This window comes from Pseudomonas sp. LBUM1663, assembly GCF_059695905.1.
Window position 1 is genome coordinate 743,796 of sequence record NZ_CP166792.1, and the last position, 57,671, is coordinate 801,466.

The following is a 57,671-nucleotide window of genomic DNA, read 5'->3' on the forward strand; positions in this document are numbered from 1 at the left end:
AGCACCGGGTTGAGGAAGCCGAACGCTGCCAGTGGAATGCCGATCAGGTTATAGACGAACGCCCAGAATAGGTTTTGCCGGATCTTTGCGTAGGTTTTGCGGCTGATTTCCAGCGCGGCGGGCACCAGCCGTGGATCGCCGCGCATCAGGGTAATGCCGGCCGCGTGCATGGCCACGTCGGTGCCACCGCCCATGGCGATGCCGATGTCGGCGGCCGCCAGGGCCGGGGCGTCGTTGATGCCGTCGCCGACCATCGCCACCACGCCGGTTTTTTTCAGTTCGGCGACGGTGGCGGCTTTGTCTGCCGGCAAGACTTCGGCGTGCACATCCGTAATGCCCAGCGCTTCGGCAACCACTTTGGCGCTGCCGCGGTTGTCGCCGGTCAGCAAGTGGCTGCTGATGTGGCGTGCGCTGAGCTGTTGCACCGCGTGCAGCGCGCCGGGTTTGAGCGTGTCACCGAACGCGAACAGGCCCAGTACCCTTAGCTCGGGGCTTTGTTCGATCAACCAAGAGAGGGTGCGGCCTTCGGTTTCCCACGCGGTTGCGGAGTCGGCCAATGGCCCGGCGTCCAAACCGCTTTCTTCAAGCAGCCTGCGATTGCCCAGGGCCAAACGGCGGCTGTCGAGCGTGCCGGCGATGCCGCGACCGGTCAGCGACTGGCTGTCGCTGACGTCGGCCACGGTCAAACCGCGTTCGGCGCAGGCGTCCAGAACCGCCTTGGCCAGCGGGTGCTCACTGCCGCGTTGCAGGGCGCCGGCCATTTGCAGCAGGGCGGCTTCGTCACCGTTGATGGCACTCAGATGAGCGATGCGCGGCGCACCTGAGGTCAGCGTGCCGGTCTTGTCGAACACCACGGCGCTGACTTCATGAGCACGCTCGAGGGCTTCGGCGTCCTTGATCAGAATCCCGTAGCGGGCTGCGACGCCGGTACCGGCCATGATCGCGGTCGGCGTGGCCAGCCCGAGTGCGCAAGGGCAAGCGATCACCAACACGGCGACGGCGTTGATCAACGCGGTTTCGATCGGCGCGCCGTACAACCACCAGCCGATCAAGGTTGCCAATGCAATCAGCAGCACGGTCGGCACAAACACCTGACTGACTTTATCCACCAGCTTCTGAATCGGCGCTTTGGCGGCCTGAGCGTCTTCGACCAGGCGAATGATCCGCGCCAGCACGGTTTCTGCCCCCAGCGCTTGAGTGCGAACCAGCAACCGGCCTTCGCCATTGATGGCGCCGCCAGTGACCTTGTCACCGGGTTGCTTGGGCACCGGCAGGCTTTCGCCGCTGATCAGCGCTTCGTCGGCGTGGCTCTGGCCTTCGACCACTTCACCGTCCACCGGGAAGCGTTCGCCGGGTTTGACCATGACCAGGTCATTGAGGCGCAAGGCGCTGATGGCGACGTCCTGCTCGCGGCCGTCGATCACCTGAATGGCGCGTTCCGGGCGCAAGGCTTCAAGGGCGCGGATGGCGCTGGCGGTCTGGCGCTTGGCGCGGCTTTCGAGGTATTTGCCCAACAACACCAAGGCAATCACCACCGCCGAGGCTTCGAAATACAAATGCGGCATGCGCCCGGCCGTGGTGGCCCATTCGTAAAGACTCAAGCCATAACCCGCGCTGGTGCCTAGGGCGACCAGCAAATCCATGTTGCCGGCACCGGCGCGCACGGCTTTCCAGGCGGCCACGTAAAAACGTGCACCGAAAATGAACTGCACTGGCGTGGCCAGCGCGAATTGCGCCCAGGTCGGGAGCATCCAGTGCACGCCAAACGGTTGCAGGAGCATTGGCAACACCAGCGGCAAGGCGAGGGCGATTGCCATGATCAACGCCCAGCGCTCACGGTGCAGGCGCTGTTGTTGCTGATCGGTTTGCGGGTGTTCGACTTCCCAGACGCTGGCGCTATAACCGGCCTTGGTGACCGCAGCGATCAAGGCTTGCGAATCGATGTGTCCGAGCAGTTCCAGGTGAGCCCGTTCGTTCGCCAGGTTGACGCTGACGCTTTTCACCCCGGGCACTTTGGCCAGCGCCCGTTCGACGCGGCCGACGCAGGAGGCGCAGGTCATGCCGTCGATGCTCAATTCCAGGCTTTGTTGCGGCACGCTGTAACCGGCCTGCTGCACCGCGGCCATCAAGGCCGGCAGGCTATCGCTGGGCGCCTGGACCCGCGCCTGCTCGGTGGCGAGGTTGACGCTGACGGCAGAAGCGCCGATGACTTTGCTCAAGGCACGCTCGACACGCCCCGCGCAACTGGCGCAGGTCATGCCGGCAATCGGCAGATCGAACGTAGTGGATTCGGACATCGGTCGCGCTCCCTGTAGAAGATGCCTACAGGATCAACCTTGCCATGCTGGCAAGGTCAAGCGCCAGTCTTCAAATCGCCGTAGACCCCTTGTGGGAACGAGCCTTGTGGCGAGGGGATTTATCCCCGTTGGGTGGCGAAGCCGCCCCAATACCTGCAACCTCGGCGTATCAGTTACACCGAGTGCACTGGTTTACGACTGCTTCGCAGTCGAACGGGGATAAATCCCCTCACCACAAGGTCTCGCTCCCACAGGGAATTGTTTCAGTATCCGAGGGCGGTGGGCTTGAGGTACATCCCTTCCTGCGTCATCGCAATCCGGAACTTCAACACGTCCCCGGCCTTGAGCGTGATGTTCTGCGAGCCCGGTGCGAGCATGCCCGGGTTGCAACCCGGTGCCTGGCCCGGCAACAGTTTGAGTCGCAGGGACACATTGCCCGGTGGCAGGTTGAACGAGGTGCTTTGTTCCTGGAACAGCCGCGCCGACAGTTGGTCCTGGATGTAGACGCCGATCTCGCAGGAGGTCGCGACTTCGAGGCGCTCGCGGGAAATGATCAGTACGCCATAGTCCTCCCCGGCGGCTTGAACCGAAGGTGTCGCGGCAAATAGGCTGAGGAAGCCAAACAGGCTGAGAGCTGACCAGCGCATGGCTGAATCTCCTGAAGTCGAGTCATTGATGCACGCAGCTTGGCCGAGCGCGACGCCGATTGCCAGCCCGGCAGATTTCGGCAGAACTTGACCTTGCCATGGTGGCAAGCTCGAGACTGCTCGCAACCTCATAAAAGGAGCCACACCATGCAAGTGTTCAACGTTCCAGGCATGTCCTGCGGTCACTGCGTCAAAGCCATTACCCAGGCGCTGTTAGCCAAGGATCCTGCGGCCAGCGTGCGGGTCGACCTGGCGGCAAAGGAAGTCGGCGTTGAAAGCGCGCTTACGACCGATCAAGTGATTGCCGCGATCACTGAAGAAGGCTACGAAGCGAAAGTCGTCTAAAGCACACCACAAATCCCTGTGGGAGCGAGCTTGCTCGCGATGACGGAGTGTCAGTCGATATCAATGGTGAATGACACACCGCTATCGCGAGCAAGCTCGCTCCCACAGGTTTTGCATTTTTTCGGGGGGTTTAATAGTTAGCGAGCTATCGGAATGTTCAAGGCGCCCATGCGCGGCTAGACTGTCGGGCTGCCGACCCATGCCCAACTGGATGCCTGATGAACTTCCGTACCATTTTGATTCTTGGCGCCCTGAGCGCTTTCGGCCCGCTGGCGATCGATTTCTATCTGCCGGCGTTCCCGGCGATGGCACTCGCGTTCGGCACCGATGAGAAACATGTCCAGCTGACGTTGGCCGCGTACTTCCTTGGCCTGTCCCTTGGTCAACTGGCCTACGGACCAGTGGCGGATCGCTTCGGGCGACGGATTCCCTTGTTGACGGGGGTTGGATTGTTCACCGCCGCCTCCTTGGCCTGCGCGTTTGCGCCGAACCTGGAATGGTTGATCGGTGCGCGATTCATTCAGGCCCTCGGTGGTTGCGCCGGAATGGTGATCGCCCGTGCGGTGGTCAGTGACAAGTGCGATGCGGTGGGTTCCGCGAAAGTCTTTTCGCAGCTGATGCTGGTGATGGGCCTGGCACCGATTCTCGCGCCCATGCTGGGCGGACTGCTGGTCAACACCACGGGCTGGCAGTCGATCTTCCTGGTGCTGACCGGTTTCAGTGCGCTGGCAGGGTTGGCCGTAGCGATCGGTTTGCCGGAAAGCCTGCCGGCCCACGTACCGCGTCAACCGTTGTCGGGGGCGTTACGTCAGTACGGTCGGCTGTTGTCGGATCCGGTCTACCTCGGTCATGCGTTGACGGGCGGTATCGCCATTGCCGGTATGTTTGCCTACATCGCCGGTTCGCCGTTCGTCTTCATCAAACTCTACGGGGTCCCGGCTGAGCATTTCGGCTGGCTCTTCGGGACCAACGCGGCGGGTTTCATTCTGGTGGCGCAGGTCAATGCGCGACTGCTGGCCAAGCGTGGCCCGGCATTTCTGCTGGTGCGTACCGTGTGGATTTACCTGGGGGCGGGCCTGACGCTGCTCGCCGTCAGTGCGCTGCACACCGAACAGTTATGGCCGCTGCTGATTCCGCTGTTTATCTGCATCGCCAGCCTCGGTTGCATCCTCCCCAACGCCTCGGCCTGCGCCATGAACGGGCAGGGCGCCCGCGCCGGCAGTGCGTCGGCGATGCTCGGGTGCCTGCAATTCAGCGTCGCCGCCGGAGCGGCAGCGTTGGTCGGTGTTTTACACGATGGCAGCGCCGTGCCGATGGCCATGGTCATCAGCCTGTGCGGGATTCTGGTGGTGAGCGCGGCGATGCTCACCCGGCGTTTGCAAAATGCCCGGGCATTGGCGCAAGCCCAGGTCTGAGGACGGACTCAGCCAGCGGCGCGCTGCTGGCGGTCAGGGAATTGATGGGGCGCGAGCAATCGCGCTTCAAGGGTCTTGGTGAAGGCAAGCGCTTCAGCTTCGCTGCGGAACGTTACAGCGTGTTGGTCCAGACGGACCTGCCACTGGGATTTAGCCACTTCTTTTATCAGGATCTTCATTGCTGACCTCCTTATGTAAAAGATTGCATCGCAGAGGTTTCGATTGTAGACCTGAATACGATCGCAATTGTGACAAGGGTCAACTCTCGGACTGACGGTGTCGCCCAAATGGGCAACACCTGTATCAGTCTGTTTCAGAACCCTTCGAGCACAATCTTGCCCTTGGACTTGCCGCTTTCCAGCAGCTCATGGGCGCGACGCAGATTGGCAGCGTTGATAGTCCCGAAGTGCTCGCCGACCGTGGTTTTCAGCGTCCCGGCGTCGATCAGCCCGGCCACGCGGTTGAGCAAGTTGTGCTGCTCGATCATGTCCGCCGTTTCGAACAACGAGCGGGTGTACATGAACTCCCAGTGCAGTGACAGGCTCTTGCGCTTGAGTTTGGTCACGTCCAGCGCTTTCGGATCATCGATCAGCGCCAGTTTGCCTTGTGGCGCCAATGCCTCGACCAGTTGATCCAGATGCTGATCGGTCTGGGTCAGGCTGGCGACGTGGGTCACATGGTCTACGCCTGCGCGCTTGAGTTCTTCACTCAACGGCTGGCTGTGATCGATCACCAGATCGGCGCCCAGTTCGCGTACCCAGCTCTGGGTTTGCGCACGGGAAGCGGTGCCGATGACCTTCAGCCCAGTGAGTTGGCTGGCCAGTTGCGTGAGGATCGACCCCACACCGCCTGCCGCGCCGACGATCAGCAGGCTCTGGCCTTCATCGGTTTGACCTTCGCGCACTTGCAGGCGTTCGAAGAGCAATTCCCAGGCGGTGATGGCGGTCAGCGGCAGCGCGGCGGCTTCGGCGAAACCGAGGGTTTTCGGCATATGGCCGACGATGCGCTCGTCCACCACGTGCAATTCGCTATTGCCCCCCGCACGGGCGATGGAGCCTGCGTAAAACACCTTGTCGCCCGCCTTGAACAGCGTGACTTCACTGCCGACAGACTTGACCACACCGGCCACGTCCCAACCCAGCACTTTCGCCGCGCCATCTTCAGGCTGGACGTTCTGGCGGACCTTGGTGTCGACCGGGTTCACCGAGATGGCTTTGACTTCCACCAACAGGTCACGCGGACCGGCAACCGGTTCTGGCAGTTCGATGTCTTGCAGGGAATGGGCGTCGCTGATCGGCAACGAGGTGTAGTAGGCGATGGCTTTCATGTGGGGCTCCTGAACAGTAATAGATGAAGGGATCAAGCCACGGTGCGCAGGCGCTTGAGGTCGAAGTGCTCGAGAAAGTCGCCGGCCTTGGCGCGGAAGTTCTGGACATGGGGGCTGGCGTCATGGGCTTGCAGGGCTTCGTCGCTGCTCCAGTGTTCAATCATGTAGAACGCCAGTGGATTGGCCAGGTCCTGATGCAAATCGTATTGGCCGCAACCGGCCTCGGCGCGGGTCGGTTCCACCAGCGCACGCAGGTGTTGTTCGAGGGCGTCTTGCTGGCCGGGTTTGGCAATGAGGGTGGCGATGGCGGTGAAAGGCTGGGACATGGTCGGCTCCGCAAACGGATTGATTTCGATGGGACAGATGATTGGCTATTTCTCTGCAAGATAAAACCCGCTAAAAGAGCAGTCTCTTTCAATATTTTTTTGATAATCGAGGCTGAAAATGCTGCGTTTCGATGACTTGCAGTTATTCGTCCGGGCTGCGGACCTGGGGAGTCTGTCGGCGGCGGCGCGGGTGATGGACATGTCGGCGGCAGTGGCCAGTGCGGCATTGAAGCGCATCGAACAGCAACTCGGCGCGCGTTTGCTGGCGCGCTCCACCCGCAGTTTGCGTCTGACCGCCGAAGGCGAGGGCTTTCTGGAATATGCTCGGGCCGCCCTGAGCAATCTCGATGAAGGTCGTCGCTTGCTGGCCAGCGGTCAGGATCAGGTCAGCGGGATTCTGCAGTTGTCGGCACCGTCGGACTTTGGCCGCAACCTGTTGCTGCCATGGCTCGACGAGTTCCAGCGCGAGCATCCCAAACTGACCGTGCGCCTGTTGCTGGGCGACCGCATCGCCGACCTGTTCCGCCAACCGGTGGACATTGCCCTGCGTTACGGCGAGCCGGAAGACTCAAGCCTGGTGGCACTGCCCATCGCGGCGCAGAACCGCCGAGTGCTCTGCGCCGCGCCGAGTTATCTGGCCAGGCACGGCGAGCCGCGGCATCTGGAACAACTGGCGCAGCACAATTGTTTGTTGTTCATGCTCGGTAGCCGGGTCCATGACCACTGGAGTTTCCACGACGGCAAACGCGAAGTCGGGCTGACCGTCAGCGGTGATCGCTTCAGTGACGACGCCGATGTCGTGCGGCTGTGGGCAGTGGCGGGGGCCGGTATTGCTTACAAGTCTTGGCTCGATGTCGCTGCCGATGTGCTCGCTGGCCGATTGAAAGTGCTGATGCCGGAGCTGCTGTGTGAGCGCGCACCGCTGAATTTGCTGTGCGCCCATCGCGCACAATTGAGTAAGCCGGTGAACCTTTTGCGGGAAATGCTTGCCAGCCGATGCGCTCATTTAGGCAGTCAATTTCCGACGATATCGGGCATCGATCATTAGTCGCAGGCAAATAGCGAAATTTCTGTCAGGAACTATCACCACCCACGCTTTCCCAAGGGCAGGAACCGGCGGTTAACCCGCTTATACTAGCGCCCGCCTCATGTACGCACCGTCGATCCGCGATGGCGATGGCCTCACGGTCAATCATCCGACCTTCGCCACACCTGCGAAGCAATGGCATGGGTGAGTAGGGGCTTTGCCCGGCTTATGGCGGTTTCCGCGTCTTGGCCGACGACACATTACTGGTCAAGATGTCTCTGAGCAGCAGACGAAACGATTCAACAGGGAGTGAATACATGGAACATGCACCTTGCATCAGCCAGATCGCCACATTGCTGGCTGACCCCAAGCGCAGCGCAATGATGTGGGCCTTGATGGATGGCTCGGCGCGGCAGACCGAAGAGCTGGCGCTTTTGGCCGGCCTGTCACCGTCTTCGGCCAGTGCACACCTGGGGCGTTTGTCCGCCGGAGGTCTGTTGAAAGTCGAAATCCGTGGGCGCAAACGCTTTTTCCGCCTGGCCGCGCCTGAAGTGGGTGCGGCAATCGAAGCACTGGCCAGCGCGACGCTGGCCAGCACCCCGCAGCCCGTCCCGGACGTTTTCAAACGCACCAGCCCCATCGCCAAACCTCAGGCGGCGCCTTCGTCGTTGTTGCGGGCCCGACTGTGCGACGACCATTTGGGAGGCACCCTGGCCGCCGATCTTTACCAGCGGTTGCTGGATGCCGGCTGGATCGAGCAGTTCGAACAGCGCGTCATGATCACCCACAAGGGGTCCACACAACTGGCCTCGCGCGGGGTGTACATCCAGGCCCTGGCCCATCGCAACAGCAAAGTCGCCTGCGCGTGTCCCGACTGGAGCGAAAGACGCCCGCACATGGGCGGTTCGTTGGGCGCTGCGTTGTTGCAGCTGTTCATGCAGTCCGGCTGGCTGAGCCTGCCCAACGATTCGCGCGCCTTGCAGATCACAGCCACGGGGCAGCGGGAGATCCATCGGTTCGCCAAGGAAACCGAGCTGGAAATGGCGCTTTAGAGCCGTTTGATTGACTAAATCGCTAGCCGGCTGAACACAGAAGCTGTGGGAGTGAGCCTGTGGTGAGGGGGCTTGCCCCCGTTGGGCTGCGAAGCGGCCCCAGAACCAGCAAACGCGGTGTACCGGAGACACGGCGCACCATGGTTTTACGACTGCTGCGCAGCCGAACGGGGGCAAACCCCCTCGCCACAAAGGGTTATGCGGTGATTATGGTTTGACCAATCTGGCATCCAGGCTGTTTTGCGCCAAACGCCTGGCCTGATCCTGGGTCATGCCCAGGTCGGTGTACAGCGCATGGAAGTTCTCGGTCACATACCCGCCAAAGTACGCCGGGTCATCCGAGTTCACGGTCACTTTCACGCCACGCTCAAGCATGTCGAGAATGTTGTGCTGGGACATGTGGTCGAACACCCGGAGCTTGGTGTTGGACAGCGGGCACACGGTCAGCGGGATCTGCTCGTCGATGATCCGCTGCATCAAGCGCTCGTCTTCGATGGCGCGCACGCCATGGTCGATACGCTGGATTTTCAGCAGGTCAATGGCTTCCCAGATGTACTCGGGCGGGCCTTCTTCACCGGCGTGGGCGACGGTCAGGAAGCCTTCGTGACGGGCGCGATCAAACACGCGCTGGAACTTGCTCGGCGGGTGACCCATTTCCGAACTGTCCAGGCCCACGGCCACAAACGCTTCGCGAAACGGCAGTGCCTGGTCGAGGGTTTTTTGCGCTTCGTCTTCACTCAGGTGACGCAGGAAGCTCAGGATCAAACCGCTGGTGATGCCCAGTTGCTGCTCGCCATCCTTGAGCGCCGCCGCGATGCCGTTGAGCACCACTTCGAACGGAACGCCACGGTCGGTGTGGGTCTGCGGGTCGAAAAACGGTTCGGTGTGGATCACGTTCTGCGCCTTGCAACGCAACAGGTAGGCCCAGGTCAGGTCGTAGAAATCCTGCGAGGTGCGCAACACGTCGGCGCCCTGGTAATACAGGTCGAGAAACTCTTGCAGGTTGTTGAAGGCATACGCCTTGCGCAGGGTTTCGACATCGCTCCACGGCAGGGCGATCTTGTTGCGTTCGGCCAGGGCGAACAGCAACTCAGGCTCCAGCGAACCCTCAAGGTGCAGGTGCAGTTCTGCCTTGGGCAGGGCGTTCAGCCAGTCGTACATAGTCTTTTCTCATCAGGTGCAGATGGCGAGCATTCTACAGATGCCCGCAGAAACAATTAGCAAAACCTGACCAGCCGGTTCATCACACAGCGGCCTGCTCCCGTCGATAGGCATAGGTCTCGGCGAAGCGCGAGAGCAGGAATTCGGCGCAGGTGGTGGCCGGGTACTTCGCCGGGCGCCCTTCGTCCTGGCAACCGGGCAGGCATTCAATGGGCGTATCGGGGTGCGGTTCGGCGAAGAACGGCATCGAATAACGATCGACACCCAGGGGGCTGATCACCCGGTGCGGCGTCGACAGGTAACGGTCGTTGCTCCAGCGCGCCATCATGTCGCCGAGGTTGACCACGAACGTGCCTTCGATCGGCGGCGCGTCGATCCATTCGCCGTTGACGTTGCGCACTTGCAGGCCACCGGCGGCGTCCTGGTACAGCAAAGTGATGCAGCCGTAATCGGTATGTGCGCCCGCGCCTTGCTGCTCCTCGGAGCTGGCGGTATGGCGCGGCGGATAATGGATCATCCGCAGCACGCTGACCGGCTCATTGAAGCGCGTGTCGAAGAAATCGCGCTCGATGTTCAGCGCCAGGGTCATGGCACGCAGCAGCGTTTGGGCGAGTGCCTGCATGTCGACGTAGTGTTGCTCCATCAAGGCTTCCCAACCGGGCATCGAGGGATGACGATTGGGGCCGCGCAGGGGTTTCTCCGCCAGCACTTGCGGGTGATCGGCAGGCAGGTGCAGGCCCATGTCGAAGGTTTCTTTCAGGTCGCTGGGTTTGCTCGGGTCCAGTTGCTCGGTGGCGATCGCGCCGTAGCCGCGATGGTGGCGGGTCTGGGTGATGTCGATCTTGAGCTTTTCGGCGGTGGGCAAGGCGAAGAAGCGTTGGGCATGGTCGAGCACCGCGTGGATGCGTGACGCGGAGATCGGGTGCCCCTTGATGTAGAAAAAGCCCCACTCGCGGCAGGCGCGGTCGATTTGAGTCGCGACGGATTGCCAGGCGGTTTGGTCGGCGCTGTAGAGCGGGGCGATGTCGATGATCGGAAGTTGGTTCATGCGCAGTCCTTAAGAACGCTGAAAATCCATTGTGGGAGCGAGCTTGCTCGCGAAGGGGCCAGCACATTCAACATCTCTGTTGACTGACCCACCGCCTTCGCGAGCAAGCCCGCTCCCACAGGGATTTGTGTTTGGCTCGGGAATTACTTGGGAATGTCGGCCTTCATGCCTTCAACGTAGTAGTTCATCGACGCCAGTTCCGCATTGCTCGCCGTCGCGCCCGCCGGGATTTTATCGGTGCCGGCCTGATCCTTGATCGGCCCGGTGAACGGGTGGAAGGCGCCGCTCTTGATGTCCGCAATGATCTGCTCGGCCTCGGTTTTCACCGCAGCGGGTACCAGGTCACTGATCGGCAGCTCAACCGTGCCTTCCTTCAACCCGCCCCAGTAATCCTGCGATTTCCAGGTGTGGTCGAGCACGCTTTGGGTCGCTTGAATGTAATGCGGGCCCCAGTCGTTGACGATAGACGTCAGCACCGCTTTCGGCCCGAAGTGCGCCATGTCCGAAGCGTAGCCCACGGCATACACGCCGCGACGTTCGGCCGCCTGAATCGGTGCCGGGCTGTCGGTGTGCTGGAATACCACGTCGACGCCCTGGTCGATCAGCGCGTTGGCGGCGTCGGCCTCCTTGCCCGGATCGAACCAGGAGTTGACCCACACCACTTTGATCTCGGTGCCGGGGTTGTACTTGTTCAGGGCCAGTTGAATGGCGTTGATGTCGCGGATCACTTCCGGGATCGGGAAGGACGCGACGTAACCGATCTTCTTGGTCTTGGTCATCTTCGCCGCGAGGAACCCGCCAACGTAGCGACCTTCATACGTGCGCGCCAGGTAGGTGCCGAGGTTCTTGTCCTGCTTGTAGCCGGTGGCGTGTTCGAAGGTCACCTTGGGAAACTGCTTGGCGACTTTCAGGGTCGGGTTCATGTAGCCGAACGACGTGGTGAAGATCAGGTCGTAGTTGTCCTTGGCCATGTTGCGGATCACCCGTTCGGCATCGGCGCCTTCGGCGACGTTCTCCACATAGTTGGTGGTGATCTGAGTGCCGAACTTCTCGGCCAGCGCCTTGCGTCCCTGTTCATGCTGATACGTCCAGCCGTGGTCACCGATCGGGCCGATATAGACGAAGCCGACTTTCAGCGGGTCGGCGGCACTGGCGGTCAGGCTCGCGCTCAGACCGATAGCCGCGGCAACGGCGCAAAGCAGCTTCTTCAACGGGCGTTTGTGCATGAATTCGAACTCCATGTTGTGGTGAGGTTGGCAGAGGCAATGCAAATTGCTGACCAACAGGACAACAAACGATTCGAAACCGTGTAATGGCCTTCGCGGGCAAGCCTCGCTCCTACAAGAGCGGCACCAACCCGTAGGAGCGAGGCTTGCCCGCGAAGAGGCCTGCGATGCCAATAAAGTGCACGTGCCAAACCGGCTGCCATCCACTGGTGCGCTAAGGTGTAACGAAACGTTAGCGCCGCCCCGCAGTCAGTAGCTCATCACTCTGTTTGCTCAACTCGGCAAAAAAAGGCCCGCCATGCTCACACTCCTCAAGCAAGAAAAGTTTCTGCTGCTGGCCGTGATTGCCGCGCTCGCCGCTTATCCACTGGAACACTGGATGCTGCACCGCGGCCAACCCATCGCGCTGACCGCTGGCCTGGTGTTGATCGCCTTCATCGTCGCCGCCTCCATGCGCGTCGCCCATCACGCCGAACTGCTCGCCGAAAAAGTCGGCGACCCTTACGGCACGATGATCCTGACCCTGGCCGCCGTGCTGGTGGAAGTGGTGATCCTGGCGATCATGATGAGCAACGAAGCCTCGCCGACACTGGTGCGTGACACGATTTATTCGGCGGTGATGCTCGACATCAACGGCATCCTTGGCCTGGCTGCGTTGATGGGCGGGATCAAGCACGGCGAACAGTCGTACAACGACGACTCGGCCCGCAGTTACAGCGTGATGATCCTCACCGCCGTGGGCGTGTCCATGGTGGTGCCGGAGTTCATCCCCGAGGCCAACTGGAAGATTTATTCGGCGTTCACCATCGGCGCGATGATCGTGCTCTACACCCTGTTCCTGCGTATGCAGGTCGGGCCGCACAGTTATTTCTTCAGCTACAGCTACCCGGAAAAACGCCGCAGGAAAGTCCCGGAAGAGGAACCTGAACCAGTCAATCTGGCGCTGAGTATCGGCACGTTGGTGTTCGGCGTTGTGGTGATCGGCGCCTTGGCCGAAGTGATGTCCAAGACCCTCGACCTGGGCCTGGAAGGCACGGGTGCTCCTCCGGTGATTACGGCGATTCTGGTGGCGGGTATTTCTGCGGCGCCGGAGATTCTGACGGCATTGCGCGCGGCCTTGGCCAACCGCATGCAATCGGTGGTCAACATCGCCATGGGCGCGTCACTGTCGACGGTGATCCTGACCGTGCCGGTGATGGAAGCGATGGCGCTCTACACCGGTCAGCCGTTCCAGATGGCGATGACCCCGGTGCAGACGGTGATGATCTTCCTCACCCTGATCGTCAGTGCGATCAACCTCAACGACGGCGAAACCAATGCCATCGAAGGCATGACGCATTTTGTGCTGTTTGCGACGTTCATCATGTTGTCGCTGTTGGGCCTTTAAACACACCAAAAATCCTTGTGGGAGCGGGCTTGCCCGCGAAGAGGCCATCACATCCAACACATGTGTTGGATGACAAATAGCCATCGCGGGCAAGCCCGCTCCCACAGGGTTAGTGGTCTGTCAGGAACCGGCGATCAGCTGTCGAGCCGCCTGGCTGTGATCGGCAATCAAGCCTTTAAGATCCAGCCCCTCAACCTGCCCGTCAATCACCCGCCACTTACCGCCAATCATCACCCGGTCCGCGCGATCCGCACCACACAACAGCAACGCCGACACCGGATCATGACTGCCGGAGAACCGCAGCTCATCGAGCTTGAACAACGCCAGATCCGCCTGCTTGCCCACCGCCAGTTCACCGATGTCGGTACGCCCGAGCAAACTGGCCGAGCCCTTGGTCGCCCAACCCAACACCAGTTCCGGGGTGATCTTCTCCGCGCCATAACGCAGCCGCTGAATGTAAAGCGCCTGACGTGTTTCGAGCATCATGTTCGAGGCATCGTTGGACGCTGATCCATCCACCCCCAGACCCAGCAACGCGCCAGCAGCGGTCAGGTCCAGGGTCGGGCAAATGCCGGAGGCCAGGCGCATGTTCGAACTCGGGCAATGGCAAATCCCGGTGCTGGCGGCGCCGAGGCGGGCGATTTCGTCCGGGTTGAAGTGGATGCCGTGGGCCAGCCATGTACGCGGGCCGAGCCAGCCGACGCTGTCCAGATAATCCACTGTGCGCAAGCCGAAGCGTTGCAGGCAGAAGTCTTCTTCGTCGAGGGTTTCGGCCAGGTGCGTGTGCAGGCGCACGTCGAGTTTGTTCGCCAATTCGGCGCTGGCGGACATGATTTCCGGCGTCACCGAGAACGGCGAACAAGGTGCCAAAGCGATCTGGATTTGCGCACCATCGCCACGCTCGTGGTACTCGGCGATCAAGCGCTGGCTGTCCGCGAGGATCACTTCGCCTTCCTGGACGGTCTGCTGCGGTGGCAGGCCGCCGTCCTTTTCACCCAGGCTCATGGAGCCGCGCGTCAACATGGCGCGCATGCCCAGTTCGCGGACGCTTTCGACTTGCACGTCGATCGCGTTTTCCAGGCCTTCCGGGAACAGGTAGTGGTGATCGGCGGCGGTGGTGCAGCCGGACAGCAGCAACTCAGCCAACGCAACTTTTGTGGCGAGGGCAAGTTTTTCAGGGGTGAGGCGTGCCCAGACCGGGTAGAGGGTTTTCAGCCACGGGAACAACGGCTGATTGACCACCGGCGCCCAGGCACGGGTCAGGGTTTGATAGAAGTGGTGATGGGTGTTGATCAGGCCCGGCAGGATCACATGCTCGCGGGCATCGAAGACGTGTCCACAGGGCGCGGACGGTTGCTGGCCAGCGGCGAGCACTTCGACGATCACGCCGTCTTGCACAACCAGACCGCCACGGGCATCGAGGTCATTGGCAGTGAAAATGGCGAGGGGATTTTTTAACCAGGTACGGGTCGCAGGCATGTTGGCCGGCTCCTCTGAAAGTGGGGTTCAGGTTAGCCAGCTCAGTGATTACCCTGTCTGCTGATCCAGGGTCGCCGCAAGGGACGAGGTGCGGAGTTTCAAACAAAACCGCCTGGCCGGCAAGCCCGGCCCGACAGAACAACCCCGATCCCTGTGGGAGCTGGCTTGCCTGCGATAGCATCGCCTCGGTATCACCGACAGCCCGAGGTGCCTGCATCGCGGGCAAGTCGAATCGTCGCACCGCCGCTCCCACAGGTTTTGTGTTTGTTACCAGGGAATGGTTTCGCCTCTGTAATTCACGAAGTGATGTCCGCCCTTGCCAACGTAAGCATTCACCTGATCGACCAATCCACGCGTACTGGTTTCCACGTCGATATCGGCGCCTTCACCGCCCATGTCGGTCTTCACCCAACCCGGATGCAACGACAGCACGGTGAGTTTCTGCTCGCCCAATTGCGTGACGAAGCTGTTGGTCATGGAATTCAGCGCCGCTTTACTGGCCTTGTACAGCGCCAGCTCCGGCGCGTCCGGCATGGTTACGCTGCCCAGCACCGAACTCATGAACGCCAACACGCCGGTCTCCGGGCGAATCTGCCCGGCAAAACGTTGTGCCAGGTTGATCGGCGCCACGGCGTTGGTGAAGAACAATTGGCCGACCTCGGCCAACGTCGCGCCGCCCGGCGTCTGAACCTCCGGCCCCTTGACCCCGGCATTCACGAACAGCAAATCAAACACTTCACCCTTGAGCTGTTGGCTCAGGGCGATGACCGCCTGCTGATCGTCCATGTCGAGCTTCTCGATCCGCACCTTGCCCAACGCTTGCAGCGCCTCGGCGTTCTGCGGGTTGCGCACGGTGGCGGTGACTTGCCAGCCGTCGGCCAACAGGGTTTTCACCAGGCCGAGGCCCAGGCCCCGGGAGGCACCGATGATGAGTGCGGTTTTTGCCTTGGACATGAGTGGCTTCCTTGATAAATGAGGATCATGGACTCAGTGGACAACGCTGACCGAGCCGTTGTTGCAACTCGTGGCGCAATGCACCGAGTTCGTCCATACGGGTTTCAATCAGCTTGAGTTTGTCTTGCAGCAACTGTGTGACGGCGCTGTCGGGATCCGGCGATTGCCATATCGTGGCGACGCTGTTGCCGATCTCGCCGAGGGTAAAGCCCAACCGCTGAGCCGTCTTGATGTACAGCACCAGTTGCACCATGTCTGGCGGATAGTCGCGATAGCCGTTGGCACTGCGTTGTGCGGCGATCAGTCCGCGCTGCTCGTAGAAGCGCAGCGTGTCGCGGCTGACGGCGCTGGCCTGGGCTAATTCACCAATGCGCATCATGACGTCTCGAGAGGGGCTTGACCCTCGAGCATACTCCAGGCTTTAGCCTTGTTGCTCCCTGAATTTATGGAGCAAGGCCGATGTGGACTTCAACGCAATATCGCCGGTTGGTGCGGGGCAGCGCCTGGTATGACTTGATCGTGACGGCGGCGTTTATCACGCCGTGGAGTTTTGCCGCGTTGCAGGGGGTGTTGTTGAGTGTGAGTCAGGCATTCGATTTGCCGGGCGAGTTGCCGTCGTTCGAGCCGATGCACATGTTGATGGCCAATCTGTTGGGGTCGATTGTCTGCGTGTGGGCGGTGCTGCGGATTCGTGATCCGCAGCAGATTTTTGGTCGGTATGACGCGGTGGGGCGGTTTCTGTTTTCGGCTTGGCAGCTTTATGCCTTGCTCCACGGCGCCAGTTCATTGTTGCTGATATTCCTGGTCTTTGAGTTGGCGTGGGGCGTGGTTCAGGTGTTGCCGGTCAGGCAGTCATCGCGAGCAGGCTCGCTCCCACAGGGGAACGCGGTCTAATGTGGGACCGAGCCTGCTCGGGATGAGGCCAGTGCAGGCAACCACTAATGCCCAGCTCGCCACGGCTGCCCCAACGACACCGGCGCATACAACCGTGTGCGCACCGCATCCCGCGACAGCAGCACCAACACCACGATGGTCGCGACATACGGCAACATCGCCAGCAGACTCGACGGAATCGCCAGTCCTAACCCCTGCGCCACCAGGTGCAGGATGCTGGCGAGCCCGAACAGATACGCCCCCAGCAGCAATCGCCACACTCGCCAACTGGCAAACACCACCAGCGCCAAGGCAATCCAGCCACGGCCGGCGCTCATGTTTTCGGCCCACATCGGTGTATAGGCCAGGGACAAATAGGCACCGGCCAAACCGGCCATCGCGCCGCCGAACAGCACCGCCAGCGCACGCACGCCCAACACCGGCAAGCCCATGGCGCTGGCCGCCTCCGGGCTTTCCCCGACGGCCTGAATGATCAGCCCGATTCGGCTTTTCAGAATCACCCACGCCACCAGCGCAAACAACGCGAACGACAGATACACCAGCAAATCCTGGGCAAACAGCATTCGCCCGATCAAAGGTATTTCACTCAGGTAAGGAATCGCCATCGGCTCAAAACCGGCCAGCGGTTTACCGACCCACGCGGCGCCGACAAACGTCGACAGGCCCACGCCGAAAATCGTCAGCGCCAATCCGGTGGCCACCTGATTGGCATTGAACACCAGCGCCACCAGCGCAAACAGCGACGACAACAACATCCCGGCGAGCATCGCCAGCAACACGCCAAGCCACAGGTTGCCGCTGTTCAGGGCGACGATAAAACCGATCACCGCGCCAAACAGCATCATGCCTTCCTGACCCAGATTCAGGACGCCGCTTTTCTCACAGATCAATTCACCCAGCGCAACCAGCAGCAACGGCGTGCCGCAACGGACCATGGCGTAGAAAATATTGCTTAGTAGATCGATATCCATCACAGCGCTCCTGCGTGTACAGCGGTGGCTTGTGCGCGACGAGTCCAGCGCAGGTTCAAACGCGGCCGGTAGAGAATCAGCACGTCACTGGCCAACAGGAAAAACAGCATCATTCCCTGGAACAACTGGGTGATGGCTTGCGGCAGGTTCATGCTCATCTGCGCGCTCTCGCCACCGATGTACAGCAACGCCATCAGCAGGCTGGAAAACAGAATGCCGATGGGGTTGAGCCGCCCGAGAAACGCCACCGTGATCGCGGCATAGCCATACCCCGGCGAGACCTGCGGCACCAGTTGGCCGATCGGCCCGGTGACTTCACACACCCCGGCCAGCCCTGCCAATCCGCCGCTGATCAACAGCGCCAGCCAGATCAGCCGCTTCTCGCGAAACCCGACGAAACCCGCCGCGCGTTTGTCCAGCCCGAGCACTTTGATCTGGAAACCGACAAAGCTTTTCTGCAGCAAAACCCAAACCGCCACTAATGCGAGCAGGGCGAAATACACCCCGGCGTGCACCCGGCCGTCCTCCATCAACAGCGGCAAACGACTGGCATCGCCGAACATCGCCGACTCCGGAAAGTTGAACCCGGCCGGGTCCTTCAGCGGCCCATGCACGCAGAACAGCAGCAGGTTCAGGGCGATGTAATTGAGCATGATGCTGGTGAGGATTTCGTTGGCATTGAAACGCGTGCGCAACCACGCTGTCAGCCCGCCCCACGCGGCACCGGCCAACGTGCCAACAAGCAGGATCAGCACCAGCGCCCAGCGACTTTGCATATCGATGATATTCACCGCCAGTGCACTTCCGGCCAGGGCGCCGAGCAGCAATTGGCCTTCGGCGCCGATGTTCCAAATCCGCGCCTGATACGCCACGGCCAGCCCCAGCGCGCACAGCAGAATCGGCAAGGCTTTGACTAACAGCTCCGAGACGCCGTACAAGTCGCTGACCGGCGCGATCAGCAAGGTGTACAGCGTAAGCAGCGGATCATGGCCCAGCGCAATAAACAGCAGCGAGCCGCAGCCCAATGTCAGGACCGCTGCCAGCAACGGCGAGCACCACAGCATCAGGCGCGATTGCTGGCCACGGGGTTCGAGGGAAAGCAGCATGTGAAACTCCGTTAAACCGATGCGGATGCGAGTGGTTGAGGGGCGTCGAACTGGCCGGCCATCCAGCCGCCGACGTCGATCAGGCGCGTGTCGACCGTGGCCCTGAGCGGCGATAGGCGTCCGCTGCACAAGGCGCCGAGCCGGTCGCTGATCTGGAACAATTCGTCGAGGTCTTCGCTGATCACCAGGATCGCCGCGCCGGCATCGCGCAAGGCAATCAATGCACGGTGAATAGTGGCGGCGGCGCCGACGTCCACGCCCCAGGTCGGGTGCGCGGCCACCAGCAATTTCGGCTGTTGGAGGATCTCGCGGCCGAGGATGAATTTCTGCAAATTGCCGCCGGACAGGCTGCGGGCCGGCGCTTGGGTGTCGGGTGTTTTCACGCCAAAGCGGCGGACGATTTCAGCCGCCAACGCCTCGACCTTGGTGCGCTGAATCAGACCGTTGCTGACCAGACCTTGTTGAAACGCAGTGAGCAGGGCGTTATCGGCGAGGCTCAGTTCGGGTACCGCACCGTGGCCCAGACGCTCGGCGGGAACGAACGCGAGGCCACGGTGGCGTCGAGCATCGGGCCGCAAATCGGCGACCGGCTGCCCACCGAAACGGATCGTCCCGTTGTCGTTTCGACTCAACCGTTCTTCGCCGCTGAGCAGGGCCAGCAATTCATCCTGACCATTGCCTGCAACGCCGGCGATACCGACGATTTCGCCGCTGCGCACTGCGAGGTCAATGTCCGTCAGGGAGCAGCCGAAAGGGTCCGGGTTGTGCCACGACAATCCGCTCACATTCAAAAATACGTCACCGCCGATCACCTTCGGATAATCGGTAATCAGCTCGGCGGCTTCCCCCACCATCAACCTCGCCAATTGCTGATCCGAGCACTCGGCCGGCACGCAATGACCGGCCACCCGACCGCCGCGCAGCACCGTGGCGCTGTGGCATAACGCGCGCACCTCGCCGAGCTTGTGGCTGATAAACAGAATGCTGCAACCTTCGGCCGCGAGCCGGCGCAGTGTGACGAAGAGGTCGTCGGCCTCCTGTGGTGTGAGCACCGAAGTCGGCTCATCGAGAATCAGCAGGCGGATGTCCTGCATCAGGCAACGAACGATTTCCACCCGTTGCCGCTCGCCGATCGACAGGCTGTGGACCAGTCGTTCCGGTTCCAGCGCCATGCCGTAGCGCCGGGAGACTTCACGAATCCTGGGCTCGAGTTGCTTCGGCGTGCCGGCCGCCGCACCCATTGCCAGGGCAATGTTCTGCGCCACGCTGAGTGTTTCGAACAGCGAGAAATGCTGGAACACCATGCCGATCCCCAATGCGCGAGCCTGAGCCGGATTGCGCATGTTCACGCGCTGGCCTTGCCAGATCATTTCCCCGGAATCGGCGTGGGTGACGCCGTAGATGATCTTCATCAACGTACTTTTACCCGCACCGTTTTCGCCGAGCAGGGCGTGGATTTCACCGGGAGCAATGTTCAGGTCGATGGCGTCGTTGGCCAGGCAGCCGGGGTAACGTTTGCAGATTCTGCGCAGTTGCAGGCGAGGCGTTTGATCGGGGATCGGCACGGGGTTGGGCATGACAGGCTCGGGTCGATAGGAGTTATGCCTGTGGATAAAGCAATTTCCTGGCCATTGAGTCAGGAAAACCGAAAATCCTTGCTGGCAAAGGCATTGAGGGCGGGGTGTCGCCATCTTTCGATCCCCGATCAAGCACTACTTGGGGGCAAAGTGCTTGATCAGGCTCTGATTTTGCTCGCCGGGTATTGGTCAAAAAACGAGCAGCACGCTGCAACCTATGCCGGATATAGGGCAGCGCCAGCCATGAACGGGTTATCCACAGGTTGTTCCACAGTATTTGTGCGCAAGCCGAAAGCAAGGGCATAAGCACTGTGCGGCTATCTTCTAAAGGTGATAACCGGCGCTAACTGTTTGTTTTTTTCTTGGGATTAGTGGTTTGTGTGGAAAATTGGACGAAAAATGAGCAAAGCCAGCAAAGCCGCATGACAGAAGGGTTACAGCAGGATGTGCTCAGGTTATCCACAGCCGGGTGCACAGCAGATGTGGGCAAGTGAACAGGCTCGATGAAAGGGCAGTGAACGGTGTTGGTGCGATCAATGCTGCAACACGATGCGCCCGCGACTCAGGTCTGCGAGCTGAGTTTGCAGGGTCGTGATGTGCTCTTTGCCGATCGCCAATTGCAATTCCACGCCATTGGCGGTGAAGGTTTCTTCCACCACCAAACCGCCCGATTCCGCGACGCGCAGTTTCACCAGCGCCAACTCACCAAATGCACAGGCACAACTCACCGGCACCCGGCTGATCAGTTCGACTTTCGCCGCGCCTTGCAGGCACTTGTTCGCGCCGCCGCCATAGGCCCGGGCGAGGCCGCCGGTGCCCAATTGAATGCCGCCATACCAACGAATCACCAGCACCGCGACCTGATCGCAATCCTGCGCTTCGATGGCTGCCAGAATCGGTCGTCCTGCGGTGCCGCCCGGTTCGCCGTCGTCATTGCTGCGATATTGATCGCCGAGCTTCCAGGCCCAGCAGTTGTGCGAGGCATTCAAGTCGCTGTGCTGATCGATGAACGCTTGGGCTTCAGCTGCGCTTGCGATCGGCGCCGCGAAAGTGATGAAACGGCTTTTGCGAATCTCTTCGCGGTATTCGCAAAAACCGCTGAGGGTAAAAGGCATAAGTATCTTAGATAGCTGGCGTGAGGCCGCAGCCCTTGAGGATGATGCGGATCAGGTTGTTGCCGGCGTCTTCCATGTCTTGCTTGGTCAGCTTGGTGCGGCCGCTGACACGGCAGATCTGGGTGGCGAAGTCGGCGTAATGCTGAGTGCTACCCCACAGCAGGAAGATCAGGTTCACCGGGTCGACCGGGTCCATCTTGCCGGCGTCGATCCACGCCTGGAACACCGCCGCTCGCCCCTGGAACCAGGCGCGATAGTCCTGATTGAAATACTCGGTCAGGCATTCGCCGCCACTGATCACTTCCATGGCGAAGATCCGCGAGGCTTGCGGCTGGCGACGGGAGAATTCCATTTTGGCGCGGATATAACGCGTCAGCGCTTCGGCCGGATCATCCTCGGCAGTCAAGGTGTTGAAGGTGCTGTCCCACAACTGAAGGATGTTGCTCAACACCGCCACGTACAAACCGAGTTTGTTGGTGAAGTAATAATGCAGGTTTGCTTTGGGCAGCCCGGCATTCAGAGCGATGGTGTTCATGCTGGTGCCTTTGAACCCGTGACGGGCGAACTCGTCTTCGGCGGCTTTGATGATGGTCTCTTCGTTCTTCTGACGAATGCGGCTGGCGGGTTTGCCGCCGTGAGCGGGGACTTCAAAGGTCATAGGCACTTCCGGACAAGTGGATGGGTGTAGCCACTACGTTGATAGCGCACCCACAAGCTCCAGACAAGTCCTGACGCAATAAAACCTGAACACCACAATTCCTGTAGGCGCAGAGCTTTCTCGCGAACGCGGCGTGTCAGTCGACATTGATACAGCTGACACGCCGCCTTCGCGAGCAAGCTTCGCTCCTACCGGTTTCCACCACTTTCAACGTGTCGCGGCCAGGCTTTCGAGGAAGCTTTCCAGCACCAAATGCGGGCGGCGCCCCTTGCGCGTGACCGATGCGAGGCTCAGGTCATAAAAGCGCGCCTTGGGTTTCAGCGCCCGCAATCGACCTTGCTGCACCCAGAGGCTGGCGTAGTGGTCCGGCAAGTAGCCGATGAAGCGTCCGGTCAGGATCAGGAACGCCATGCCCTCACGGTCCGAGGCACTGGCGGTGCAATTGAGCGCCTGGTAATGGGCCTGGATTTCCGCGGGCAAACGGAAGGTCGGCGCGATGGCGTCCTGGCTATTGAGGCGCTCGTCATTCAGTTGTTTATCGTCGACATAAAACAACGGATGACCCACTGCGCAATACAGCAACGAGCGTTCGCTATAAAGCGGCTGATATTCCAGCCCCGACAGCGCGCTGGCTTGCGGCACCACACCGACATGCAATCGACCGTCGAGCACGCCTTGTTCGACTTCATTGGGCGCGATCATGCGGATCTGAATCTGCACGTCCGGCCCGCGTTCCTTCAGTTGTGCCAGGGCATGGGTGATGCGCATGTGGGGCAGGGTGACGAGGTTGTCGGTCAGGCCGATGGTCAATTCACCACGCAAGTGCTGGTGCAGACCGTTGACCTCGGTGCGGAAACTTTCCAGTGCACTTAATAGCTGCAACGCCGATTGATAGACCTCGCGACCTTCTTCGGTCAGGGAAAACCCGGCGCGACCGCGTTGGCATAAGCGCAGACCGAGGCGCTGTTCCAGATCGCTCATTTGCTGGCTGATGGCCGAGCGGCCGATCCCCAATACCGATTCCGCTGCCGAGAAGCCGCCGCACTCCACCACACTGCGAAAGATCCGAAGCAGGCGGATATCAAAGTCACTGACTTGCGCCAGTGGATCGGGGCGACGGCTGCTCATGCTCTAATACTCAAAGTTTAGTGGAGGGCTGACTGAACGTTAGAAGAGTTGGATTTCACCGACTTTATCCTCGTGGCAACTTAGCTGCAAGAACGCTTTTGATCTCTATGCCGCTTATGCTCTGCGAGGTTTTGCCCATGAACTTGCCCGAAAACGCCCGGTCTCCTTTGGCCAGCCAGCTCAAGCTCGATGCTCACTGGATGCCCTACACCGCCAACCGTAATTTCCAGCGCGATCCGCGACTGATCGTTGCGGCGGAGGGCAGTTGGCTGACGGACGACAAGGGGCGCAAGGTCTACGATTCGCTGTCGGGTCTGTGGACCTGCGGCGCCGGGCACACTCGCAAGGAAATCCAGGAAGCGGTCGCCAAGCAGTTGGGCACCCTCGATTACTCGCCAGGCTTCCAGTACGGCCACCCGTTGTCGTTTCAACTGGCCGAAAAAATCACTGACCTGACCCCGGGCAATCTGAATCACGTGTTCTTCACTGATTCGGGTTCCGAGTGCGCCGACACGGCGGTGAAGATGGTGCGTGCTTACTGGCGTCTTAAAGGCCAGGCCACCAAAACCAAAATGATCGGTCGTGCCCGTGGCTATCACGGCGTGAACATCGCCGGCACCAGCCTTGGCGGTGTGAACGGCAACCGCAAAATGTTCGGTCAGGCGATGATGGACGTTGATCACCTGCCGCACACGTTGCTGGCGAGCAATGCTTATTCCCGTGGCATGCCGACGGAGGGCGGCATCGCCCTGGCGGATGAACTGCTCAAGCTGATCGAGTTGCACGATGCTTCGAACATTGCAGCGGTGTTCGTCGAGCCAATGGCCGGTTCCGCTGGCGTGCTGGTTCCGCCGCAGGGTTATCTGAAGCGTCTGCGCGAAATCTGCGATCAGCACAATATCCTGTTGGTGTTCGACGAAGTGATCACCGGTTTCGGGCGTACCGGTTCGATGTTCGGTGCCGACAGCTTCGGCGTGACCCCGGACCTGATGTGCATCGCCAAGCAAGTCACCAACGGCGCGATCCCGATGGGCGCGGTGATTGCCAGCTCCGAGATCTACCAGACCTTCATGAACCAGGCGACGCCGGAGTACGCGGTGGAATTCCCGCACGGTTACACCTACTCCGCGCATCCGGTGGCTTGCGCCGCTGGCCTGGCCGCACTCGATCTGCTGCAAAAAGAAAACCTGGTGCAGAGCGTGGCCGAAGTCGCGCCACATTTCGAAAATGCGCTGCACGGCCTGAAGGGCTCGAAAAACATCATCGACATTCGTAACTACGGCCTGGCCGGTGCGATCCAGATCGCGCCGCGTGACGGCGACGCCATCGTGCGTCCGTTCGAAGCGGGCATGGCCTTGTGGAAAGCCGGGTTCTACGTGCGCTTTGGCGGCGACACCCTGCAGTTCGGCCCAACCTTCAACAGCAAGCCGCAAGACCTTGATCGTCTGTTCGACGCGGTCGGCGAAGTGCTGAACAAAATCGACTGATACCTCCTTCTATATAGAGGCGTCCTTTGACGGGCGCCTGTGGACAACTTTTCTGGAGCCCCGCATGAGCCTTATCCCGCATTTGATCAATGGCGAACTGGTGACCGAAGACGGTCGCACGGCCGACGTGTTCAACCCGTCTACCGGCCAGGTCATCCATAAGCTGCCGTTGGCCAGCCGCGATACCATTCAGAAAGCCATCGACTCGGCCAAGGCTGCATTCCCGGCCTGGCGTAATACGCCGCCGGCCAAACGTGCTCAGGTGATGTTCCGCTTCAAGCAATTGCTGGAGCAGAACGAAGCACGTATCGCCCAGTTGATCAGTGAAGAGCATGGCAAGACCCTGGAAGATGCTGCGGGCGAGTTGAAGCGCGGCATCGAGAACGTCGAATTCGCTTGCGCAGCGCCGGAAATCCTCAAGGGTGAGTACAGCCGTAACGTCGGTCCGAACATTGATGCCTGGTCGGACTTCCAGCCGTTGGGCGTGGTGGCGGGTATTACTCCGTTCAACTTCCCGGCCATGGTGCCGCTGTGGATGTATCCACTGGCGATCGTCTGCGGCAACTGTTTTATCCTCAAGCCGTCCGAGCGTGATCCAAGCTCGACGCTGTTGATCGCTCAACTATTGATCGAAGCCGGCCTGCCTAAAGGTGTGCTGAGTGTGGTGCACGGCGACAAGGCGGCAGTGGACGCGCTGATCGAAGCGCCGGAAGTCAAAGCGCTGAGTTTCGTTGGCTCGACGCCGATTGCCGAATACATCTACGCCGAAGGCACCAAGCGCGGCAAACGCGTCCAGGCACTGGGCGGCGCGAAGAACCATGCGGTGCTGATGCCGGATGCGGATCTGGACAACGCGGTCAGCGCACTGATGGGCGCGGCCTACGGTTCTTGCGGCGAGCGTTGCATGGCGATCTCGGTGGCCGTATGTGTGGGCGACCAAGTGGCGGATGCGTTGGTGGCCAAGTTGGTACCGCAAATCAAGGCGCTGAAAATCGGTGCGGGGACTTCTTGTGGGCTGGACATGGGGCCACTGGTTTCCGGGCAGGCTCGCGATAAGGTCAGTGGCTATATAGAAGACGGCGTTTCTTCGGGCGCGTCCCTGGTGGTTGATGGTCGTGGTTTGAGCGTTGCCGGTCATGAGGAAGGCTTCTTCCTGGGTGGCTGCCTGTTCGATAACGTCACGCCAGAGATGCGCATCTATAAAGAAGAGATCTTCGGGCCGGTGCTGTGTGTCGTTCGGGTCAACAGCCTGGAAGAGGCGATGCAACTGATCAACGATCATGAATATGGCAACGGCACCTGCATCTTCACCCGTGATGGGGAAGCGGCGCGGTTGTTCTGTGATGAGATCGAAGTCGGCATGGTCGGCGTCAATGTGCCGTTGCCGGTGCCGGTGGCTTATCACAGCTTCGGTGGCTGGAAGCGTTCGCTGTTTGGCGATCTGCATGCGTATGGCCCGGATGGTGTGCGTTTCTACACCCGTCGCAAGGCCATTACCCAGCGCTGGCCGCAGCGTGCGAGCCATGAAGCGTCGCAATTCGCATTCCCTAGTTTGTAAGTAAGAAGGGAAGAAGGCCGGCCCCTTGGGGCCGGCCTTCGCGTTTCAGCGGCTTTTTTGACCTATATGACAGAATTGTGAAAATAGGTGTTGACGGCAGATTCTGGAAGTCTATAATTCGCCCCACTTCCGGCGCAGTCGAAACGGAAAACTCCTTGGTAAACAAAGAGTTACGCAGTTTTCGACAGCGAGTTGCTTCAGGTCATCGAAGCCCAGAAGGAGTTGATCAGGCAGGTTTGTTTGGCTTGATTGACGATTCGATCTTCTCGGTCGAAAGCGGAGAAAAAGAGGTGTTGACAGCAGCGAGTAACGCTGTAGAATTCGCCTCCCGCTAACGAGAGATCGGAAGCGCAAGTGGTTGAAGTTGCAAAGGAAACTTTGAAAACTTCTGAAAATAACCGCTTGACAGCAACAGAGGCTGCTGTAGAATGCGCGCCTCGGTTGAGACGAAAGATCTTAACCAACCGCTCTTTAACAACTGAATCAAGCAATTCGTGTGGGTGCTTGTGGAGTCAGACTGATAGTCAACAAGATTATCAGCATCACAAGTTACTCCGCGAGAAATCAAAGATGTAACCAACGATTGCTGAGCCAAGTTTAGGGTTTCTTAAAAACCCAAAGATGTTTGAACTGAAGAGTTTGATCATGGCTCAGATTGAACGCTGGCGGCAGGCCTAACACATGCAAGTCGAGCGGCAGCACGGGTACTTGTACCTGGTGGCGAGCGGCGGACGGGTGAGTAATGCCTAGGAATCTGCCTGGTAGTGGGGGATAACGCTCGGAAACGGACGCTAATACCGCATACGTCCTACGGGAGAAAGCAGGGGACCTTCGGGCCTTGCGCTATCAGATGAGCCTAGGTCGGATTAGCTAGTTGGTGAGGTAATGGCTCACCAAGGCGACGATCCGTAACTGGTCTGAGAGGATGATCAGTCACACTGGAACTGAGACACGGTCCAGACTCCTACGGGAGGCAGCAGTGGGGAATATTGGACAATGGGCGAAAGCCTGATCCAGCCATGCCGCGTGTGTGAAGAAGGTCTTCGGATTGTAAAGCACTTTAAGTTGGGAGGAAGGGCATTTACCTAATACGTAAGTGTTTTGACGTTACCGACAGAATAAGCACCGGCTAACTCTGTGCCAGCAGCCGCGGTAATACAGAGGGTGCAAGCGTTAATCGGAATTACTGGGCGTAAAGCGCGCGTAGGTGGTTTGTTAAGTTGGATGTGAAATCCCCGGGCTCAACCTGGGAACTGCATTCAAAACTGACAAGCTAGAGTATGGTAGAGGGTGGTGGAATTTCCTGTGTAGCGGTGAAATGCGTAGATATAGGAAGGAACACCAGTGGCGAAGGCGACCACCTGGACTGATACTGACACTGAGGTGCGAAAGCGTGGGGAGCAAACAGGATTAGATACCCTGGTAGTCCACGCCGTAAACGATGTCAACTAGCCGTTGGGAGCCTTGAGCTCTTAGTGGCGCAGCTAACGCATTAAGTTGACCGCCTGGGGAGTACGGCCGCAAGGTTAAAACTCAAATGAATTGACGGGGGCCCGCACAAGCGGTGGAGCATGTGGTTTAATTCGAAGCAACGCGAAGAACCTTACCAGGCCTTGACATCCAATGAACTTTCCAGAGATGGATTGGTGCCTTCGGGAACATTGAGACAGGTGCTGCATGGCTGTCGTCAGCTCGTGTCGTGAGATGTTGGGTTAAGTCCCGTAACGAGCGCAACCCTTGTCCTTAGTTACCAGCACGTAATGGTGGGCACTCTAAGGAGACTGCCGGTGACAAACCGGAGGAAGGTGGGGATGACGTCAAGTCATCATGGCCCTTACGGCCTGGGCTACACACGTGCTACAATGGTCGGTACAGAGGGTTGCCAAGCCGCGAGGTGGAGCTAATCCCAGAAAACCGATCGTAGTCCGGATCGCAGTCTGCAACTCGACTGCGTGAAGTCGGAATCGCTAGTAATCGCGAATCAGAATGTCGCGGTGAATACGTTCCCGGGCCTTGTACACACCGCCCGTCACACCATGGGAGTGGGTTGCACCAGAAGTAGCTAGTCTAACCTTCGGGAGGACGGTTACCACGGTGTGATTCATGACTGGGGTGAAGTCGTAACAAGGTAGCCGTAGGGGAACCTGCGGCTGGATCACCTCCTTAATCGACGACATCAGCTGCTCCATAAGTTCCCACACGAATTGCTTGATTCATTGAAGAAGACGATAAGAAGCAGCCCTAACAGGTTGTAGCTTAGTTGGTTGGAGCGCACCCCATGCTCTGTGGTAAAGAGCAGGGTGAGGTCGGCCTTAAAGCTCGAAATTGGGTCTGTAGCTCAGTTGGTTAGAGCGCACCCCTGATAAGGGTGAGGTCGGCAGTTCGAATCTGCCCAGACCCACCAATTTTGTGTGGGAACCTGTAGAAATACGGGGCCATAGCTCAGCTGGGAGAGCGCCTGCCTTGCACGCAGGAGGTCAACGGTTCGATCCCGTTTGGCTCCACCACTACTGCTTCTGTTTGTTGAAAGCTTAGAAATGAGCATTCCATTGTGATGATGGTGAATGTTGATTTCTAGTCTTTGGCTAGATCGTTCTTTAAAAATTTGGGTATGTGATAGAAAGATAGACTGAACGTTACTTTCACTGGTAACGGATCAGGCTAAGGTAAAATTTGTGAGTTGCTCTTAATTGAGTATTATCGAATTTTCGGCGAATGTCGTCTTCACAGTATAACCAGATTGCTTGGGGTTATATGGTCAAGTGAAGAAGCGCATACGGTGGATGCCTTGGCAGTCAGAGGCGATGAAAGACGTGGTAGCCTGCGAAAAGCTTCGGGGAGTCGGCAAACAGACTTTGATCCGGAGATGTCTGAATGGGGGAACCCAGCCATCATAAGATGGTTATCTTAAGCTGAATACATAGGCTTAAGAGGCGAACCAGGGGAACTGAAACATCTAAGTACCCTGAGGAAAAGAAATCAACCGAGATTCCCTTAGTAGTGGCGAGCGAACGGGGACTAGCCCTTAAGTGGCTTTGAGATTAGCGGAACGTTCTGGAAAGTACGGCCATAGTGGGTGATAGCCCTGTACGCGAAAATCTCTTAGTCATGAAATCGAGTAGGACGGAGCACGAGAAACTTTGTCTGAATATGGGGGGACCATCCTCCAAGGCTAAATACTACTGACTGACCGATAGTGAACTAGTACCGTGAGGGAAAGGCGAAAAGAACCCCGGAGAGGGGAGTGAAATAGATCCTGAAACCGTATGCGTACAAGCAGTGGGAGCCCACTTTGTTGGGTGACTGCGTACCTTTTGTATAATGGGTCAGCGACTTATTTTCAGTGGCGAGCTTAACCGAATAGGGGAGGCGTAGCGAAAGCGAGTCTTAATAGGGCGTCTAGTCGCTGGGAATAGACCCGAAACCGGGCGATCTATCCATGGGCAGGTTGAAGGTTGGGTAACACTAACTGGAGGACCGAACCGACTACCGTTGAAAAGTTAGCGGATGACCTGTGGATCGGAGTGAAAGGCTAATCAAGCTCGGAGATAGCTGGTTCTCCTCGAAAGCTATTTAGGTAGCGCCTCATGTATCACTGTAGGGGGTAGAGCACTGTTTCGGCTAGGGGGTCATCCCGACTTACCAAACCGATGCAAACTCCGAATACCTACAAGTGCCGAGCATGGGAGACACACGGCGGGTGCTAACGTCCGTCGTGAAAAGGGAAACAACCCAGACCGTCAGCTAAGGTCCCAAAGTTATGGTTAAGTGGGAAACGATGTGGGAAGGCTTAGACAGCTAGGAGGTTGGCTTAGAAGCAGCCACCCTTTAAAGAAAGCGTAATAGCTCACTAGTCGAGTCGGCCTGCGCGGAAGATGTAACGGGGCTCAAACCATACACCGAAGCTACGGGTATCACTTAGGTGATGCGGTAGAGGAGCGTTCTGTAAGCCTGTGAAGGTGAGTTGAGAAGCTTGCTGGAGGTATCAGAAGTGCGAATGCTGACATGAGTAACGACAATGGGTGTGAAAAACACCCACGCCGAAAGACCAAGGTTTCCTGCGCAACGTTAATCGACGCAGGGTTAGTCGGTCCCTAAGGCGAGGCTGAAAAGCGTAGTCGATGGAAAACAGGTTAATATTCCTGTACTTCTGGTTATTGCGATGGAGGGACGGAGAAGGCTAGGCCAGCTTGGCGTTGGTTGTCCAAGTTTAAGGTGGTAGGCTGGAATCTTAGGTAAATCCGGGATTCTAAGGCCGAGAGCTGATGACGAGTGTTCTTTTAGAACACGAAGTGGTTGATGCCATGCTTCCAAGAAAAGCTTCTAAGCTTCAGGTAACCAGGAACCGTACCCCAAACCGACACAGGTGGTTGGGTAGAGAATACCAAGGCGCTTGAGAGAACTCGGGTGAAGGAACTAGGCAAAATGGCACCGTAACTTCGGGAGAAGGTGCGCCGGTGAGGGTGAAGCATTTACTGCGTAAGCCCATGCCGGTCGAAGATACCAGGCCGCTGCGACTGTTTATTAAAAACACAGCACTCTGCAAACACGAAAGTGGACGTATAGGGTGTGACGCCTGCCCGGTGCCGGAAGGTTAATTGATGGGGTTAGCTAACGCGAAGCTCTTGATCGAAGCCCCGGTAAACGGCGGCCGTAACTATAACGGTCCTAAGGTAGCGAAATTCCTTGTCGGGTAAGTTCCGACCTGCACGAATGGCGTAACGATGGCGGCGCTGTCTCCACCCGAGACTCAGTGAAATTGAAATCGCTGTGAAGATGCAGTGTATCCGCGGCTAGACGGAAAGACCCCGTGAACCTTTACTATAGCTTTGCACTGGACTTTGAATTTGCTTGTGTAGGATAGGTGGGAGGCTTTGAAGCGTGGACGCCAGTTCGCGTGGAGCCAACCTTGAAATACCACCCTGGCAACTTTGAGGTTCTAACTCAGGTCCGTTATCCGGATCGAGGACAGTGTATGGTGGGTAGTTTGACTGGGGCGGTCTCCTCCTAAAGAGTAACGGAGGAGTACGAAGGTGCGCTCAGACCGGTCGGAAATCGGTCGTAGAGTATAAAGGCAAAAGCGCGCTTGACTGCGAGACAGACACGTCGAGCAGGTACGAAAGTAGGTCTTAGTGATCCGGTGGTTCTGTATGGAAGGGCCATCGCTCAACGGATAAAAGGTACTCCGGGGATAACAGGCTGATACCGCCCAAGAGTTCATATCGACGGCGGTGTTTGGCACCTCGATGTCGGCTCATCACATCCTGGGGCTGAAGCCGGTCCCAAGGGTATGGCTGTTCGCCATTTAAAGTGGTACGCGAGCTGGGTTTAGAACGTCGTGAGACAGTTCGGTCCCTATCTGCCGTGGACGTTTGAGATTTGAGAGGGGCTGCTCCTAGTACGAGAGGACCGGAGTGGACGAACCTCTGGTGTTCCGGTTGTCACGCCAGTGGCATTGCCGGGTAGCTATGTTCGGAATAGATAACCGCTGAAAGCATCTAAGCGGGAAACTAGCCTCAAGATGAGATCTCACTGGGACCTTGAGTCCCCTGAAGGGCCGTCGAAGACTACGACGTTGATAGGTTGGGTGTGTAAGCGCTGTGAGGCGTTGAGCTAACCAATACTAATTGCCCGTGAGGCTTGACCATATAACACCCAAGCAATTTGCTTGCTTTGAGCCCAAAAGCGAAAGAGCACCAGATTGCGGTGTGTGAAGACGAAATGAACCGAAAGTTCGACTGTTCACAAACACCGAGATCTATCACATACCCATTCGCTGGAGCGTGCGCCGTAAGGCAAACGACCTGGCTACCGAATTTCTTGACGACCATAGAGCATTGGAACCACCTGATCCCATCCCGAACTCAGCAGTGAAACGATGCATCGCCGATGGTAGTGTGGGGTTTCCCCATGTGAGAGTAGGTCATCGTCAAGATTAAATTCCGAAACCCCTATCTGCGTATGCAGGTAGGGGTTTTGTTTTGTCCGCAGGAAAGTTCGTACAGCAAGATCGGACGGCTCCCGGCTGTCACAGTCTCCCGACAATGCTAAGGTTCGGCCCTAGCTTTTGTAATTTCCCAAGGAAGCCTTTATGCCGGACGCGACGTCCCTCAGTGCTGGTTTTATGGTGGTTCACGGTAATCGCCTGGATGAGTTGCGCAGCCTGGTGGTCAGCTGGATGCGGCGCTACCCGCTGGCTCCCTTGGAAAATGAAATCGCCTTGGTACAGAGCAACGGCATCGCCCAGTGGCTGAAGCTGGCTCTGGCTGAAGACCCTGAAGAAGACGACATGGGCGGCTGCGGCATTGCGGCAGCCATTGATGTTCAACTTCCGGGCAGCTTCATGTGGCAGCTCTATCGCATGGTTCTGGGCCGTGATGAAATTCCGGTCAAATCCCTGCTTGATAAGGCCCCACTGACCTGGCGGTTGATGCGTCTGCTTCCGCAGCTGATCAATCAACCGCATTTCGAACCGCTGCAACGCTTCCTTACCAATGACTCCGATCTGCGAAAACGCTACCAGTTGTCCGAGCGGCTGGCGGATCTGTTCGACCAATACCAGGTATACCGGGCCGACTGGCTCGAAGATTGGGCGGAAGGTCGTCATCAATTGCGAAACGGCAGAGGCGAAGCCAAGCCCCTGACCCCAGCCAACTGCTGGCAGGCAGAGTTGTGGCGGGCTCTGTTGCTGGATGTGGGTGAGCAAGGCATGGCGCAAAGCCGTGCCGGTGTTCATCAACGGTTCATCGAACGTATCAACAGCCTCGACGTGGCCCCCAGTGGATTACCTTCTCGGGTGATCGTTTTCGGGATCTCCTCTCTCCCGGCACAAGCGCTCGAAGCTCTCGCCGGACTGGCGAGATTCAGCCAGGTCCTGCTTTGCGTACACAACCCATGTCGTCACCATTGGGCAGACATCGTCGCCGATAAAGACCTTTTGCGGCATCAATACAAGCGCCAGGCTCGCAAGAGCGGGATGCCTGTTGTGCTTGATCCGCAAACCCTTCACCAACATGCTCACCCGCTATTGGCTGCATGGGGCAAGCAGGGGCGGGACTACATCAATCTGCTCGACAGCTACGACGATCCCAACAGCTACCGCTCGGCATTTCGTGATGGGCGAATCGACTTGTTCAGTGATAGCCAGCCAAAGACCATGCTTAACCAGTTGCAGGACGACATCCTTGAGCTGCGCCCCCTGAACGAAACCCGCGAACTCTGGCCTCCTGTCGATCTCAATCAGGACGAATCCATTCGTTTCCACATCGCCCATAGCGCCCAGCGTGAAGTTGAGATCCTCCACGATCAGTTGCTCGCACGTTTCAGTGCCGATCCAGGCTTGAAGCCTCGCGACGTGATCGTGATGGTCCCGGACATTGACAGCTACGCACCGCATATCCGTGCAGTCTTCGGTCAACTTGATCGCTTCGATCCGCGCTTCATCCCCTTCACACTCGCGGACCAAGGCCAGCGCGGTCGTGATCCGCTACTGATTGCTGTCGAACATCTACTCAAACTGCCCGACAGCCGTTTCCCCGTCAGTGAGATCCTCGATCTGCTGGATGTTCCTGCACTGCGCGCTCGCTTCGGTGTCGAGGAACGTGACCTGCCCACCCTGCATCGCTGGATCGAAGGCGCAGGTATTCGTTGGGGAATGAATGCCGAGCAGCGTGCAGGTCTGGGCTTGCCGGCAGAACTGGAGCAAAACAGTTGGCGTTTTGGCCTGCGCCGGATGCTGCTCGGTTATGCCGTCGGCACTGCCGCTGCCTGCGAAGGCATTGAGCCTTACGACGAAATTGGCGGTCTGGATGCTGCGCTCATCGGTCCTTTGGTCGCACTGCTGGACGCGTTGGAGATTGCCCACCAGGAGCTGACTCAACCGGCACCGCCCAAGCAATGGGGCGTCAGGATGCAGGTTTTGGTGCAGTTGTTCTTCCAGGCCAGCAATGAACATGACGACTATTTGTTGGGCCAACTTGAAGAACTGCGGGAAACCTGGCTCGAGACCTGCGAATCGGTGGGCTTGCATGATGAGCTGCCTTTGACCGTGGTCCGTGAAGCCTGGCTGGCAGGCCTCGACCAGGGTCGGCTGTCCCAGCGTTTTCTGGCCGGAGCCGTCAACTTCTGCACTTTGATGCCGATGCGGGCGATCCCCTTCAAACTCGTTTGTCTGCTCGGGATGAATGATGGAGATTACCCGCGCGCACAACCTCCGCTGGACTTTGATCTCATGGGCAGCGACTACCGCCCGGGTGATCGTTCCCGTCGTGAGGATGACCGCTATCTCTTGTTGGAAGCCCTGTTGTCGGCACGTGACCAACTCTATATCAGTTGGGTCGGCCGCAGCATTCGGGACAATAGCGAGCGCCCGGCTTCGGTACTGATTGGCCAACTGCGCGATCATCTCGCCGGTGGCTGGCGATTACAGGCCGACAGTAAAAAACTGCTGGAAGCCATGACTCAGGAACACCCGCTGCAACCCTTCAGCGCTCGCTATTTTCATGAAGGTGATGACCTCTTCAGCTTCGCAAGCGAGTGGCAGGTGCTTCATCAAACCAGTGAACAGGCAACGGACATCAAGCCCCTTGATGCCTATGTTCAGGAAGAGCCGCTGAGCCTCGGTCAATTGCAGGACTTCCTGCGTAATCCCGTGCGACATTTTTTCAGTCAGCGACTCAAGGTGTTCTTTGAAGCGGCTGAAGCCCCCCTGGCCGACGAAGAGCCCTTTGTACTCGACGCTCTCCAACGCTATAGCCTCAGTGACAGTTTGCTCGAAGCGGCGCTCGGGCAACTGGATCACGCCGACGATGCGCTTGAGGCCCAGGCCAAACGTTTACAAAACAGTGGGCTCTTGCCCATGGCCGGTTTCGGCGAATGCCTGCAGCGAGAGTTGATCGAGCCACTGCCGGATCTGTTGCAGCGTTATCAACAACTCCTTGCGTTGTGGCCGACACCGCTCACCAGTGCGTTGCCAGTCAACCTCGAACTGGAAGGCCTGCGCCTGGAAGGCTGGCTCAGTGGCCTGCACCAACGTGCGGATGGCGTCCTGCTGTCAGTCACCACCATTCCCAACAGTATCGGTTCGATCAAGACCCGCAAGTGGCATCGTCTGACGCGACCCTGGGTCAATCACCTGGTCGCTTGCGCCAGCGGCATGTCGATGACCACCGCGTTGGTGGCCAGTGACGACAGTCTGCTGCTGGCCCCTTTGGAGCAGGGCGCTGCACGTCATGCCCTGAGTAACCTGTTGCAAGCATGGCAAACCGGCATGCGCCAACCCCTGCCGATTGCCGTGAAAACCGCCTTCGCGTGGCTCTCTCAAACTGATCCGGCCAAAGCCGACGCCGCTGCTCGCAAGGCCTATGAAGGCGACGGTCAAACCACCGACGGCGAACGCCGCGAAAGCCCGGCACTGGCACGACAGTTCGCCGATTACGACGCTCTGACCGCCGAGGAGACCTTCCCCGATTGGTGCAACGCTTTGTACAAACCGATGCTTGAAGCCCCCTGGCGTTCATTGACCAGCGAGGAGGCGCGCTCATGACTGCGAAAAAACCGCTGGCCCTGGCTTTTCCCTTGAGCGGCAGCCAATTGATCGAAGCCAGCGCCGGTACCGGCAAGACGTTCACCATTTCTGCGCTGTACCTGCGTCTGGTCCTCGGTCACGGTGGCGAATCGAGTGGGTTTGGGCGTGAACTGTTGCCGCCGCAGATCCTCGTGGTCACGTTCACTGATGCGGCAACCAAAGAGCTGCGCGAACGTATTCGTACCCGTCTGGCTGAAGCGGCCCGATACTTTCGTGACGAGACCCAGGCACCCGATAGCCTCATCTCGGAATTGCGTGACCGGTACCTCCCCGAACAGTGGTCCGGCTGTGCAAACCGTCTGGACATTGCCGCGCAGTGGATGGATGAAGCCGCCGTATCGACCATTCACAGTTGGTGCCAGCGCATGTTGCGCGAGCACGCGTTTGACAGTGGCAGCCTGTTTACCCAGACCCTGGAAACCGATCACAGCGACTTGCTGGGTGAAGTCCTGCGCGATTACTGGCGGCTGTTCTGCTATCCGATGCAAGGTGATGCACTGAACTGGGTGCGGGGTAATTGGGGTGGTCCGGCGGCGTTATTGCCGCGAGTACGCAGTTTGTTCGCCAGTGAGCGTGACAGCGTTGAAGGCAAGGAGCCTGCCGAGCTGATCGCCGAGTGCTTGCAGGAACGGCGCCTGGCCGTGCTCGAACTCAAGATGCCCTGGCGCCAATGGGCGGACGAGCTGCTTGCCATCTGTCACCAAGGTGTTGCGAGCAAAAGTGTCGACGGTCGAAAGATGCAGGCACGTTATTTCGAACCCTGGTTCGAAAAACTGAAAGCCTGGGCCGAAGATGAATCCCTTGAGCAACTGGATATCGGTACGGGCTTCACTCGCCTGACGCCTGACGGCATGGCTGAAGCCTGGAAAGGCGACGCCCCCAGTCATCCGGGGCTGGACGCCATGCCCGGGCTCAAGGCCAGCCTAGACAGCTTGCCAACCCCCGACGCGGCCGTTCTGCAACATGCCGCTCAGTGGGTCGGTGCACGGTTCGAAGAAGAAAAACGTCGCCGCGCCGAAATGGGCTTCGATGACATGTTGCTGCGTCTCGACGCGGCGTTGCAATCCGAGGGTGGTGAACGCCTGGCGACCCTGATTCGCGAGCAGTTTCCGGTGGCGTTGATCGATGAGTTCCAGGACACCGACCCGGTGCAGTACCGGATTTTCGAAAGTATCTATCGCATCGAAGACAACAACCCTGAATGCGGCCTGTTTCTGATCGGCGACCCCAAGCAAGCGATCTACGCCTTTCGCGGAGCCGACATCTACACCTACCTGCGCGCCCGCCAGGCCACCGCCGGCCGCCTGCATACCCTGGGAACGAATTTCCGTTCCAGCCATGGCATGGTCAATGCGGTGAACCATGTGTTCGAGCGCGCGGAGTCTCGTGAGCTGGGGCGCGGTGCGTTTCTGTTTCGTGAAAAGAACGGTGAGAACCCGGTACCGTTCCTGCCCGTCGAGTCCCAAGGGCGTAAAGAAGTTCTGCACATCGATGGCCAGCTCGTGCCGGCTCTGAACATCTGGCACCTGTCCGCCGATCAGCCGCTGTCCGGCGCGCAATACCGACAAAAACTCGCCGCCGCGTGCGCCAGTGAAATCACCGCTCTACTCAATGGTGGCCAGGAAGGTCGGGCAGGTTTCATAGAGAAGGACAAGGACTTGCGGGGCCTGCTGCCCGCGGACATCGCGATTCTTGTTCGCGACGGCAAAGAGGCCCAGGCCGTGCGTGGCGAACTGTCTGCACGCGGGGTGCGCAGCGTTTATCTGTCGGACAAGGATTCAGTGCTCGCCGCTCAAGAAGCCCACGACCTGCTGACCTGGCTCAAAGCCTGTGCCGAGCCGGACGTCGAACGGCCGCTGCGAGCCGCATTGGCCAGCATCACGCTGAACCTTTCCCTGGCGGAACTGGAGCGGCTGAATCAGGACGAACTGGCCTGGGAAGCGCGGGTCATGCAGTTCCGCAGTTATCGAGAGCTGTGGCGCAAGCAAGGCGTGCTGCCCATGTTGCGGCGTTTGCTGCATGACTTCCAGTTACCTCGGACGTTGATCGCCCGCAGCGACGGCGAACGCGTACTGACTAACTTGCTGCACCTGTCCGAGCTATTGCAACAGGCCGCTGCCGAACTTGATGGCGAGCAAGCGCTGATTCGTCATTTGTCCGAGCATCTGGCGTTGTCCGGTCAGGCCGGCGAAGAACAGATCCTGCGTCTGGAGAGCGATGAGCAACTGGTCAAGGTTGTGACCATTCACAAATCCAAGGGCCTTGAGTATCCCTTGGTGTTTCTGCCGTTCATTTGCTCGGCAAAACCTGTGGATGGCAGCCGATTGCCGCTGCATTACCACGATGCAAACGGCAAGGCTCAAGTGACGTTGAAGCCGACTGCCGAGTTGATCGCCCTGGCCGATGATGAGCGTTTGGCCGAGGATCTGCGTTTGCTCTATGTCGCCCTGACTCGGGCGCAACATGCCTGCTGGCTGGGTGTGACCGATCTCAAGCGTGGCAATAACAACAGCTCGGTGCTGCACCTTTCTGCGTTGGGTTACTTGCTCGGCGGCGGTGCCTCTCTGGCCGAGTCCGCAGGTTTGAAACGCTGGCTCGAAGACCTCCAGCAGGACTGCCCGGCACTTCTGTACGGTGATATGCCGCAAGCAACGGCCGAGCATTACCATCCGCCACGCAATGACGCGACGTTGCTTGCGCCGCTGATACCCAAGCGCAAGGCCAGTGAAAACTGGTGGATTGCTTCGTACAGTGCCTTGCGCATCGGCGACAGTCTGAGCGTGGGCAGTGACGAAGCCCCGGAGAACCCGCAGGCGCAAAAGCTCTTTGACGATGAACGTCTCGATCCGCAGGCGCCACGAGAAGTAGCCGTCGGTGGTGCCGATATCCATCGATTCCCCCGTGGTCCCAATCCCGGCACCTTTCTCCATGGTTTGCTCGAGTGGGCCGGCGATGAAGGTTTTTCCGCTGCACCACAAGTCGTGGAAGATGCCATTGCCCGCCGCTGCAATCGCCGGGGCTGGGAAGGCTGGATCAGCACCCTGAGCGATTGGCTGCAGCACTTGCTCAAGTCTTCATTGCACCTCGGTGGGGGGCAGCCTCCTGTCGTGTTAGAGCAGCTCATCCAATACCGTGTCGAGATGGAATTCTGGTTCGCCAGCCATAAAGTCGACGTGCTCAAACTGGATGAACTGGTGCGCCAATACACCCATAACGGCGTCGCCCGAGTGGCCGCTGAACCGGTCTTGCTCAACGGCATGTTCAAGGGCTTCATCGACTTGACGTTCGAACACGACGGGCGATATTACGTCGCCGACTACAAATCCAACTGGCTAGGGCCCGATGACGCGGCGTACACCGTTCAGGCCATGGAGCAGTCGATTCTCGACAATCGTTACGACCTGCAATACGTGTTGTACCTGTTGGCCCTGCATCGCCAGCTCAAGGCGCGGCTTGCCGACTACGATTACGACCGGCATGTCGGTGGCGCGCTGTACCTGTTCTTGCGCGGTACGCGGGCATCTACACAAGGCGTGTATTTCACCCGTCCGCCCAGGGAGCTGATCGAGCGTCTGGATCGACTCTTCCAGGGCAAGCCAGAACCCAAGGCCGAACCTGCCTGGGAACAGGGAGTATTACTATGAGCCGCACCTTCGCCGATTTGCTGCCCACGCCATTGGCAGCCGAAAGCCTGGTGGATCTGGCACCCCTGAGTCGCGCCGATGACTTGTTGCTTTTACTCTCGCGCTGGGTCGAACGCGGCTGGCTGCGGGCGCTGGACAAGGCCTTTGTGGCCTTCCTCCACGAGCTTGCCCCCGACGACGATCCGTTGGTGTTGCTCGCCGCCGCATTGACCAGTCATCAACTGGGTCACGGCCATGTCTGCCTGGATCTGTTCGAGACGCTCAAAGAGCCGGATTTCGCCCTGTCGCTGCCCCCGGAAGGCGATCTGCAAAGCGGCGCGATGGTGTTGCCGTCGCAACTGCTTGAAGCGCTGGATGGCGCCCATTGGTGCAAAGTTCTGGCTTCCAGCCGTCTGGTGGCTCTGGCGGTCGATGGTCGTGAGGCTGCGCAATCACGGCCCTTGGTGTTGTCGGGCAAGCGCCTGTACCTGCGCCGCTACTGGGTTTACGAAAGACGCATCGACAACGCCCTGCGCCTGCGCCTGGCTGAACACGAAACAACGCCGGATGACTTGCCCCAGCGACTCACTGGCTTATTCGGTCCAGCCAGCCCCGGCGAAGTGATCGACTGGCAGAAACTCGCCTGTGCCCTGGCTACCCGCAGTGCGTTCAGTATCGTCACCGGCGGCCCGGGGACCGGTAAAACCACCACGGTCGTGCGGTTGCTGGCATTGCTCCAGGCGCCAGCGGTGGAGGCCGGCAAACCGTTGCGAATCCGCCTTGCCGCACCCACCGGTAAAGCGGCGGCACGGCTGACGGAATCCATCAGCCAGCAAGTCCGGACGCTGGAGGTCGATGACAACGTAAGAAGCAAGATCCCCTCTGACGTGACGACCGTGCACCGCTTGCTTGGCAGTCGCCCCGGCACCCGGCACTTCCGTCACCATGCCGGTAATCGCTTGCCGCTGGATGTGCTGGTGGTGGACGAAGCCTCGATGATTGACCTGGAGATGATGGCCAACCTGCTCGACGCGATGCCGGCCCATGCCCGGCTGGTGTTGCTCGGTGACAAGGACCAACTGGCATCGGTGGAGGCCGGCGCCGTGCTCGGTGATTTGTGCCGCGACGCCGAGGCCGGTTGGTACAGCCCGCAAACGCGCCACTGGCTGGAGACGGTCAGTGGTGAACGCCTGGAAGCCAGCGGTTTGCAGGAAGACGCTGACGCAACTCATCCCCTGGCCCAGCAAGTGGTGATGCTGCGTCACTCTCGCCGGTTCGGTGAGGGCAGCGGCATTGGTCAGTTGGCGCGTTGGGTCAACCAGCAACAACCGGAAGAAGCCCGCACGTTGCTGGCTGCTCGAAGTCACGCCGACGTGTTTTCCCTGCCCCTCAAAGGTGAGCACGATCGGGCGCTGGAACACCTGCTGCTCGAAGGCCATGGCGACGGACCGCAAGGTTATCGCCACTACCTGAGTCTGCTGCGCAGCCAGCGGCCACCGCTCGACAGCTTGCTCGAAGACTCACGCTGGACCGATTGGGCGCGTCAGGTATTACAAGCTTTCGACGCCTTCCAGTTGTTGTGCGCGGTACGCAAAGGGCCGTGGGGCGTGGAGGGGTTGAATCAACGTGTGACCGCCGCGCTGCTCAAGGCTCGACTGATCGACAGCGACCAGCAGTGGTACGAAGGTCGACCGGTATTGATGACACGTAATGACTATGGCCTGGGGTTGATGAACGGTGACATCGGCATTGCCCTGAAACTGCCGGAGCGTGATGGGCCTGAGGCAGGGAAGCACGTGCTGCGTGTGGCGTTCCCGCGCAATGATGGCCAGGGTGGCGTGCGATTCGTTCTACCGAGTCGGCTCAACGATGTCGAAACGGTTTACGCCATGACCGTACACAAATCCCAGGGCTCGGAGTTTGCCCATACGGCGTTGATCCTGCCGGATGCCCTGAACCCTGTACTGACCAAGGAGTTGATCTACACCGGGATCACCCGGGCCAAGAACTGGTTCACCCTGATCGAACCTCGTGCCGGGGTGTTCGAGGAGGCGGTGCGGCGCAAGGTCAAGCGCTTGAGCGGGTTGATGCTGGAGTTGGAGGATGGGATTGATCCGAGCCATTGAAAGGGTGGCAGGCACGCCGGAAACTGTCCGAAGTGCCGTAGTGCACCGCCTCGCTGGGGGGTAAACGCTATGTTATCGTTGCGGCATTATTTCGTAACATCGAAGAGAATCCCTGCATGAAGGTGGCTGTCTGGACGACAGGGCGCGTGGTTGGCCGCAAGCAAGTGCTGCTCGCGGGGATTCTCTGTTTGCTGACCGGTGTTGTGTTCGCTCAATCGCAAACCCCGGTGAGCATGGCCGATCAACGCGCCAGATCGGTCACTCAAGTTGTCCTCGGGATTCTCAGTTACGCGCGCTGGCCTGTTGAGCCTGCACAACTGCGCCTGTGCGTGGTCGGCCCCACCGAATACACCGACGACCTGGTCAAGGGCACGACCCAGTCCACCGGCCGGCCCGTCACCGTGCGCCGGCTGTTGGCCGACAATCCGTCGATTGTCGGTGAATGCGATGCGGTGTACATCGGCAAGTTGACCGACGACGAGCGCCGCCAACTTTTTGCTTCGCTGACAGGACGCCCGGTGCTGAGCATCAGCGAAAGTGACGATCAATGCACCGTGGGCAGTCTTTTTTGCCTGAAGGTCACGGATGACCAGGTGTCTTTCGAGGTCAACCTCGACTCCGTCGCCCGCAGCGGCGTGCGCATTCACCCCAGCGTGCTGCAACTGTCCCGCCGCAAGCCGGCGGCGCCATGAGTCTATTCAAACTGGATAGTCGCCCAACCTTGCGCTCGGTCATTGGCCGCGGGCATTTGATCGTCGCCCTGGTAGCCGTGGCCATGGCCAGCCTCTCGCTGACCCTGCTGGGTGTGTTGGCGTTGCGGGTGTATGCCGACCACAATCTGCACCTGATCGCACGCTCGATCAATTACACAGTGGAAGCCGCGGTGGTGTTCAACGACAAAGCCGCAGCCACTGAGGCCCTGGCATTGATCGCCTCCACTGAAGAAGTCGCTGACGCCAGGGTGCTGGATGAAAAAGGCCGGTTACTGGCCCGCTGGCAACGACCGGAAAGCGGCTTGTTCTCCGATCTGGAATTGCAGATCGCCAAAGCCTTTCTGGAAAAACCCATCGACATGCCAATCGTTCATCAAGGTCGGGAAATCGGCAGCATTCAGCTCACCGGTCACGGTGGCAGCTTGATGCGCTTTCTGCTCAGTGGCCTGATGGGCATTATTCTGTGCACGGCCATCAGCGCCTGGGTCGCACTCTATCTGGCGCGCCGACAACTTCGCGGGATCACGGGGCCATTGCGCAGCCTCGCCACCGTGGCTCACGCGGCTCGCATTGATCGAGCCTTCGACCGTCGCGTGCCGCCCGCCGACATTGCCGAACTCGACAACCTGGGCAACGACTTCAATGCCTTGCTCGATGAACTCGAATCCTGGCAAACGCACCTGCAAAGCGAAAACGAAACCCTGGCGCACCAGGCCAGCCACGACAGCCTCACCGGATTGCCGAACCGGGCGTTTTTCGAAGGCCGATTGATTCGCGCGCTGCGCAATGCCCACAAGCTCAATGAGCGCGTGGCCGTGCTGTTTCTCGACAGCGATCGTTTCAAGGAAATCAATGACAGCTTCGGTCATGCCGCCGGTGACGCCGTGCTGGTTGCCGTCGCCAGCAGGGTTCGGGCGCAGTTGCGCGAAGAGGATCTGGTGGCGCGCCTGGGCGGCGACGAGTTTGCAGTGCTGCTGACGCCGCTGCACAAAACCGAAGACGCCGAGCGGATTGCTGACAAGATCCTCGCCAGCATGGAAGTCCCAATCCCGTTACCGGGTCATACCCAGGTCCTGACTTCACTCAGTATCGGTATTGCCGTGTACCCGGATCATGGTGCCACACCGGGCGCGTTGCTCAATGCTGCCGATGCGGCGATGTACCAGGCCAAGCGCCTTTCCCGCGGTGCACAGCACACGTCCGGGTCGGAGCACCCGATCGCCCACGTACACACCAGGAGCTAAATGGTCGTGTTCTCAATCACCCAGCGTTCCCTGCGATTTTTCGCAATCACCTTGTTCATGGCCGTCCTTGCATTGACCGGGTGCCAGACCGCACCGCAAAAGGGCCTGACCCCGGCGCAAATCACTGTACTCAAACAGCAAGGCTTCGAGCTGACGGATGAGGGCTGGGCGTTCGGTCTATCCGGCAAAGTGTTGTTTGGCAGTGACGACGACAGCCTGAACGCCGCCAGTACCGGGATCGTCCAACAGATCGGCAAGGCCTTGCTGGGTGTCGGCATCGAGCGAGTGCGGGTCGACGGCCACACCGATACCTCCGGCAAAGAGTCCTACAACGAACAGCTCTCCCTGCGTCGTGCGAAAAGCGTCGGCAAGGTGCTGACCACGGTGGGCATGAAAGAAGAAAACATCCAACTGCGCGGTCTTGGCAGCAGTCAGCCGGTGACGTCGAACGACAACGCCGCTGGCCGCACCGAAAACCGCCGGGTATCGATCGTGGTGAGCGCCGATTAGTCGGCGAACAGCATCTCCCGGCTTTCGCCCATCAACAGACTCTGATTCTGCTCAGTGACGGCGCGGATGTAATCCCACAACAGGGTGATCCGCTTGAGCTTGCGCAGGTCCTCGCGGCAGTACATCCAGAACTGCCGGGTGATGTTGATCTCTTCCGGCAACACCGGCAGCAAGCGCGGGTCCTGAGCCGCGAGGAAGCACGGCAGAATCGCCAATGACCGTCCTTGCTGCGCCGCCACGAATTGCGCGATCACGCTGGTGCTGCGCAAGTTGGCGCTGGCGCCGGGCAACACATTCGCCAGGTACAACAGCTCCGAGCTGAACGCCAGATCGTCGACATAACTGATGAATGAATGCTTGCCCAAGTCTGCCGGGCGGCGGATCGGTGGGTGCTTGTCCAGATAGTCCTGAGTCGCGTAGAGCTGCAGTTTGTAGTCGCAGAGTTTGCAGCACACGTAAGGACCATGCTCCGGGCGCTCCAGGGCGATGACGATGTCCGCCTCGCGCTTGGACAGGCTGATGAAGTGCGGCAGCGGCAAGATGTCCACCGAGATCGCCGGGTAGGCGTCGACGAAATGGCTCAGCTGCGGGGTGATGAAAAAACTGCCGAAGCCTTCGGTGCAACCCATGCGCACATGCCCGGACAAGGCCACGCCGGACCCCGAAACCTGTTCGCAGGCCATGTGCAGCGTACTTTCAATCGATTCCGCGTAACCGAGCAATCGCTGACCTTCGGCGGTCAGGACAAAACCGCTGGTCCGGGACTTCTCGAACAGCAGCGTACCCAATGCCGCTTCCAACGAACTGATGCGCCGCGACACGGTGGTGTAGTCCACCGCCAGGCGCTTGGCCGCAGTGCTGGCCTTGCGGGTGCGGGCGACTTCGAGGAAAAACTTGAGGTCATCCCAGTTCAGCGAGCCTAAGGACGTGATGTTTTTTTGCATGATGGACCGGCTTTTATGTGCGTTCTTATTAGAAGTTTGCACATCTATACTCCAAAAACAGTCCGACAACCAATTCGCGACACACGCCTCATCTCAAGGCGACGTATCCGCCTTGGCTCCCTGCATAACAATAAGTATTGGAGACCAGCATGAACGCATCGCTCACGCCCAACGAAACCACTGTCCAGACCGTCAAGTTGTTGATCAACGGCGAGTGGGTCGAGTCCCAGACCACCGAGTGGCACGACATCGTCAACCCGGCGACCCAGCAAGTGCTGGCCAAGGTTCCGTTCGCCACCGCGCAGGAAGTGGACGCCGCAATCAGCGCTGCCCATCGCGCCTTCCAGACCTGGAAGCTGACGCCGATCGGCGCGCGGATGCGCATCATGCTCAAGCTCCAGGCGTTGATTCGCGAACACTCCAAACGCATCGCCGTGGTCCTGAGTGCCGAACAGGGCAAAACCATCGCCGACGCTGAGGGCGACATCTTTCGCGGCCTGGAAGTGGTCGAGCACGCTTGCTCCATCGGCAGCCTGCAAATGGGTGAGTTTGCCGAGAACGTCGCCGGTGGCGTCGATACTTACACCCTGCGTCAGCCAATCGGCGTCTGCGCCGGCATCACCCCGTTCAACTTCCCGGCGATGATTCCGCTGTGGATGTTCCCGATGGCGATCGCCTGCGGCAACACCTTTGTGCTCAAGCCGTCCGAACAGGACCCGATGTCGACCATGCTACTGGTGGAACTGGCGATCGAGGCCGGCGTTCCGGCGGGCGTGCTCAACGTGGTTCATGGCGGCAAGGACGTGGTGGACGCGCTCTGCACCCACAAGGACATCAAGGCTGTTTCCTTCGTTGGTTCGACTGCGGTCGGTACTCACGTCTACGACCTGGCCGGCAAACACGGCAAGCGCGTGCAATCGATGATGGGCGCGAAGAACCACGCCGTGGTGCTGCCGGATGCCAATCGCGTACAAGCGCTGAACGCGCTGGTCGGTGCTGGTTTCGGTGCCGCAGGCCAACGTTGCATGGCCACTTCGGTGGTGGTGTTGGTGGGCGCGGCCAAACAATGGTTGCCGGACCTGAAAGCGCTGGCGCAAAAACTCACGGTGAATGCCGGCAGCGAGCCGGGCACTGACGTTGGCCCGGTGATCTCGAAAAAAGCCAAACAGCGGATTCTCGATCTGATTGAAAGCGGCATCAAGGAAGGCGCCAAGCTGGAGCTCGATGGTCGCGACGTGACCGTTCCAGGCTTCGAAAAGGGCAACTTTGTCGGCCCGACCCTGTTCTCCGGCGTGACGCCCGAGATGCAAATCTACACCCAGGAAATCTTCGGCCCGGTGCTGGTGGTCCTGGAAGTCGACACCCTCGATGAGGCCATCGCGCTGGTCAACGCCAACCCGTTCGGCAACGGCACTGGCCTGTTCACTCAGAGCGGTGCAGCGGCGCGTAAATTCCAGACTGAAATCGACGTCGGCCAGGTTGGCATCAACATTCCGATTCCGGTGCCGGTCCCGTTCTTCAGCTTCACCGGTTCGCGCGGCTCCAAACTGGGCGACCTCGGTCCGTATGGCAAGCAAGTGGTGCAGTTCTACACTCAGACCAAGACGGTCACCAGTCGCTGGTTCGATGACGACAGCGTCAACGACGGTGTGAACACCACCATCAACTTGCGTTAAGGGGCGGGACATGAAAATCGCTTTTATCGGTCTCGGCAACATGGGCGCGCCGATGGCGCGCAACCTGATCAAGGCTGGCCACGCACTGAGCCTGGTGGACCTGAACAAAACCGTTCTGGCCGAGCTGGAACAACTGGGCGGCAGCATCAGCGCTTCGGCCCGAGAAGCGGCAAAAGGTGCGGAACTGGTGATCACCATGCTGCCCGCCGCTGTGCATGTGCGCAGCGTCTGGCTGGGTGAGGAAGGCGTGCTCGCCGGTATCGGCAAGGGCGTGCCGGCCGTGGATTGCAGCACCATCGATCCGCAGACGGCGCGAGATGTGGCGGCTGCTGCGGCCAAGCAAGGTGTGGCCATGGCCGATGCGCCTGTCTCTGGCGGTACGGGCGGTGCAGCGGCCGGGACGCTGACTTTCATGGTCGGCGCCACCCCTGAACTGTTCGCCACCCTGCAACCGGTGCTGGCGCAGATGGGCCGCAACATCGTTCATTGCGGTGAAGTCGGCACCGGGCAAATCGCCAAGATCTGCAACAACCTGCTGCTGGCGATCTCCATGGTCGGCGTCAGTGAAGCGATGGCGCTGGGCGATGCCCTCGGGATCGACACCACCGTGCTGGCCGGGATCATCAACAGTTCCACCGGGCGTTGCTGGAGTTCGGAGATGTACAACCCGTGGCCGGGCATCGTCGAAACGGCACCGGCCTCGCGCGGTTATACCGGTGGTTTCGGTGCCGAACTGATGCTCAAGGATCTGGGGCTGGCGACTGAGGCGGCACGTCAGGCACACCAACCGGTGATGCTCGGCGCGGTGGCCCAGCAGTTGTATCAGGCGATGAGCCAGCGTGGGGAGGGTGGTAAAGACTTCTCGGCGATCATCAACAGCTATCGCAAACCTCAGTAAGCAGTTTTTCTGAGGCGAATGGTAGAAGCTTTTGTGGCGAGGGAGCTTGCTCCCGCTGGTTCGCGAAGCGGACCCAGGTTCAGCGAATGCTGTGCTTCAGAAAAGACCGCATTTGCTGATTTTGCGGCTGCTTCGCAACCGAGCGGGAGCAAGCTCCCTCGCCACAGGTTATGCGTATTTACCGGGAGACCATGTCGGGTGGTCTCCCGGTTTTTTGCATCAGGCAAACACGAAATACTTACGCACGGTTTCAACCACTTCCCACGTGCCTTTCATCCCCGGCTCGATGACGAAAATATCACCGGCCCGCAGATGGATCGGCTCTTTGCCTTCCGGGGTGATGATGCAATACCCCTCGCGGAAATCGCAGTATTCCCACTTCACGTATTCCACATACCACTTGCCCGGCGTGCAGATCCAGGTACCCATGATCTTGCTGCCGTCTTCGCTGGTGTAGGCGTTGAGGTTGACGGTGTGCGGGTCGCCTTCGAGTTTTTCCCATTTGCAGGCATCGAGCACCGGCAGCGGGTGGGTGTCGCGAAGAACGGTAATAGGTGCGGTCATGTGGACTCCGGGCAGCGGGTTCAAGAACTGAAGTCGCACCCTATAGCGCCCCGCACTCGGTCAGTTGTCTGTGCTCGACACTCAGTTACCCAGAAGCGCTGTGCCGGTTTGCACGGATTGGTTCGTAATCCCTCAACACGCATTGTTTAACGGCTGCGCTGATATAGAACAATGGTTATGAAGTTATAACTCTTTTCTTATCCGGTTTTAATTACTTGTACGTCTGTGCTGTCAGTCGGAAGTTATGACTTCCAGACTTCTTCCTGTTTATCCCGCGATACAGTGCGCGCCCCATACTACGCAGTCTTTGTTAAGTAAATATGTCGATTGGTGCGGGTTGCTTCGCACCAACTGAGTGCCGTGCGCAGGCCCCTCCGTGCGGCGGTCTCTAGTTGTAAAAAAACTTTAAATAGTTCGTTGACTCTCCCCTTAAGGGCAGAGTTTAGATTTCCGCCGTGTGAGAAGTTGCTGTGGGAATAGTTACTTCTCACTTACGGAATTCATGAAGCAATCACGATATAGGGAGATAGAGATGAACAATCCATTGGAATTGGAAAACGTCATTGCCAGCACCCGCGAGATCCTCGCGCAACTGTTGGTGATGAGCGCCGAGGATATCGATGAGAACAGCAGCATCGTCGAGGACCTCAGCGCCGATTCACTGGACATCGTCGACCTGAGCTTTCAACTGGGTCGTCAGTATGGCTGCACCTTGCCCAAAACCAGTGTGCTGGATCACGCCGTCGCTGTTTGCGGCGACGCCAGCGAGTTCCTGGTCAGCGGTCGCATCACCGAGAACGGCAAGGCCTTGCTTGAACAGAGTCTGAGCGCCTACTCCCCGGATCAACTCAAGGCCGGTATGCAACCGGCGCAAGTGTTTGCCGCCACCACCGTGCGCAACTGGGCGCAACAGTGCCGCAACCTCTTCAACTACCTGCCGAAAAGCTGCCCCGATTGCGGCGCTCATCAGGCCGTGCTGAACGAACGTCAGCAAGTGGTCTGTGGCGCTTGCAGTGCGCGGCTGGTGCCGGCCGACGGCGACGAGGTTTCACGCCGACTGGTGGAGCAATTTTTGGCCACTCACGTCAAAGAGACGGTGTAGGAGTTCTCATGCGGGCACGAGAAGTCTATGTGACCGGTTTCGGTCTGGTGGCGCCCATGGCACTGGACGCCGCCACGTTGTTCGAGCGGATCTGCCAGAAGCAGTCCTGTGTTCGCGAACATCCACGGTTCAAGGCATTGGGCTTCAACAACAGCGCGGCCGGGTTTATCGACGACGGTCAGTGGCAGCAGATTGCCGCAGGTTTCGGCGGCAATGCCGCGCTGCATCCGCGTCAAAGCGTGCTGGCTGAATTTGTCGCCCAGCAAGCCACGCAGCACGCCGGCCTGACCCCGGCAGACTTTGCTCATGCCCGCAGCGGATTGTTCCTGGGGGCCAACAAGTACTGCGTAGACAGTCACGATCTGCACCGGGCCAGTCGCTGCATGGATGAGGCGGGGCGCGTCGATCTGGATCGACTGCTGGATAGCCCGACGGCGTCGAGCGCGGTCTTCGGGCGTCGGGTCGATCAGCAGACCCTGCACCTGGCCGAGCGGCTCGGTATCCGCGATCACATTTCGACCCACTCCGATGCCTGCGCCGCCGGCACCATGGCGATTGGCAGCGCCTATCGGGCGATCGAGCGCGGCGAAATCGACCTGGCCATTTGCGGCGCAGTCGAACTGATGGCCAACGAGTTGCCGTATTACATGTTCAACAGCCTTGGCGCGCTGTGCCAAGCCGACCTGCCAGCGAGCGAGCAGAGCCGACCGTTCATGCCGGACCGCTGCGGCTTCGTGATCAGCGAGGGCGCGGCCATGGTTATTCTCGAATCCGCCGAGCATGCCCAGCGTCGCAAAGCCACGCCGTTGGGGCGTGTGCTGGGTTACGCGAATGTGTGCGAGGCACAAAAAATGACCTCCAGCAGCCGGGATGGCAGCAAATACGAGGAATGCATGGAAGCCGCAATCGAAGACGCCGGGCTGCTCAGCAGCGCCGTGCAACACGTCAACACCCACGGCACGTCCACCCAGGCCAATGACAGTTGCGAAGCCCTGGCCTTGCAGCGGGTGTTCGGCGAGTGCCAGGAACACGTGACGTTTACTGCCAACAAATCGGCCATCGGTCATTCCCTGGCGGGCAGCGGCGCGATTGAAGCGGTGCTGTCGCTGATCAGCCTGCGGGACGGCGTGCTGTTGCCGACCCTTAATTACGATCACGATCGCGCCGAATACCCCTCGCTGACATTTCTCAGCGAACCAATGCGCCAGTCGGTCAACGTGGTGATGTCCAACTCATTCGGTTTCGGCGGAGTCAACAGCTCGCTGGTTCTAGGGAGGGCATGACATGAGCATTGCCGTTTACATCCATTCGGCGGCCGTATTGAACGCCGCCGGCAGCGAATGTGCCGACCTGCTCGGAACGCCACCTTCGCCGCAACCGTTGGCATTCGACGCGACGCGACGGGCTTACCCGCTGCCGATACCGCGTCTGGCCAGTGATCTGTTCGACCGCAAGATCCAACGCAGCGTCGAACCACAAGGCCTGCGCCTGTTGCATTGCGTGGCGCGCCTGGCGCCCGCGCTGGCGGCCCTGAATCTGCCGCCGGCACGGATCGCCCTCACGGCGGCCATTCCTGAGGTCGATGCGCCAAGCCCTTGCTGGGACGCGGTGCAAGCGATCGGTGAGCAACCGCAAAAGCCTCTGGCGCAACTGTTGGCCAACACGCCGCCGCTGCATGCCCTGACGCTGCTCAACAGCAGCGTGATGGCCTACGCGGCCGAAGCGTTGCAATGCCACGGGCCGATGGGCGGGTTCTGTTCCCAGGACAACGCCGGGCTCGATGCCCTGATCGAAGCGTGCCAGCAGATTGTCGAGCAACGCGCCGACGCCGCGCTGGTCGTCAGTAGCAGCCCGAACCTGACGCCGGCCCTGTATCTGCGTGAACCCCATCAGGCCGGCGAGGTGATGTATGGCGAGGGTGCCGCGGCGCTGCTGCTCGGCTTGGTGCCTGAGCCCGACACTCCGATCGCCTTGCGCATCGCCGGGTTCGCCCGGGGTTACAGCGCTGATCCCCAACGTGGCGCTGCGGTTGGCCGGCGGGTGATCGACCAGGCGCTGAACCTGGAAAAACTGCGCCTCGGTGACGTCGGGCAGATCGTCGCCAATCCCGAGGATGCGCAATTGATGAGCCTGATCGCCGACCACCCACGGGACGTTCGCAGCGCTCGGACCGTGACCGGCGACCTTGGCGCCAGTGGCTTGCTGACCGAGATCGCGCTGGCCTTGCACCACACCCACACCGCCTCGGCGAGACCGGGCTACACGCTGCTTGTCAGCCATAGCCGCGCCGGTCATTGGGGCGCCTTGCTCCTGGCCAGCGAAACCATGGAGGAGCACCCATGAGTGCGACACGGATTGTGATTACCGGCATGGGGGCCGTGACCGGCTTCGGTTTCGAATGGCAGACCCTCTGGGAAAAAATGCTCGGCGCCGAACATTGTGTGCGCCCATGGCAACCTGACGGAGTGGAGGACGGCACGTTCCCGGTGCGCTACGCCGCTGCCGTGGACATGAGTCTGTTGCCCGAGGCCCTGCAGGACCATCCGGCCTGGACCGTTGCATTGGAAAAACGCAGTCGCTTTGGCTGGGTGGCCGCCACCCAGGCGGTGAACGACAGCGGACTTGCGCCTGAGCAGCTGCGTGACGCCGCCGTGCTTTGCGCCTCGGGTGCGCCCCAACACATGCTGGCCGACATGCTGTTGACCCAGTCGCCGGATGGACACGCCCCGGGCTGGCAACACCTGATACCCCGTGCCGGACAGGTCAATGCTGAAGGCTCGCTACGTCAGAGTAATGATCGACTGGCGCGGGTGATTGCCGACGGCTTGGGTTGCGAAGGCCCGGTGATCAATATCAGCAGCGCATGCGCCGGAGCCTCCCAGGCCATCGGCAATGCCTTTCAGATGATTCGTCGCGGTGAAGTGAACGTGGCGATTGCCGGTGGCGCTGATTCGGTGCTGAACCTCGACACCATGGCCGCGCTGTACCTGCTCGGCGCGGCATCGAGCGAACAGCGCTGGGGCGTTGATCTGTGCCGGCCGTTCGACCGTGATCGCAGTGGCCTGATCGCCGGCGAGGGCGGTGGTTTCGTGGTACTGGAAAGCCTTGAACATGCACTGGCGCGAGGGGCGACGCCGTATGCCGAAGTGCTTGGCTTCGGCAGCAGCCTGGACGCCTACAAGGTCACTGCCCCGCAACCCGAAGGCCGGGGCGCGGCGCTGGCGATGCAAGCCGCGCTGGACGACGCCGGCCTGCGTGCGCAACAGATCGATCTGATCAACGCCCACGGCACTTCGACGCCGCTCAACGACGTCGCCGAAACCCTGGCGATCAAAAGTGTGTTCGCCGAGCACAAGCACTACCGGTCCCTGGCCGTCAGTGCCAACAAGTCGCAATTCGGGCACTTGATTGCCGCCGCCGGTGCGCCGGAATGCATGGTCACGGCCCTGGCATGCCTGAACGATCTGGTCACGCCGACCGTGAACCTGCATGAGCTCGATGAGCAGTGCGACCTGGATTATTGCGCCGGGCAAGCGGTCAGCCGCCGGGTGGATTTTGCCTTGAGCAACTCCTTCGGCTTTGGTGGCCTGAACACCTCGCTGGCCCTTGGCAAATATCGGGAGCACACACAATGACGGGCGCTACTGTGCGCATTGCGATCGCCGGCAGCGGTTGCGTATTACCCAGCGGCTGGGGCGTGCAACGCTTCTGGTCGGCGGCCAGTGAAGCCCGCAGCGGCATCGCCGTGCTGCAATCGAAAGTGTTCCACAGTGAGCGCGTGACGGCCTTCGGGCATGTCAGTGATGAAGACCATCAAACCAGTCGCCAGGACGTGGCCCAGAACCTCCAGCGTTACTGCCCGCCGCCCGTGATCTGGGGTGTCAGCGCGGTGCGTCAAGCCTTGGCCGAAGCCGGGCTTGAACCGGGCAATGACGGTCTGCGCTACGGCCTCTATTGCTGTCAGGGCGGTTACACCCATCCTTCGTTGGCGGCCTATGGCGAGTTGCTGCACGAGTGCCGCGATGAGTCCGGTGCCGACATGCGGCGCCTCGCTCAGCGGGTGTTGCAGGAGCGCGCGCTCGACCCGTTCCTGGTGCTCAAAAGCCTGAGTAACGGCTTGCTCGGAATTGTCAGCCTGGCGCTGAAACTGGAATGCGAGTGCAACGCTTACATGCAAGGCGTGGCTGGCAACCTGGCGGCGTTGCGCGAGGCGTGCGCAGCGTTGCAAAGCGGTCGTGTCGATGCGGCGATTGTGGTCGGCGCCGGCAGTGAACTCGACCCGTTGGCGCTGGCCGCGCTGGCCGAGGCCGGCGTGATCAGCACCGACGGTTCCCAGACCCTGCGTGCATTCGATCGCCAAGGCACGGGCGGGGTTGCCGGTGAAGGGGCGGCGGCGCTGATTCTGCGCCGGATGGACGATCTGCCGGATGGTCCGCAGACATGTCTGTCGGCACTCTTCGCCCATCCGCAGCTGGGGTCGTTGAACCTGCCGGACAAGCAGGTCGATTTGCTGGTCAGCAGCGCCAGCGGCGATCCGCAAAAAGACGCCGACCTGGCCCGCACGCTGGCCCGCGCCGGTGCCGCGCACATCACCAGTAGCGTGCCGGTGACCGGCATTCTCAGCGGTGCGCCGAGCCTGGTCGACCTGATCCTGGCCCGCAATGCTCTGCATGCCCAGCGTGTGCCGCCGATCATCGGATTACAGCAGTCGGTGGACCCGCACCTGCCATTTGTGGTCGGTGAGGCACGGGACGCGGTGCTGCACGACTGCCTGATTGTCAACCGCGACGACAACGGTTTCAGCGCCTGTTACCAGCTCGACTATCAGGCGACCGACTAGCCGTTTGAGCGCATTGAATCGCCTCTACTTTTCTGATCAAGGGATATGACTGTCATGGATTACCGCGATTACGTTCGACCAAAATTTGTTGAACTGATGCAGGCCCTGGGCCTGGAATGCCAGTTCCACCGAGCATTGGGCAGCAAGCTGTTTTACCGCGACAAACAGGGTGTCGAGGTGACCGTCACCGACTTTCTCGGCGGTTACGGCGCTGCGTTGTTTGGCCACAATGACCCGCAGTTCGTCGATCAACTCTGCGGTCTGTTGCGCGCCGATGTGCCGTTCAATGCGCAGATGTCCGTGCGCAGTACAGCCGGTCTGTTGGGGCGCGAACTCAGCGAAGCGTTCAACCGTGAGCTGAACAACAGCGAGCGCTACATTTCGACCTTCTCAAACAGTGGCGCCGAGTCGGTGGAAATCGCCGTCAAGCACGCCGAATATCGCCGCCAGAAAACCTTGCAGAAGCAGTTCGACGAGCGGGATTTTGCCCTCGCCAACCTGACCGCAAGCGAAAAGGCCTATGTCGAACTGGACGTCGACGACCTTGACCTGCCCGCCGGGTTGTTGCCGGAAACCCTGTCTTACGTGACCGTGCGCCAAGTGGTGGAAGCGGTGCGTCAACACAACCTTGCGCAGTTGCATGTCGAGCCTGTATTCGTCGCGCTGCGCGGCAGCTTCCACGGCAAACTGGTGAACACCGTCCAGCTGACCTACGGCAAACAGTACCGCCAGCCATTCGCCCGTTTTGGTCTCAACGTCGAATTCATCGATCCCCAACAACCCCAGCAACTCCAGGACTTGCCGGCCCGTCACACGCGACATTGGCTGAATCTGGAGTGGAACGGCGAGACCTTGCAGGTACGCCGTGAAGCCTTCAGTGCGATCACGGCGGTGTTGCTGGAGCCGATCCAGGGCGAAGGTGGCATCAACGAGTTCACCAGCGAGTTCTACCTGGGCCTACGTCGCTTGTGCAACGAGCAGCAATGCCCGCTGATCATCGACGAAGTGCAATCGGGTTTCGGCCGCACCGGCACGTTGCTCGGCGCCAGTCATTTCAACTTGCAGGGCGATTACTACTGCCTGTCCAAAGCGCTGGGTGGTGGCCTGATGAAAATTGCCGCGACCATCATCCGCGCCAGTCACTACGAAACCGATTTCAGCTACATCCACAGTTCGACCTTCGCCGAAGACGATGCCTCGTGCCATATAGCCCTGTCGGCGTTGCGCCGCTTGTTTGCGAACGATAGCGCGATGCTCAAGGACGTGAATAAAAAAGGCGAATACCTCAAGTCGTCGTTGCTCGAGCTCAAAGCCGCGTACCCGGACGTGATTGCCGATGTGCGTGGTCGCGGCTTGTTGCTGGGGTTCGAACTGCGCGACCTGACCGGCACCAGTTCGCTGGTCCAGGCATCGGCACAGTACAACGATGCGCTGGGTTACATCATCGCCGGCTACCTGCTGCAATTCGAATCGCTGCGGGTCGCGCCGTCGGGCAGCAACGCCAACGTGATTCGCCTGGAGCCACCGGTGTGCATCACCTTCGAGGAAATCGACGGCTTGATCGGCTCGTTGCAAAAGGTCTGCGACATGCTGCGTCGCCGCGATGCCTTCCCGCTGGCGGCCGGGGTGTGCGCCGACAGCATCCGCGAAGTACCGGCCCGTGAGGTCAGCTTCAAGGAGCCTGAAGACCTCCCCAAGACTGACGGCAGTGTCCGCGTGGTGGCGCGCGTGGCGTTCATCAATCACCTGATCGATTCGGACATGCTCAGTGATGTCGACCCGTCGCTGTCCACCCTCAGCGCCGATCAGAAGCGCGAGTTCATCAAGCGCATGGCTCCCGAGCGGCGTGCTGCCCCCATCGGCCCGGTGCTGATTCGCTCGAAACTCGGCACCGCCGTGGAGTTCACCTTGTACCCGTTATGCATGGACTCCGATGCCATGGCCGCGTACATCGCCAGTGGTGACCTGGACACCATCCGCGACGAAGTCGGCAATCGCATCCGTGATGCCCGGGCCGATGGCTACAGCGTGGCCGGCCTGGGGATGTACACCTCGATTGTCACCAACAACTGTCAGGCGCTGAAAATCCCCGACATGGCGCTGACTTCCGGCAACGCGCTGACCATCGGCATGGGCCTGGAAGCGATCGAGCAGGGCTGCAAACAGCAAGGCCTGGAACTGGGCGAACAGACGGCGGCGGTGGTCGGCGCGGCCGGCAACATTGCTTCGACTTACGCCTCGTTGCTGTCCACCAGTGTCGAGCACCTGATCCTGATCGGTAGCGGTCGCGACGGCTCACTGCGGCGCTTGGAGAAGACCGCCCAGCTGATTTACGCCGAGGCCGCCCGCGCGATTCTCAAGGGTGTCGCCGAGCATGACCGCCTCGCCAGCCGCTTGCAGAAACTCGACGGCATCGACGCGTTGTTACAGGTCCATGGTGCTGGCGCAGACCTCGGTTTGCGCGTGCAGCGCCTGGTCGAAGAGCGCTTGGGCGCGAATGCATTCATCACCGTCAGCAATGACCTCGATGTGCTGAAACAGGCGCGCATCGTGCTCTGTGCGGCGAACGCTCCTCAACCGTTTCTCGGTGCCGGACACTTCGCCGAAAACAGCGTGATCTGCGACATCGCGGTGCCGCTGAACGTCGATCAGAACCTCTCCAGCCAACGGCCCGACGTGCTCTACATGCACGGCGGAATTGTCCAGACCCCGCTGGGCGATGGCCTGATCCGCAACGTGCGCGCCTACCTCAAGGAAGGTCAGCTGTACGCCTGTATGGCGGAGTCGGTGTTGATGGGCTTGTCCGGGATGAAACAGCACTACTCCTACGGCGATATCAGCCGCGAGCAGGTGCAGCAGATTCGTGCCCTGGCCGCGACCCACGGCTTCAGCCTCGCGCAATTCAAGACTGACAACTCACTCTAAGGAACGGTCATGCCGAATAAAGTAGCAGTGGTGACCGGTGGCAGTCGTGGCATCGGCCGGGCAATTGTCCTGGCCCTGGCCGGCGCGGGCTATCAGATCGCGTTCAGTTATGTGCGCGACGAAGTGGCCGCCATGTCGTTACGTGACGAGGTCCAGGCATTGGGCCTCGACTGTCTGGCGCTGCAATGCGATGTCAGCAGCGGTGACAGCATCAAGGGCTTTTTCGAACGGGTCGACCAGCATTTCCAGCGCGTCGATCTGCTGGTCAACAACGCTGGTATCACCCGTGACGGGTTGCTGGCGACGATGCCGAGCCGCGACATCATCGAGGTGATCCAGACCAACCTGATCGGCACCTTGCTCTGCTGTCAGCAAGTGGTGCCGGGCATGATGCGCCAGCGCAGCGGTTGCATCGTCAACATCAGCTCGGTGGCGGCGCAGAAACCCGGCAAGGGGCAAAGCAACTATGCCGCGGCCAAGGGCGGCGTCGAAGCGCTGACCCGTGCCCTGGCGGTGGAATTGGCGCCGCGCAACATTCGGGTGAATGCGGTGGCCCCCGGCATCGTCAACACCGAAATGAGCACGGCACTGATTGGCAGTCAGGAACAGGAAATCCAGTCGCGGTTGCTGATCAAGCGTTACGCCGAACCCCACGAGATTGCCGAGGCGGTGCTGTACATCGCTGATCGCGGTTTGTACCTGACGGGTGAGGTCTTGCCGGTCAACGGCGGGTTG

43 protein-coding genes, 2 tRNA genes and 3 rRNA genes (2 of these 48 cut by a window edge) are annotated in these 57,671 nt (G+C 59.8%); 29 read left to right on the plus strand and 19 right to left on the minus strand.

The features are described 5' to 3' along the window. Both ACA075_RS03240 and ACA075_RS03245 read right to left on the minus strand, forming a co-directional pair. Window positions 1-2,297, minus strand: the 5' portion of a protein-coding gene (locus ACA075_RS03240; RefSeq protein WP_497297262.1) for a heavy metal translocating P-type ATPase. Its footprint begins 97 nt before the window's first position; 2,297 of the gene's 2,394 nt are visible here — the first part of the coding sequence; it begins with the start codon at window positions 2,295-2,297; its stop codon lies beyond the left edge, outside the window. Window positions 2,298-2,560: 263 nt separating this feature from the next. After that, window positions 2,561-2,944 (minus strand): hypothetical protein, encoded by a 384-nt coding sequence (locus tag ACA075_RS03245; RefSeq protein ID WP_497297263.1) that lies wholly within the window; start codon window positions 2,942-2,944, stop codon window positions 2,561-2,563. Between the two features lie 147 nt (window positions 2,945-3,091). Between ACA075_RS03245 and ACA075_RS03250 the strand changes: the two genes are divergently transcribed. Both ACA075_RS03250 and ACA075_RS03255 read left to right on the plus strand, forming a co-directional pair. Next, window positions 3,092-3,289, plus strand: a complete 198-nt coding sequence (locus ACA075_RS03250; protein ID WP_497297264.1) for a heavy-metal-associated domain-containing protein — start codon at window positions 3,092-3,094, stop codon at window positions 3,287-3,289. Between the two features lie 218 nt (window positions 3,290-3,507). Beyond that, entirely contained in the window at window positions 3,508-4,704 is a 1,197-nt protein-coding gene (locus ACA075_RS03255) for a multidrug effflux MFS transporter (RefSeq protein WP_219093820.1), read from the plus strand. Window positions 4,705-4,712: 8 nt separating this feature from the next. On the opposite strand, the gene ACA075_RS03260 is transcribed toward ACA075_RS03255, so the two are convergent. From ACA075_RS03260 to ACA075_RS03270, 3 genes are all read right to left on the minus strand, one after another. Continuing rightward, complete coding sequence (locus ACA075_RS03260) at window positions 4,713-4,883, minus strand: hypothetical protein (RefSeq protein ID WP_165557415.1); 171 nt, start codon at window positions 4,881-4,883, stop codon at window positions 4,713-4,715. A 134-nt stretch (window positions 4,884-5,017) separates the two neighbouring features. Then, window positions 5,018-6,031 carry a zinc-binding alcohol dehydrogenase family protein gene (locus tag ACA075_RS03265; protein WP_497297265.1) on the minus strand — a complete coding sequence of 338 codons (1,014 nt, stop codon included), beginning with the start codon at window positions 6,029-6,031 and terminating at the stop codon, window positions 5,018-5,020. A gap of 32 nt (window positions 6,032-6,063) precedes the next feature. Beyond that, on the minus strand, window positions 6,064-6,357 hold the full coding sequence (locus ACA075_RS03270) for a putative quinol monooxygenase (RefSeq protein ID WP_497297266.1): 294 nt from the start codon (window positions 6,355-6,357) through the stop codon (window positions 6,064-6,066). A 118-nt stretch (window positions 6,358-6,475) separates the two neighbouring features. On the opposite strand from ACA075_RS03270, the gene vimR reads away from it, so the two are divergent. Then, entirely contained in the window at window positions 6,476-7,405 is a 930-nt protein-coding gene (vimR, locus tag ACA075_RS03275) for a transcription regulator VimR (protein ID WP_461979140.1), read from the plus strand. A 296-nt stretch (window positions 7,406-7,701) separates the two neighbouring features. Then, complete coding sequence (locus ACA075_RS03280; protein WP_497297267.1) at window positions 7,702-8,436, plus strand: ArsR/SmtB family transcription factor; 735 nt, start codon at window positions 7,702-7,704, stop codon at window positions 8,434-8,436. 207 nt (window positions 8,437-8,643) lie between these two features. Here the strand turns inward: ACA075_RS03280 and ACA075_RS03285 are convergent, their stop codons facing one another. The 3 genes from ACA075_RS03285 to ACA075_RS03295 all read right to left on the minus strand — a co-directional run bounded on the left by ACA075_RS03285 (window position 8,644) and on the right by ACA075_RS03295 (window position 11,871). Next, on the minus strand, window positions 8,644-9,597 hold the full coding sequence (locus tag ACA075_RS03285) for an adenosine deaminase (protein ID WP_497297268.1): 954 nt from the start codon (window positions 9,595-9,597) through the stop codon (window positions 8,644-8,646). Window positions 9,598-9,679: 82 nt separating this feature from the next. Continuing rightward, window positions 9,680-10,645, minus strand: a complete 966-nt coding sequence (locus ACA075_RS03290) for an isopenicillin N synthase family dioxygenase (RefSeq protein WP_497297269.1) — start codon at window positions 10,643-10,645, stop codon at window positions 9,680-9,682. A gap of 143 nt (window positions 10,646-10,788) precedes the next feature. After that, window positions 10,789-11,871, minus strand: coding sequence for a BMP family ABC transporter substrate-binding protein (locus tag ACA075_RS03295; protein ID WP_497297270.1), 1,083 nt, complete (start codon window positions 11,869-11,871; stop codon window positions 10,789-10,791). A 298-nt stretch (window positions 11,872-12,169) separates the two neighbouring features. On the opposite strand from ACA075_RS03295, the gene ACA075_RS03300 reads away from it, so the two are divergent. Next, complete coding sequence (locus ACA075_RS03300; protein WP_497297271.1) at window positions 12,170-13,258, plus strand: calcium:cation antiporter; 1,089 nt, start codon at window positions 12,170-12,172, stop codon at window positions 13,256-13,258. A 120-nt stretch (window positions 13,259-13,378) separates the two neighbouring features. On the opposite strand, the gene ACA075_RS03305 is transcribed toward ACA075_RS03300, so the two are convergent. From ACA075_RS03305 to ACA075_RS03315, 3 genes are all read right to left on the minus strand, one after another. Next, on the minus strand, window positions 13,379-14,737 hold the full coding sequence (locus ACA075_RS03305; protein ID WP_497297272.1) for an 8-oxoguanine deaminase: 1,359 nt from the start codon (window positions 14,735-14,737) through the stop codon (window positions 13,379-13,381). A gap of 267 nt (window positions 14,738-15,004) precedes the next feature. Beyond that, on the minus strand, window positions 15,005-15,691 hold the full coding sequence (locus tag ACA075_RS03310; protein ID WP_497297274.1) for an SDR family oxidoreductase: 687 nt from the start codon (window positions 15,689-15,691) through the stop codon (window positions 15,005-15,007). Between the two features lie 25 nt (window positions 15,692-15,716). After that, window positions 15,717-16,067: a MerR family transcriptional regulator gene (locus ACA075_RS03315; RefSeq protein ID WP_077750226.1), complete on the minus strand. Its 351-nt coding sequence runs from the start codon at window positions 16,065-16,067 to the stop codon at window positions 15,717-15,719. Between the two features lie 83 nt (window positions 16,068-16,150). On the opposite strand from ACA075_RS03315, the gene ACA075_RS03320 reads away from it, so the two are divergent. Next, window positions 16,151-16,585: a hypothetical protein gene (locus ACA075_RS03320; RefSeq protein ID WP_497297275.1), complete on the plus strand. Its 435-nt coding sequence runs from the start codon at window positions 16,151-16,153 to the stop codon at window positions 16,583-16,585. A 44-nt stretch (window positions 16,586-16,629) separates the two neighbouring features. On the opposite strand, the gene ACA075_RS03325 is transcribed toward ACA075_RS03320, so the two are convergent. Genes ACA075_RS03325 through ACA075_RS03335 form a run of 3 tightly spaced genes read right to left on the minus strand, consistent with a single transcriptional unit; the run spans window position 16,630 to window position 20,239 of the window. Continuing rightward, the gene (locus ACA075_RS03325; protein WP_497297276.1) at window positions 16,630-17,556 is read right to left on the minus strand and encodes an ABC transporter permease; all 927 of its coding nucleotides are present in this window, start codon (window positions 17,554-17,556) and stop codon (window positions 16,630-16,632) included. Beyond that, on the minus strand, window positions 17,556-18,662 hold the full coding sequence (locus tag ACA075_RS03330; protein ID WP_497297277.1) for an ABC transporter permease: 1,107 nt from the start codon (window positions 18,660-18,662) through the stop codon (window positions 17,556-17,558). The genes ACA075_RS03325 and ACA075_RS03330 overlap by 1 nt, the downstream gene beginning before the upstream one ends. Window positions 18,663-18,673: 11 nt before the next feature. Further along, a complete protein-coding gene (locus ACA075_RS03335) occupies window positions 18,674-20,239 on the minus strand; it encodes an ABC transporter ATP-binding protein (protein WP_497297278.1) in 1,566 nt (521 codons plus the stop codon). Between the two features lie 30 nt (window positions 20,240-20,269). Between ACA075_RS03335 and ACA075_RS03340 the strand changes: the two genes are divergently transcribed. Then, complete coding sequence (locus tag ACA075_RS03340; protein WP_497297279.1) at window positions 20,270-20,545, plus strand: hypothetical protein; 276 nt, start codon at window positions 20,270-20,272, stop codon at window positions 20,543-20,545. A 227-nt stretch (window positions 20,546-20,772) separates the two neighbouring features. On the opposite strand, the gene ACA075_RS03345 is transcribed toward ACA075_RS03340, so the two are convergent. The 3 genes from ACA075_RS03345 to ACA075_RS03355 all read right to left on the minus strand — a co-directional run bounded on the left by ACA075_RS03345 (window position 20,773) and on the right by ACA075_RS03355 (window position 23,140). Next, the gene (locus tag ACA075_RS03345) at window positions 20,773-21,354 is read right to left on the minus strand and encodes an IMPACT family protein (RefSeq protein WP_497297280.1); all 582 of its coding nucleotides are present in this window, start codon (window positions 21,352-21,354) and stop codon (window positions 20,773-20,775) included. Window positions 21,355-21,361: 7 nt separating this feature from the next. Beyond that, window positions 21,362-22,012 carry a TetR/AcrR family transcriptional regulator gene (locus tag ACA075_RS03350; protein WP_109627829.1) on the minus strand — a complete coding sequence of 217 codons (651 nt, stop codon included), beginning with the start codon at window positions 22,010-22,012 and terminating at the stop codon, window positions 21,362-21,364. A gap of 207 nt (window positions 22,013-22,219) precedes the next feature. After that, window positions 22,220-23,140: a LysR family transcriptional regulator gene (locus ACA075_RS03355; protein WP_219093837.1), complete on the minus strand. Its 921-nt coding sequence runs from the start codon at window positions 23,138-23,140 to the stop codon at window positions 22,220-22,222. A gap of 137 nt (window positions 23,141-23,277) precedes the next feature. Between ACA075_RS03355 and aptA the strand changes: the two genes are divergently transcribed. From aptA to yfiB, 13 genes are all read left to right on the plus strand, one after another. Next, window positions 23,278-24,627 carry an omega-aminotransferase AptA gene (gene aptA, locus ACA075_RS03360; RefSeq protein WP_219093839.1) on the plus strand — a complete coding sequence of 450 codons (1,350 nt, stop codon included), beginning with the start codon at window positions 23,278-23,280 and terminating at the stop codon, window positions 24,625-24,627. 64 nt (window positions 24,628-24,691) lie between these two features. Next, a complete protein-coding gene (locus ACA075_RS03365; protein ID WP_497297281.1) occupies window positions 24,692-26,185 on the plus strand; it encodes a CoA-acylating methylmalonate-semialdehyde dehydrogenase in 1,494 nt (497 codons plus the stop codon). 627 nt (window positions 26,186-26,812) lie between these two features. Further along, a 16S ribosomal RNA gene (locus tag ACA075_RS03370) occupies window positions 26,813-28,351 on the plus strand. A 161-nt stretch (window positions 28,352-28,512) separates the two neighbouring features. Beyond that, window positions 28,513-28,589, plus strand: a tRNA-Ile gene (locus tag ACA075_RS03375). Between the two features lie 27 nt (window positions 28,590-28,616). Next, window positions 28,617-28,692, plus strand: a tRNA-Ala gene (locus ACA075_RS03380). Window positions 28,693-28,941: 249 nt separating this feature from the next. Continuing rightward, a 23S ribosomal RNA gene (locus ACA075_RS03385) occupies window positions 28,942-31,833 on the plus strand. 171 nt (window positions 31,834-32,004) lie between these two features. Beyond that, a 5S ribosomal RNA gene (rrf, locus tag ACA075_RS03390) occupies window positions 32,005-32,120 on the plus strand. Together the 16S, 23S and 5S rRNA genes with 2 tRNA genes alongside form the textbook arrangement of a ribosomal RNA operon. 156 nt (window positions 32,121-32,276) lie before the next feature. Beyond that, window positions 32,277-35,729, plus strand: coding sequence for an exodeoxyribonuclease V subunit gamma (gene recC / locus ACA075_RS03395; protein ID WP_497297282.1), 3,453 nt, complete (start codon window positions 32,277-32,279; stop codon window positions 35,727-35,729). After that, complete coding sequence (gene recB / locus ACA075_RS03400; RefSeq protein ID WP_497297283.1) at window positions 35,726-39,415, plus strand: exodeoxyribonuclease V subunit beta; 3,690 nt, start codon at window positions 35,726-35,728, stop codon at window positions 39,413-39,415. Before recC ends, recB begins: the two co-directional genes overlap by 4 nt. Beyond that, window positions 39,412-41,520 (plus strand): exodeoxyribonuclease V subunit alpha, encoded by a 2,109-nt coding sequence (recD, locus tag ACA075_RS03405; protein ID WP_497297284.1) that lies wholly within the window; start codon window positions 39,412-39,414, stop codon window positions 41,518-41,520. The genes recB and recD overlap by 4 nt, the downstream gene beginning before the upstream one ends. A gap of 116 nt (window positions 41,521-41,636) precedes the next feature. Beyond that, a complete protein-coding gene (gene yfiR / locus ACA075_RS03410) occupies window positions 41,637-42,212 on the plus strand; it encodes a regulatory sequestration protein YfiR (RefSeq protein WP_497297285.1) in 576 nt (191 codons plus the stop codon). Then, complete coding sequence (gene dgcN / locus ACA075_RS03415; RefSeq protein ID WP_497297286.1) at window positions 42,209-43,477, plus strand: diguanylate cyclase DgcN/YfiN; 1,269 nt, start codon at window positions 42,209-42,211, stop codon at window positions 43,475-43,477. The genes yfiR and dgcN overlap by 4 nt, the downstream gene beginning before the upstream one ends. Next, a complete protein-coding gene (yfiB, locus tag ACA075_RS03420; protein WP_497297287.1) occupies window positions 43,478-43,987 on the plus strand; it encodes an outer membrane lipoprotein YfiB in 510 nt (169 codons plus the stop codon). Here the strand turns inward: yfiB and ACA075_RS03425 are convergent. Continuing rightward, entirely contained in the window at window positions 43,984-44,931 is a 948-nt protein-coding gene (locus ACA075_RS03425) for a LysR family transcriptional regulator (protein WP_348132636.1), read from the minus strand. The genes yfiB and ACA075_RS03425 overlap by 4 nt on opposite strands. Before the next feature lie 149 nt (window positions 44,932-45,080). Between ACA075_RS03425 and ACA075_RS03430 the strand changes: the two genes are divergently transcribed. Beyond that, complete coding sequence (locus ACA075_RS03430; RefSeq protein ID WP_219097664.1) at window positions 45,081-46,607, plus strand: CoA-acylating methylmalonate-semialdehyde dehydrogenase; 1,527 nt, start codon at window positions 45,081-45,083, stop codon at window positions 46,605-46,607. A 10-nt stretch (window positions 46,608-46,617) separates the two neighbouring features. Then, on the plus strand, window positions 46,618-47,505 hold the full coding sequence (mmsB, locus tag ACA075_RS03435; RefSeq protein ID WP_497297288.1) for a 3-hydroxyisobutyrate dehydrogenase: 888 nt from the start codon (window positions 46,618-46,620) through the stop codon (window positions 47,503-47,505). Between the two features lie 219 nt (window positions 47,506-47,724). On the opposite strand, the gene ACA075_RS03440 is transcribed toward mmsB, so the two are convergent. Then, window positions 47,725-48,069, minus strand: coding sequence for a cupin domain-containing protein (locus tag ACA075_RS03440; RefSeq protein ID WP_007946320.1), 345 nt, complete (start codon window positions 48,067-48,069; stop codon window positions 47,725-47,727). A 532-nt stretch (window positions 48,070-48,601) separates the two neighbouring features. On the opposite strand from ACA075_RS03440, the gene ACA075_RS03445 reads away from it, so the two are divergent. The 7 genes in view from ACA075_RS03445 to ACA075_RS03475 are tightly spaced (at most 54 nt apart) and all read left to right on the plus strand, a layout consistent with a single transcriptional unit that may run on beyond the window. Next, complete coding sequence (locus tag ACA075_RS03445; RefSeq protein ID WP_497297289.1) at window positions 48,602-49,171, plus strand: acyl carrier protein; 570 nt, start codon at window positions 48,602-48,604, stop codon at window positions 49,169-49,171. An 8-nt stretch (window positions 49,172-49,179) separates the two neighbouring features. Next, window positions 49,180-50,454: a beta-ketoacyl-[acyl-carrier-protein] synthase family protein gene (locus ACA075_RS03450; protein WP_497297290.1), complete on the plus strand. Its 1,275-nt coding sequence runs from the start codon at window positions 49,180-49,182 to the stop codon at window positions 50,452-50,454. Window position 50,455: 1 nt separating this feature from the next. Continuing rightward, window positions 50,456-51,514: a beta-ketoacyl synthase gene (locus ACA075_RS03455; protein WP_497297291.1), complete on the plus strand. Its 1,059-nt coding sequence runs from the start codon at window positions 50,456-50,458 to the stop codon at window positions 51,512-51,514. Beyond that, complete coding sequence (locus ACA075_RS03460) at window positions 51,511-52,806, plus strand: beta-ketoacyl-[acyl-carrier-protein] synthase family protein (protein ID WP_497297292.1); 1,296 nt, start codon at window positions 51,511-51,513, stop codon at window positions 52,804-52,806. Before ACA075_RS03455 ends, ACA075_RS03460 begins: the two co-directional genes overlap by 4 nt. After that, window positions 52,803-54,011, plus strand: coding sequence for a beta-ketoacyl synthase N-terminal-like domain-containing protein (locus ACA075_RS03465; protein ID WP_497297293.1), 1,209 nt, complete (start codon window positions 52,803-52,805; stop codon window positions 54,009-54,011). The genes ACA075_RS03460 and ACA075_RS03465 overlap by 4 nt, the downstream gene beginning before the upstream one ends. A gap of 54 nt (window positions 54,012-54,065) precedes the next feature. After that, complete coding sequence (locus tag ACA075_RS03470; RefSeq protein ID WP_497297294.1) at window positions 54,066-56,936, plus strand: aminotransferase class III-fold pyridoxal phosphate-dependent enzyme; 2,871 nt, start codon at window positions 54,066-54,068, stop codon at window positions 56,934-56,936. 9 nt (window positions 56,937-56,945) lie between these two features. Continuing rightward, window positions 56,946-57,671 carry the 5' portion of a 3-oxoacyl-ACP reductase family protein gene (locus ACA075_RS03475; protein ID WP_497297295.1) on the plus strand. It continues 12 nt past the right edge of the window, so only the first 726 of its 738 coding nucleotides appear in the window; its start codon is at window positions 56,946-56,948; its stop codon lies off the right edge, out of view.

Coding starts and splice junctions, on each gene's coding strand:
- ACA075_RS03245 (WP_497297263.1), bottom strand. CDS start 2,944: ATGCGCTGGTCAGCTCTCAGCCTGTTTGGCTTCCTCAGCCTATTTGCC.
- ACA075_RS03250 (WP_497297264.1), top strand. CDS start 3,092: ATGCAAGTGTTCAACGTTCCAGGCATGTCCTGCGGTCACTGCGTCAAA.
- ACA075_RS03255 (WP_219093820.1), top strand. CDS start 3,508: ATGAACTTCCGTACCATTTTGATTCTTGGCGCCCTGAGCGCTTTCGGC.
- ACA075_RS03260 (WP_165557415.1), bottom strand. CDS start 4,883: ATGAAGATCCTGATAAAAGAAGTGGCTAAATCCCAGTGGCAGGTCCGT.
- ACA075_RS03265 (WP_497297265.1), bottom strand. CDS start 6,031: ATGAAAGCCATCGCCTACTACACCTCGTTGCCGATCAGCGACGCCCAT.
- ACA075_RS03270 (WP_497297266.1), bottom strand. CDS start 6,357: ATGTCCCAGCCTTTCACCGCCATCGCCACCCTCATTGCCAAACCCGGC.
- vimR (WP_461979140.1), top strand. CDS start 6,476: ATGCTGCGTTTCGATGACTTGCAGTTATTCGTCCGGGCTGCGGACCTG.
- ACA075_RS03280 (WP_497297267.1), top strand. CDS start 7,702: ATGGAACATGCACCTTGCATCAGCCAGATCGCCACATTGCTGGCTGAC.
- ACA075_RS03285 (WP_497297268.1), bottom strand. CDS start 9,597: ATGTACGACTGGCTGAACGCCCTGCCCAAGGCAGAACTGCACCTGCAC.
- ACA075_RS03290 (WP_497297269.1), bottom strand. CDS start 10,645: ATGAACCAACTTCCGATCATCGACATCGCCCCGCTCTACAGCGCCGAC.
- ACA075_RS03295 (WP_497297270.1), bottom strand. CDS start 11,871: ATGCACAAACGCCCGTTGAAGAAGCTGCTTTGCGCCGTTGCCGCGGCT.
- ACA075_RS03300 (WP_497297271.1), top strand. CDS start 12,170: ATGCTCACACTCCTCAAGCAAGAAAAGTTTCTGCTGCTGGCCGTGATT.
- ACA075_RS03305 (WP_497297272.1), bottom strand. CDS start 14,737: ATGCCTGCGACCCGTACCTGGTTAAAAAATCCCCTCGCCATTTTCACT.
- ACA075_RS03310 (WP_497297274.1), bottom strand. CDS start 15,691: ATGTCCAAGGCAAAAACCGCACTCATCATCGGTGCCTCCCGGGGCCTG.
- ACA075_RS03315 (WP_077750226.1), bottom strand. CDS start 16,067: ATGCGCATTGGTGAATTAGCCCAGGCCAGCGCCGTCAGCCGCGACACG.
- ACA075_RS03320 (WP_497297275.1), top strand. CDS start 16,151: ATGTGGACTTCAACGCAATATCGCCGGTTGGTGCGGGGCAGCGCCTGG.
- ACA075_RS03325 (WP_497297276.1), bottom strand. CDS start 17,556: ATGGATATCGATCTACTAAGCAATATTTTCTACGCCATGGTCCGTTGC.
- ACA075_RS03330 (WP_497297277.1), bottom strand. CDS start 18,662: ATGCTGCTTTCCCTCGAACCCCGTGGCCAGCAATCGCGCCTGATGCTG.
- ACA075_RS03335 (WP_497297278.1), bottom strand. CDS start 20,239: ATGCCCAACCCCGTGCCGATCCCCGATCAAACGCCTCGCCTGCAACTG.
- ACA075_RS03345 (WP_497297280.1), bottom strand. CDS start 21,354: ATGCCTTTTACCCTCAGCGGTTTTTGCGAATACCGCGAAGAGATTCGC.
- ACA075_RS03350 (WP_109627829.1), bottom strand. CDS start 22,012: ATGACCTTTGAAGTCCCCGCTCACGGCGGCAAACCCGCCAGCCGCATT.
- ACA075_RS03355 (WP_219093837.1), bottom strand. CDS start 23,140: ATGAGCAGCCGTCGCCCCGATCCACTGGCGCAAGTCAGTGACTTTGAT.
- aptA (WP_219093839.1), top strand. CDS start 23,278: ATGAACTTGCCCGAAAACGCCCGGTCTCCTTTGGCCAGCCAGCTCAAG.
- ACA075_RS03365 (WP_497297281.1), top strand. CDS start 24,692: ATGAGCCTTATCCCGCATTTGATCAATGGCGAACTGGTGACCGAAGAC.
- recC (WP_497297282.1), top strand. CDS start 32,277: ATGCCGGACGCGACGTCCCTCAGTGCTGGTTTTATGGTGGTTCACGGT.
- recB (WP_497297283.1), top strand. CDS start 35,726: ATGACTGCGAAAAAACCGCTGGCCCTGGCTTTTCCCTTGAGCGGCAGC.
- recD (WP_497297284.1), top strand. CDS start 39,412: ATGAGCCGCACCTTCGCCGATTTGCTGCCCACGCCATTGGCAGCCGAA.
- yfiR (WP_497297285.1), top strand. CDS start 41,637: ATGAAGGTGGCTGTCTGGACGACAGGGCGCGTGGTTGGCCGCAAGCAA.
- dgcN (WP_497297286.1), top strand. CDS start 42,209: ATGAGTCTATTCAAACTGGATAGTCGCCCAACCTTGCGCTCGGTCATT.
- yfiB (WP_497297287.1), top strand. CDS start 43,478: ATGGTCGTGTTCTCAATCACCCAGCGTTCCCTGCGATTTTTCGCAATC.
- ACA075_RS03425 (WP_348132636.1), bottom strand. CDS start 44,931: ATGCAAAAAAACATCACGTCCTTAGGCTCGCTGAACTGGGATGACCTC.
- ACA075_RS03430 (WP_219097664.1), top strand. CDS start 45,081: ATGAACGCATCGCTCACGCCCAACGAAACCACTGTCCAGACCGTCAAG.
- mmsB (WP_497297288.1), top strand. CDS start 46,618: ATGAAAATCGCTTTTATCGGTCTCGGCAACATGGGCGCGCCGATGGCG.
- ACA075_RS03440 (WP_007946320.1), bottom strand. CDS start 48,069: ATGACCGCACCTATTACCGTTCTTCGCGACACCCACCCGCTGCCGGTG.
- ACA075_RS03445 (WP_497297289.1), top strand. CDS start 48,602: ATGAACAATCCATTGGAATTGGAAAACGTCATTGCCAGCACCCGCGAG.
- ACA075_RS03450 (WP_497297290.1), top strand. CDS start 49,180: ATGCGGGCACGAGAAGTCTATGTGACCGGTTTCGGTCTGGTGGCGCCC.
- ACA075_RS03455 (WP_497297291.1), top strand. CDS start 50,456: ATGAGCATTGCCGTTTACATCCATTCGGCGGCCGTATTGAACGCCGCC.
- ACA075_RS03460 (WP_497297292.1), top strand. CDS start 51,511: ATGAGTGCGACACGGATTGTGATTACCGGCATGGGGGCCGTGACCGGC.
- ACA075_RS03465 (WP_497297293.1), top strand. CDS start 52,803: ATGACGGGCGCTACTGTGCGCATTGCGATCGCCGGCAGCGGTTGCGTA.
- ACA075_RS03470 (WP_497297294.1), top strand. CDS start 54,066: ATGGATTACCGCGATTACGTTCGACCAAAATTTGTTGAACTGATGCAG.